This window comes from Facklamia sp. P12955 (assembly GCF_050409565.1).
Classification (GTDB): Bacteria; Bacillota; Bacilli; order Lactobacillales; family Aerococcaceae; genus Facklamia.
In genome coordinates, this window is sequence record NZ_JBNUPF010000010.1 from 1 (window position 1) to 57,671 (window position 57,671).

At 32.7% G+C, this 57,671-nt stretch carries 56 protein-coding genes and 5 pseudogenes (1 of these 61 running past the window's edge); 4 read left to right on the forward strand and 57 right to left on the reverse strand.

Translation table 11 applies throughout. The features are described 5' to 3' along the window. Positions 1–267: 267 nt before the first annotated feature. Positions 268–1,194 (reverse strand): annotated as a pseudogene (gene guaA, locus ACQV2G_RS03940) (glutamine-hydrolyzing GMP synthase); the annotation flags it as partial. Positions 1,195–1,386: 192 nt separating this feature from the next. After that, entirely contained in the window at positions 1,387–2,334 is a 948-nt protein-coding gene (gene coaA / locus ACQV2G_RS03945; protein ID WP_428876169.1) for a type I pantothenate kinase, read from the reverse strand. A gap of 160 nt (positions 2,335–2,494) precedes the next feature. On the opposite strand from coaA, the gene mvk reads away from it, so the two are divergent. Genes mvk through fni form a run of 4 tightly spaced genes read left to right on the forward strand, consistent with a single transcriptional unit; the run spans position 2,495 to position 6,756 of the window. Next, positions 2,495–3,514 carry a mevalonate kinase gene (gene mvk, locus ACQV2G_RS03950; protein WP_428873337.1) on the forward strand — a complete coding sequence of 340 codons (1,020 nt, stop codon included), beginning with the start codon at positions 2,495–2,497 and terminating at the stop codon, positions 3,512–3,514. Further along, positions 3,507–4,505 (forward strand): diphosphomevalonate decarboxylase, encoded by a 999-nt coding sequence (gene mvaD / locus ACQV2G_RS03955; protein ID WP_428876170.1) that lies wholly within the window; start codon positions 3,507–3,509, stop codon positions 4,503–4,505. The genes mvk and mvaD overlap by 8 nt, the downstream gene beginning before the upstream one ends. Before the next feature lie 10 nt (positions 4,506–4,515). Further along, complete coding sequence (locus tag ACQV2G_RS03960) at positions 4,516–5,664, forward strand: phosphomevalonate kinase (RefSeq protein ID WP_428876171.1); 1,149 nt, start codon at positions 4,516–4,518, stop codon at positions 5,662–5,664. A 3-nt stretch (positions 5,665–5,667) separates the two neighbouring features. Beyond that, positions 5,668–6,756 carry a type 2 isopentenyl-diphosphate Delta-isomerase gene (gene fni / locus ACQV2G_RS03965; RefSeq protein WP_428876172.1) on the forward strand — a complete coding sequence of 363 codons (1,089 nt, stop codon included), beginning with the start codon at positions 5,668–5,670 and terminating at the stop codon, positions 6,754–6,756. A gap of 106 nt (positions 6,757–6,862) precedes the next feature. On the opposite strand, the gene ACQV2G_RS03970 is transcribed toward fni, so the two are convergent. The 55 genes and pseudogenes from ACQV2G_RS03970 to ACQV2G_RS04240 all read right to left on the reverse strand — a co-directional run. Next, on the reverse strand, positions 6,863–8,326 hold the full coding sequence (locus ACQV2G_RS03970) for an RNA-binding domain-containing protein (protein WP_428876173.1): 1,464 nt from the start codon (positions 8,324–8,326) through the stop codon (positions 6,863–6,865). After that, positions 8,316–8,531 (reverse strand): AbrB/MazE/SpoVT family DNA-binding domain-containing protein, encoded by a 216-nt coding sequence (locus ACQV2G_RS03975; protein WP_428873331.1) that lies wholly within the window; start codon positions 8,529–8,531, stop codon positions 8,316–8,318. The genes ACQV2G_RS03970 and ACQV2G_RS03975 overlap by 11 nt, the downstream gene beginning before the upstream one ends. 83 nt (positions 8,532–8,614) lie before the next feature. Continuing rightward, entirely contained in the window at positions 8,615–9,568 is a 954-nt protein-coding gene (locus ACQV2G_RS03980; RefSeq protein WP_428876216.1) for a DNA cytosine methyltransferase, read from the reverse strand. A 54-nt stretch (positions 9,569–9,622) separates the two neighbouring features. Beyond that, a complete protein-coding gene (locus tag ACQV2G_RS03985; protein WP_428876174.1) occupies positions 9,623–11,341 on the reverse strand; it encodes a DNA topoisomerase 3 in 1,719 nt (572 codons plus the stop codon). A 444-nt stretch (positions 11,342–11,785) separates the two neighbouring features. After that, positions 11,786–13,987 (reverse strand): annotated as a pseudogene (locus ACQV2G_RS03990) (leucine-rich repeat protein); the annotation flags it as partial. Then, positions 13,974–14,192 (reverse strand): conjugal transfer protein, encoded by a 219-nt coding sequence (locus tag ACQV2G_RS03995; protein ID WP_428876175.1) that lies wholly within the window; start codon positions 14,190–14,192, stop codon positions 13,974–13,976. The gene ACQV2G_RS03995 and the pseudogene ACQV2G_RS03990, both read right to left, overlap by 14 nt. Before the next feature lie 11 nt (positions 14,193–14,203). Continuing rightward, complete coding sequence (locus ACQV2G_RS04000; RefSeq protein ID WP_428876176.1) at positions 14,204–16,741, reverse strand: CD1108 family mobile element protein; 2,538 nt, start codon at positions 16,739–16,741, stop codon at positions 14,204–14,206. Further along, positions 16,742–19,165, reverse strand: coding sequence for a VirB4-like conjugal transfer ATPase, CD1110 family (locus tag ACQV2G_RS04005; RefSeq protein ID WP_428876217.1), 2,424 nt, complete (start codon positions 19,163–19,165; stop codon positions 16,742–16,744). Continuing rightward, the gene (locus ACQV2G_RS04010) at positions 19,062–19,487 is read right to left on the reverse strand and encodes a PrgI family protein (RefSeq protein ID WP_428876177.1); all 426 of its coding nucleotides are present in this window, start codon (positions 19,485–19,487) and stop codon (positions 19,062–19,064) included. Before ACQV2G_RS04010 ends, ACQV2G_RS04005 begins: the two co-directional genes overlap by 104 nt. Positions 19,488–19,501: 14 nt before the next feature. Then, entirely contained in the window at positions 19,502–19,756 is a 255-nt protein-coding gene (locus ACQV2G_RS04015) for a hypothetical protein (protein ID WP_428876178.1), read from the reverse strand. A gap of 12 nt (positions 19,757–19,768) precedes the next feature. Continuing rightward, positions 19,769–20,632, reverse strand: coding sequence for a VirB6/TrbL-like conjugal transfer protein, CD1112 family (locus ACQV2G_RS04020; RefSeq protein WP_428876179.1), 864 nt, complete (start codon positions 20,630–20,632; stop codon positions 19,769–19,771). Between the two features lie 12 nt (positions 20,633–20,644). Continuing rightward, positions 20,645–20,725, reverse strand: a pseudogene (locus ACQV2G_RS04025) (Maff2 family mobile element protein); the annotation flags it as partial. A gap of 6 nt (positions 20,726–20,731) precedes the next feature. After that, positions 20,732–22,369 carry a recombinase family protein gene (locus ACQV2G_RS04030; RefSeq protein ID WP_428876180.1) on the reverse strand — a complete coding sequence of 546 codons (1,638 nt, stop codon included), beginning with the start codon at positions 22,367–22,369 and terminating at the stop codon, positions 20,732–20,734. 2 nt (positions 22,370–22,371) lie between these two features. Next, positions 22,372–22,575, reverse strand: coding sequence for a hypothetical protein (locus ACQV2G_RS04035; protein WP_428876181.1), 204 nt, complete (start codon positions 22,573–22,575; stop codon positions 22,372–22,374). A 94-nt stretch (positions 22,576–22,669) separates the two neighbouring features. Next, positions 22,670–23,512 (reverse strand): ATP-binding protein, encoded by an 843-nt coding sequence (locus tag ACQV2G_RS04040; RefSeq protein WP_428876182.1) that lies wholly within the window; start codon positions 23,510–23,512, stop codon positions 22,670–22,672. Positions 23,513–23,678: 166 nt separating this feature from the next. After that, positions 23,679–24,389, reverse strand: coding sequence for a replisome organizer (locus ACQV2G_RS04045; RefSeq protein ID WP_428876183.1), 711 nt, complete (start codon positions 24,387–24,389; stop codon positions 23,679–23,681). A gap of 117 nt (positions 24,390–24,506) precedes the next feature. Continuing rightward, entirely contained in the window at positions 24,507–26,144 is a 1,638-nt protein-coding gene (mobQ, locus tag ACQV2G_RS04050; protein ID WP_428876184.1) for a MobQ family relaxase, read from the reverse strand. 443 nt (positions 26,145–26,587) lie between these two features. After that, positions 26,588–26,854, reverse strand: coding sequence for a DUF3847 domain-containing protein (locus tag ACQV2G_RS04055; protein ID WP_428876185.1), 267 nt, complete (start codon positions 26,852–26,854; stop codon positions 26,588–26,590). A 129-nt stretch (positions 26,855–26,983) separates the two neighbouring features. Continuing rightward, positions 26,984–27,118 carry a hypothetical protein gene (locus tag ACQV2G_RS04060; RefSeq protein WP_428876186.1) on the reverse strand — a complete coding sequence of 45 codons (135 nt, stop codon included), beginning with the start codon at positions 27,116–27,118 and terminating at the stop codon, positions 26,984–26,986. A 17-nt stretch (positions 27,119–27,135) separates the two neighbouring features. Then, entirely contained in the window at positions 27,136–29,151 is a 2,016-nt protein-coding gene (locus tag ACQV2G_RS04065; RefSeq protein ID WP_428876187.1) for an FtsX-like permease family protein, read from the reverse strand. After that, positions 29,138–29,905, reverse strand: a complete 768-nt coding sequence (locus ACQV2G_RS04070; RefSeq protein ID WP_428876218.1) for an ABC transporter ATP-binding protein — start codon at positions 29,903–29,905, stop codon at positions 29,138–29,140. The genes ACQV2G_RS04065 and ACQV2G_RS04070 overlap by 14 nt, the downstream gene beginning before the upstream one ends. A gap of 104 nt (positions 29,906–30,009) precedes the next feature. Continuing rightward, positions 30,010–31,026, reverse strand: a complete 1,017-nt coding sequence (locus tag ACQV2G_RS04075; protein WP_428876188.1) for a sensor histidine kinase — start codon at positions 31,024–31,026, stop codon at positions 30,010–30,012. Further along, positions 31,023–31,685: a response regulator transcription factor gene (locus tag ACQV2G_RS04080; protein ID WP_428876189.1), complete on the reverse strand. Its 663-nt coding sequence runs from the start codon at positions 31,683–31,685 to the stop codon at positions 31,023–31,025. The genes ACQV2G_RS04075 and ACQV2G_RS04080 overlap by 4 nt, the downstream gene beginning before the upstream one ends. A 40-nt stretch (positions 31,686–31,725) precedes the next feature. Continuing rightward, complete coding sequence (locus ACQV2G_RS04085) at positions 31,726–31,932, reverse strand: helix-turn-helix domain-containing protein (protein WP_428876190.1); 207 nt, start codon at positions 31,930–31,932, stop codon at positions 31,726–31,728. A gap of 17 nt (positions 31,933–31,949) precedes the next feature. Continuing rightward, positions 31,950–32,978, reverse strand: coding sequence for a PDDEXK nuclease domain-containing protein (locus ACQV2G_RS04090; RefSeq protein WP_428876191.1), 1,029 nt, complete (start codon positions 32,976–32,978; stop codon positions 31,950–31,952). Between the two features lie 157 nt (positions 32,979–33,135). After that, positions 33,136–33,285: pseudogene (locus ACQV2G_RS04095) on the reverse strand (Maff2 family mobile element protein); the annotation flags it as partial. A 3-nt stretch (positions 33,286–33,288) separates the two neighbouring features. Then, entirely contained in the window at positions 33,289–33,600 is a 312-nt protein-coding gene (locus ACQV2G_RS04100) for a single-stranded DNA-binding protein (RefSeq protein ID WP_428876192.1), read from the reverse strand. Positions 33,601–33,826: 226 nt separating this feature from the next. Then, a complete protein-coding gene (locus ACQV2G_RS04105; RefSeq protein WP_428876193.1) occupies positions 33,827–33,997 on the reverse strand; it encodes a hypothetical protein in 171 nt (56 codons plus the stop codon). Between the two features lie 96 nt (positions 33,998–34,093). After that, positions 34,094–34,657, reverse strand: a complete 564-nt coding sequence (locus ACQV2G_RS04110) for a hypothetical protein (RefSeq protein WP_428876194.1) — start codon at positions 34,655–34,657, stop codon at positions 34,094–34,096. Positions 34,658–34,669: 12 nt separating this feature from the next. Next, the gene (locus tag ACQV2G_RS04115) at positions 34,670–35,578 is read right to left on the reverse strand and encodes a Kiwa anti-phage protein KwaB-like domain-containing protein (protein ID WP_428876195.1); all 909 of its coding nucleotides are present in this window, start codon (positions 35,576–35,578) and stop codon (positions 34,670–34,672) included. Positions 35,579–35,648: 70 nt separating this feature from the next. Next, positions 35,649–37,430, reverse strand: coding sequence for a VirD4-like conjugal transfer protein, CD1115 family (locus ACQV2G_RS04120; protein WP_428876196.1), 1,782 nt, complete (start codon positions 37,428–37,430; stop codon positions 35,649–35,651). Further along, a complete protein-coding gene (locus tag ACQV2G_RS04125; RefSeq protein ID WP_428876197.1) occupies positions 37,423–38,151 on the reverse strand; it encodes a BRO family protein in 729 nt (242 codons plus the stop codon). The genes ACQV2G_RS04120 and ACQV2G_RS04125 overlap by 8 nt, the downstream gene beginning before the upstream one ends. Next, the gene (locus ACQV2G_RS04130) at positions 38,148–38,633 is read right to left on the reverse strand and encodes a PcfB family protein (RefSeq protein WP_428876198.1); all 486 of its coding nucleotides are present in this window, start codon (positions 38,631–38,633) and stop codon (positions 38,148–38,150) included. Before ACQV2G_RS04130 ends, ACQV2G_RS04125 begins: the two co-directional genes overlap by 4 nt. Continuing rightward, positions 38,630–39,469, reverse strand: a complete 840-nt coding sequence (locus ACQV2G_RS04135; RefSeq protein WP_428876199.1) for an ATP-binding protein — start codon at positions 39,467–39,469, stop codon at positions 38,630–38,632. Before ACQV2G_RS04135 ends, ACQV2G_RS04130 begins: the two co-directional genes overlap by 4 nt. Next, positions 39,466–40,209 carry a replication initiator protein A gene (locus tag ACQV2G_RS04140; RefSeq protein ID WP_428876200.1) on the reverse strand — a complete coding sequence of 248 codons (744 nt, stop codon included), beginning with the start codon at positions 40,207–40,209 and terminating at the stop codon, positions 39,466–39,468. The genes ACQV2G_RS04135 and ACQV2G_RS04140 overlap by 4 nt, the downstream gene beginning before the upstream one ends. 99 nt (positions 40,210–40,308) lie before the next feature. Continuing rightward, the gene (locus ACQV2G_RS04145; RefSeq protein WP_428876201.1) at positions 40,309–40,827 is read right to left on the reverse strand and encodes an RDD family protein; all 519 of its coding nucleotides are present in this window, start codon (positions 40,825–40,827) and stop codon (positions 40,309–40,311) included. A gap of 53 nt (positions 40,828–40,880) precedes the next feature. After that, on the reverse strand, positions 40,881–41,171 hold the full coding sequence (locus ACQV2G_RS04150) for a CD1845 family protein (protein WP_428876202.1): 291 nt from the start codon (positions 41,169–41,171) through the stop codon (positions 40,881–40,883). 100 nt (positions 41,172–41,271) lie between these two features. Beyond that, a pseudogene (locus ACQV2G_RS04155) lies at positions 41,272–41,484 on the reverse strand (N-6 DNA methylase); the annotation flags it as partial. A 15-nt stretch (positions 41,485–41,499) separates the two neighbouring features. Then, positions 41,500–41,952 carry a type I restriction-modification system subunit M N-terminal domain-containing protein gene (locus tag ACQV2G_RS04160; RefSeq protein ID WP_428876203.1) on the reverse strand — a complete coding sequence of 151 codons (453 nt, stop codon included), beginning with the start codon at positions 41,950–41,952 and terminating at the stop codon, positions 41,500–41,502. Positions 41,953–41,978: 26 nt separating this feature from the next. Continuing rightward, complete coding sequence (locus ACQV2G_RS04165; protein WP_428876204.1) at positions 41,979–42,185, reverse strand: type II toxin-antitoxin system Phd/YefM family antitoxin; 207 nt, start codon at positions 42,183–42,185, stop codon at positions 41,979–41,981. A 395-nt stretch (positions 42,186–42,580) separates the two neighbouring features. After that, the gene (locus ACQV2G_RS04170) at positions 42,581–43,990 is read right to left on the reverse strand and encodes an Abi family protein (RefSeq protein ID WP_428876205.1); all 1,410 of its coding nucleotides are present in this window, start codon (positions 43,988–43,990) and stop codon (positions 42,581–42,583) included. Between the two features lie 97 nt (positions 43,991–44,087). Continuing rightward, on the reverse strand, positions 44,088–44,921 hold the full coding sequence (locus tag ACQV2G_RS04175; RefSeq protein WP_428876206.1) for a recombinase family protein: 834 nt from the start codon (positions 44,919–44,921) through the stop codon (positions 44,088–44,090). Positions 44,922–45,343: 422 nt separating this feature from the next. Further along, positions 45,344–46,672 (reverse strand): McrC family protein, encoded by a 1,329-nt coding sequence (locus tag ACQV2G_RS04180; protein WP_428876207.1) that lies wholly within the window; start codon positions 46,670–46,672, stop codon positions 45,344–45,346. A gap of 3 nt (positions 46,673–46,675) precedes the next feature. Further along, positions 46,676–47,545, reverse strand: a complete 870-nt coding sequence (locus tag ACQV2G_RS04185) for an McrB family protein (RefSeq protein WP_428876208.1) — start codon at positions 47,543–47,545, stop codon at positions 46,676–46,678. Between the two features lie 42 nt (positions 47,546–47,587). Beyond that, positions 47,588–48,442, reverse strand: coding sequence for a hypothetical protein (locus tag ACQV2G_RS04190; RefSeq protein WP_428876209.1), 855 nt, complete (start codon positions 48,440–48,442; stop codon positions 47,588–47,590). Between the two features lie 288 nt (positions 48,443–48,730). Continuing rightward, entirely contained in the window at positions 48,731–49,219 is a 489-nt protein-coding gene (locus tag ACQV2G_RS04195; RefSeq protein WP_428876219.1) for an N-6 DNA methylase, read from the reverse strand. A 471-nt stretch (positions 49,220–49,690) separates the two neighbouring features. Then, positions 49,691–50,500, reverse strand: a complete 810-nt coding sequence (phnE, locus tag ACQV2G_RS04200; protein ID WP_428875277.1) for a phosphonate ABC transporter, permease protein PhnE — start codon at positions 50,498–50,500, stop codon at positions 49,691–49,693. A 9-nt stretch (positions 50,501–50,509) separates the two neighbouring features. Further along, a complete protein-coding gene (phnE, locus tag ACQV2G_RS04205) occupies positions 50,510–51,334 on the reverse strand; it encodes a phosphonate ABC transporter, permease protein PhnE (RefSeq protein WP_428874091.1) in 825 nt (274 codons plus the stop codon). After that, positions 51,327–52,094, reverse strand: coding sequence for a phosphonate ABC transporter ATP-binding protein (gene phnC, locus ACQV2G_RS04210; protein WP_428876210.1), 768 nt, complete (start codon positions 52,092–52,094; stop codon positions 51,327–51,329). The genes phnE (ACQV2G_RS04205) and phnC overlap by 8 nt, the downstream gene beginning before the upstream one ends. 84 nt (positions 52,095–52,178) lie before the next feature. Continuing rightward, a complete protein-coding gene (locus ACQV2G_RS04215) occupies positions 52,179–53,213 on the reverse strand; it encodes a phosphate/phosphite/phosphonate ABC transporter substrate-binding protein (protein ID WP_428874088.1) in 1,035 nt (344 codons plus the stop codon). A 520-nt stretch (positions 53,214–53,733) separates the two neighbouring features. Further along, complete coding sequence (locus tag ACQV2G_RS04220; protein WP_428876211.1) at positions 53,734–54,771, reverse strand: PIN domain-containing protein; 1,038 nt, start codon at positions 54,769–54,771, stop codon at positions 53,734–53,736. Further along, entirely contained in the window at positions 54,755–54,964 is a 210-nt protein-coding gene (locus ACQV2G_RS04225; RefSeq protein ID WP_428875281.1) for a PIN domain-containing protein, read from the reverse strand. The genes ACQV2G_RS04220 and ACQV2G_RS04225 overlap by 17 nt, the downstream gene beginning before the upstream one ends. Positions 54,965–55,235: 271 nt before the next feature. Then, entirely contained in the window at positions 55,236–56,078 is an 843-nt protein-coding gene (locus ACQV2G_RS04230) for a hypothetical protein (protein ID WP_428876212.1), read from the reverse strand. Positions 56,079–56,486: 408 nt separating this feature from the next. Then, complete coding sequence (locus ACQV2G_RS04235; protein ID WP_428876213.1) at positions 56,487–57,056, reverse strand: DJ-1/PfpI family protein; 570 nt, start codon at positions 57,054–57,056, stop codon at positions 56,487–56,489. Between the two features lie 213 nt (positions 57,057–57,269). After that, positions 57,270–57,671: the 3' portion of an N-acetyltransferase family protein gene (locus tag ACQV2G_RS04240; RefSeq protein ID WP_428876214.1), read on the reverse strand. It continues 144 nt past the right edge of the window; the window shows 402 of its 546 coding nt (coding positions 145–546); the start codon falls outside the window, past its right edge; its stop codon occupies positions 57,270–57,272.

The following is a 57,671-nucleotide window of genomic DNA, read 5'->3' on the forward strand; positions in this document are numbered from 1 at the left end:
AGAAAAGAAAAGGAGACTAAGCAACCGTTAATTGCTTAATCTCCTTGGATAGCATAACCCTATTTGACATAGAGCCAAAATCAAAAGACTAGTTACTAACTCGCCTCTTACCTCAATCAGGGGTTTGTTCTTTAACTAGTCTTTTATTTTCTTCTATTATTCTTTATTCCCAGTGGTTAGCCACTATTTATAGCATCAAAATCGTATCATGAACCACTCGTACCCTTAGAGTAGTTAGTAAAATCAAGGGTTACAAAATCTCGGGACCTATTCCCACTCAATCGTTCCTGTCGGTTTTGGTGTGAAGTCATAAAGTACACGACTCACGCCTGGCACTTCGTGGGTAATGCGATCAACAATCTGTTGCATAAGATCGAATGGAATGTTTTCGACGGTTGCTGTCATTGCATCTTTGGTATTGACGGCACGCACAATAACTGGCCAATCGTAAGTACGCTTACCGTCTTTGATACCAGTTGATTTAAAATCAGGTACCACGGTAAAATACTGCCATACTTTTTCAGCCAGACCGTTCTTAGCAAATTCTTCGCGTAAAATTGCATCTGATTCTCTGACTGCTTCTAAACGGTCACGAGTAATTTCGCCCAAACAACGAACGCCTAAACCTGGTCCTGGGAAGGGTTGACGGTAAACCATCTCATGAGGGAGTCCCAAAGTTTCACCAACTATACGCACTTCATCCTTGAAGAGAATCCGCACAGGTTCTACTAATTCAAAGTTCATGTCTTCTGGTAAACCCCCCGCATTGTGGTGAGCTTTGATGCCGTCTTCACTTTCTAAAATATCGGGCCAGATAGTTCCTTGAGCTAAGAAATCTACACCTTCTAACTTGCGCGCTTCTTCAGCAAAAACTTCGATAAATTCATTACCGATAATCATCCGCTTTTCTTCAGGATCAGTTACGCCTTCTAATTTCGTTAAGAAGCGCTCCACACTATCTGAATAAATTAAGTTGGCATCCATTTGGTTTTTAAAGACTTCAACTACTTGTTCTGGCTCGCCTTTACGCAATAAGCCATGATTGACATGGACACAGATTAATTGTTTGCCAATGGCTTTAATTAATAATGCAGCTACTACAGAGGAATCCACGCCTCCCGATAATGCTAATAGAACTTTCTTGTCGCCTACTTGTTCTCTGATTAAGGAAATTTGTTCTTCAATAAATTTCTCAGCCATCTCTGGGCTTGAAATACGTTCCATAGCTTCAGGTCTTCTTACTTCTACCATTGTATTCCTCCTAAATTTTATCTCTTGCGTTTATTCTATCATGCTTCAGCGAATGAAAGTATGTTTTTACAAGTTTTTATTCGGAATTTATCCTTTTTGTTCGCCTTTTAAATCTATTCAGCCAAAAGATAAGTTTTAGTATTTTTTAACGTGAATATGGTCGATATAGTGATTAACCGACTTATGCAAGACCACATCCGCTCGTGAACGAGTTGGCTTAATATGTTGGATTAAGTTAGGCAAGTTGATGGTAAACCAAACATTATCTGCATAAGCGATGGCTTCTTCTCGACTCATATTACTCATTTTATGATAATAATTAGAAGAATCTGTTTTCGCCATTTGTAAGTGAACCAAGAATCGCTCAACAAACCACTTATGGATTAGTTCTTGTTCAGCATCCATATAGATCGAAAAATCAAAGAAATCACTGACATAGATTTGTTGATTGGAAGGAAGTTGCAAAACATTAATCCCTTCCACAATTAAAATGTCCGGATTATTGATGATTTGATACTGACCTTTGACAATGTCATAACATAGATGGGAATAGGTCGGTACTGAGAAAGGAGAAGTCTGCGTCTTAATATGAGTCATAAATTCTAAGAGTAAGGACATATCATAGGACTCTGGAAAACCTTTACGGTGTAGCATCCCTCTTTGTTCTAGAACCTCATTTGAATAGAGAAAACCATCGGTAGTGATTAACTCCACTTTCCGTTTAGGGAAGGTCTCACTTAGCAATTGATGGAGCAAACGAGCCGTCGTTGATTTGCCAACAGCTACTGAACCTGAAATTCCAATGATGAAAGGCACCTTGCGGTATGCAAATGGGTCCACTTCCCCCATGGCAAAAAATTCCTGTTTAGCCATATTGTATTTCATGGTATGTTGAAAATCTGCTTCAATATAATGTAATAACGGACCATAAATTTCTCTAACATCTGTTTGCGTCAAACGGTCTTGGAGCGACACTAAACTAGCCAGCTCATCAATCGGTAAAATCTCTAAATTTTCCGATTGGAAAGCTTGCCATTCTTTACGATTATAGGTGGCATAATAATCGTTCATTGCAAAATACATATCTTCCTCCTACTGAAGTCTCATAATGAATTAATACAAACTTCTTGTAATATGTGTTAAAATACTCCAATGAAACAGTATTTTTTAATGGTTAATTTGGCTCTTATTTTAGCATAAGCGCTACCATTAATATATATCTTTTACAGAAAGGAGCTAGTTCATGAACCATTCATTCGGTAAACCTCATTATTCTTTGAAATCAACTTCAAGCAAAAAAAATAAGCTGGGCCTTGGATTTGCTCATTCTAAAATTATTTTAATGGGTGAACATGCCGTGGTTTATGACTATCCGGCCATTGCCATTCCTTTCAAACCCTGTCAGGTAAAAGTCCAAGTGACACCTTCTGCTTACGCTTATTCAACCATTGACTGTCCTTATTATAAGGGAGCTTTTGAACAAGCACCGGATCATTTAAATAATTTAAAGATGGCTTTAAAACTAACCTTAGACTCCAAACAACTACCCAAAAGACCACTTCATATTGAAATTCTATCTGAAATACCACAAGAGCGTGGTATGGGATCTTCAGCAGCTGTTTCTGTGGCTTTAATTCGAGCGGTTTGTGACTATTATGGTAAGACCATCAAGGATTATCACTTACGCATGATTACAAATGAAGCAGAAGTGATTGCCCATCAATCGACATCGGGGATAGATACCCTAGTAACTTCTTCCAATCGATCTATTATATACTGTAAGAGTCAGCAAGCTCGTGATTTTGATTTGGACTTAGAAGCTTATCTAGTAGTGGCTGATTCCGGTCAAGTTGGCCAGACCAAATTAGCTGTCAATCACGTTGCCCAACTAAGACAAAGTAAGGCTAGCTTTGTTAATGGCGCTATGGAAACGATTGGTTTTTTTGTGCGTCAAGCCTTCCTAGCGATTCGTAAAAAAGATCCACTTGAACTGGGTCGTTTAATGACTTACAACCACTATTATCTCAACCAATTAGGTGTTTCCAACCCTTCCCTTGACCACATCGTCAATGCCGCTTGGTTAGCTGGCGCTTTAGGAGCTAAATTAACCGGTGGTGGCATGGGCGGTTGCGTGATTGCCTTGGCTAAAGATCAAACTCATGCCCAAATGATTGCTGAATCGATGGAACAAGCCGGTGCAGAAAAAACATGGCTACTTAACCTTTCAAAAGCAGAACAAGCAAAGGAGTCACATCATGACTAAAGATTTTATTGCTAATTTTCAAGCCCATACTAATATTGCTTTAATCAAGTATTGGGGCAAACGCAATCAAGACTTGATGTTGCCAGTTACCTCTAGCCTTTCTTTAACGCTAGAGGCTTTTTATACGCAAACACAAGTGCATTTTTCTAAGAGTTATGACGAGGATCAATTTATCCTAAATGATCAAACTCAATCTATCCAAGAGCGGCAAAAGATTTCGCGCTTTTTAGACCCGTTTCGTCAAATCAAGAACACGGATTTAAAAGCACGAGTAATTAGTTACAACCACGTCCCCACTGCAGCGGGTCTAGCTTCATCGGCCTCAGCCTTTGCTGCTTTAGCCTGTGCCTGTAATGAGGCCTTAAATCTCAATCTATCTCAAGAAGAACTTTCAATCATGGCCCGCTTTGGTTCAGGCTCTGCCTCTCGCTCTTTATTTGGCGGCTTTGTGGAATGGGAAAAAGGACAAGGTGAGGACTCTCAATCGAGTTTTGCTCGTGCTTTTGATGATGCCGATTGGGACATTGGCATGATTGCTTTAGTAGTCAATCATAAGGCTAAAAAGTTTTCCAGCCGTCAAGCCATGCAACACACCATTGAAACTTCGCCTTTCTACGCTTTATGGGCAGAGGAAGTAGCTAAAGATTTAGCATTAATTAAGGCAGCCATTAAGGCTAGAGATATTCAAAAAATCGGTCAAATCGCTGAACATAATGCCATGAAGATGCATGCAACCATGTTGGCAGCTAATCCAAGCTTTAGCTACTTTCAAGCGGAATCCTTAAAGGCCATGGAAGCCGTTCGCCAACTGAGAAAGACTGGCTTAACTGCCTACTTTACCATGGATGCGGGACCGAATGTTAAAATCATCTGTCCCTACAGTCAAATTCCTGCCATTCAAGAAAAGTTGAGGCAAGACTTTCACCCGCAAACAATTATTGTCTCTCGCCCCGGACCTCAACCCTTCTCAATTCCGCTTATTAATCATTAGGAGGATCGTCATGAATCCTAAGCATTGCCTTCAATCATCACAAACTCAAACCATAAAAATCCCTGGCAAACTCTATATTGCTGGTGAATACGCTGTTTTGGCGCCTAAGCAAGCAGCTATCTTGATTGCAGTCGACCAGTACCTTGAGCTGACAATCCGTCAAAGGACTAAGAAAGGCTGGCTGATTGAAAACCATCAAGGAGGCTATGCGCCCCTTTGCTTAGAAACAGATGATTCGCACTTGAGAGTTGCAGAAGACTATTCCCTAGAAGAAGATCAACTGGACCAGTGGCGTTACGTGATAGAAGCAGCTAAGGTGACCCACACCTTCTTACAAGAATCGAACTTTAATAGTCGAAACTTTCATTTACACATTCGATCACAACTATTAAGTGACTCGGGTAAAAAATACGGTCTAGGCTCTAGCGGTGCCGTAACAGTCGGTACCATCCAAGCTATACTTAACTTTCACAAAATCAAGCTTTCAGCTGAGAGGCTCTACCGCCTAGCCGTTATCAGTCAACTGCGTCTAGGAGCTTCTGGTAGCTTTGGCGATATCGCTGCTAACGCTTTTGGTGGTTGGACCTATTATATGGCACCTGATCGCAAGCTTTTAAAAGAAATGATCGCTAACGCTCCTTCGATTACGGCTTTATTAAAGCAAGAATGGCCAGATTTAATAATTGAAAACTTAGCCGTTTCTAAAGACTTGCAAGTCCTGATTGGCTGGACTCAGCATACGGCTTCTACCGACAATTTGGTCAAACAATTAAAAGACCAAATATCTGCTCAGCCACAAGCTTTCCAAGCCTTTATAGATCAAGCCCCTGCAGTCGTTCGTCAATTAAAAGATGGACTAATTAATAATCAAGCAGACCTGATCCAACAAGCCATCAGTAATTACCGTAACTTACTACTTGGCTTAGGTAAGGCTTATAACCTATCCATTGAAACGGCTGCTTTAAATCAGCTGATTGAAATTGGTAATCAACATGGCTATGCTAGCAAGAGTTCAGGGGCTGGTGGTGGAGATTGCGGTATTGCCTTAGGTTATGATATAAATACCAAGGAGAGCATTCTCAAGCAATGGAAAGTTCAAGGAATTGTGCCCCTAAATCTTCAAGTGGCCCCACAATCAAGCTCAGAAAGGATTGAATAGATAATGACTTCTTCTTTATCGACCAATCGTAAAGATGACCACCTGCGTTATGCTTTAGACCAACAAAAGACTAGAAAAAATAATTCCTTTGATGACGTCCGTTTTGTCCACCATTCACTGGGTCGTCTTCATATCCATCAAATTGATTTATCCACTCAATGGGCAGGTAAAAAACATTCTTTACCTTTTTATATAAATGCTATGACAGGTGGCAGTCCTAAAACAAAAAGTTACAATCAGCATTTAGCCCAAGTTGCTGCAAGTACTGGTTTAACCATGGCGGTCGGCTCTATTTCAGCTGCCCTTAAAGACCCTCAAGTGGCTGATTCCTTTACCATTATTCGTCAAATGAATCCCCAAGGCTTTATCTTAGCCAACCTGGGAGCCCATCATGATCTGGAAAATGCCAAAAGAGCCGTCGACTTAGTTCAAGCCGATGCCTTACAGATTCATTTAAATACCGCTCAAGAGGTTGTAATGCCAGAGGGGGATCGTGATTTTTCAAACTGGAAAGAAAACATTCAAAAAATCGTTGATAACCTAGGGTTGCCTGTTATTGTTAAAGAAGTTGGCTTTGGTATGAGTCAAGAGACCCTTCAAGAACTAAAGGAATTAGGGGTCCAAACGGTGGACCTAGGTGGACGTGGTGGCACCAACTTTGTTCAGATTGAAAATCAGCGCAATGACCAGCTAGACTTTTCAAGCTTGACCAACTGGGGGCAAACCAGTGTAGAAGCTTTGCTAGAATCGCTGAATTTTCAAGATCAAATCAACATTTTAGCTTCGGGTGGTATCCGCGACTTTTTAGACATCGTCAAAGCTTTAGCTTTGGGCGCTAAAAGTTGTGGGATTGCAGGCAAGTTTCTGCATTCGGTGGACCAATTAGGTGTTGATGCGACCGTTGATTGGGTAGGTGATTGGGCCTCAGCCCTTAAACGAACCTTACTCCTCCTATCGTGTCAATCAATTGAAGATTTGCGCAAAACAGATTTAATCCTCAGTGGCGAAAGTTACCATTGGGCTACAGCCAGACAGCTTGATGTCAACGCTCTTGCCCAACGCAGTCGAAAAAGCGAAACTTTCAAGACTTAATTTTTTTAATGTTTATTTTTGTTAGACGCTAAGACATAAGCATGCCCATTTTAGAAGCACCTTGTGTAACATATGTTTGACAACTCTAGAGTTTTCTTAATAGTTTTTATTCGTCTAATTCCCAATATCCATTATTACCACTTCCAATATATCTTAGGTTTTCTATTTCTTTAATTCGTCTTTCAATAGTTTTTTCACTTACACCAGCTTGTTCAGCTATTTCTTTTCTTGTTATCTTATTGTTAGCTCTTATCTTATCTATAATAAAGTCTATTAAATCTTCCTTGGACTGAACGACATCGTGAGCGTCACCGTGAACGACATCGTGAGCGTCACCGTGAACGACATCGTGAGCGTCACCGTGAACGACAGTCTCCCCACCCACTTTTTTCGTGGCAATTTCCTTAAGAGGAATGATGGTTTTAAAAATATCTCCTTCTTCAAAAACAGGTTCGGCTCCTGAATAAAGTTTTGCGTATTTATAGGTGTTTCTCATACCAGAGCCTAGTTCATCAGCAATTCCAATTTCTCGAAAGACTTTTGATATAGGTGGGTTTTTTGGAAAGGGTTTAAATCTTTTTATATCCAAAACACCTAAACCATGGGCTAGATTACTATTTTCAACTAAGATTTTTTCATCATCTATAATCATCTTGGCTGGAAAGCCACTAGAATAATCCCTATGGGCTAGGGTGTTGGATATTATCTCCCTTAAAATCATATCTCTTGCATTAACATTTAAAGTCCCGTCTAGAACAAATAAATCATTTAGATGTTTTTGCCCAAAGGCTAAAAGTCGATCATAGGAATCAATGAGGTTGGTTATAACCACATCTCGATCATCATAACGGTCTTTATTTTCAACTCGAAAGATTGCATCTGTCTTATGTTGAGGTAGAACTGACATAATAGTAGAGTCCTTACCAAATAAAAGGATTCCTGCCAAGGTAATCCCTTCCTGGTTACTTTCAGGGTCAAGCAAGATTAAATTGGTACTTCTTAAAAGTTCTTCATTATCCATTGTATCCCATAGGTGGTTTTGATCACGACTTAAGGCTTTTGTCCTTGCCTTATTTATGACTTCTTCATCTAAATGCTCCAAACCTATCTTGGGATAGACCTTATTTACAAAATAAGACCCTTGCTTTCTAGCATAGAGTTTATAAACCTGTTCTGACTGGTCTGTGATGTTGATATCTCCTTCATGTGACCTGTCCCATATCTTTCCATTATGCCTACATACTTGAGAGCCTCTCGGTACTCTGATATAAATCAAGGTCTTACCATCAATGGCCATTGTTTTAGGTACTAAATAAAGGGGTGGATTTATTTTTTGAGGATTATTGATGGCAGTCGTAAAATCCTTGATGATTTTATCAACTTTTTCTGGATTGACACCAATAATTTCTCGATTATCTTTTACCCCTAAAATAATGTAACCACCATCTCGGTTGTTAAAGGCACAGACAGAGTTAAAGACATCCTTATTCAAGTCATTTTTAGCCTCCTTGAATTCAACATTTATGGTTTCTCCCTTATGAATTAGTTCTAGTATCTCATCAGGACTCATCTTCTTCCCCTCTGCTTTCTTCTTTTATCATATTTTCTTCATAGGCTAACAAATAATCCTTAGAATTTATTATTTGAACCTTTCCTTGATTGACTAGAAAGCTAACTCGATCACCAGGAGCAATTCCCATAAGATCCCTTACCGCCTTTGGAATCGTCACCTGCCCCTTAGCCATTACCTTTGCATTTTCAATAAAATTATCCATTAGACCACCTCCTACTTTTCCTACTTTTAATTATACTGAATATATGACAAAAAAACAAGAAGGTCTTATTGTTGATTAACTTTCTATTTTTCTTGTTTAACTATCTCATTTATTATGGCTTCCAATGCATCTACCACAATTGAATTACCAGCTTGTTTATATAAAATACTTGATGTGCAATTTTTTCTTCTTGGATGGGTCTTTTCAAGTATATTTATATCCTTATCCTCAAATCCCATTAGTCTTAAACATTCCCTTTCTGTCAAATACCTAAATTTTCCACCTCCTATATCAATAATTCCTGAATTAGGAACTCTAACTTGCTTGGTAGAAATGGTGTAGGCAAAATCTTTAATTACTTGTAGCCTTCCCTTAAAATTTTTATTTCGAGGTTTGTCAGATAAATAAGATAGAATTGAGGGTTGTCTAACTGTATATATGTCACTAACATCTTCTTCTAAAAACTCCTTTAAGGGTCTTGTCTTTCTTTTTCTTAAGTTCTTAAATGAAAAGTTATTTTCTTCAAGACAACTAATAACAAAAATTCTCTCTCTTTTTTGAGGAATACCAAAGTCCATAGCATTTAGAATTTCATATTTATTTTCATAACCTAATCTTTCCATCTCTTCTAGGTAATGAAAAAAGGAAGCTCTCATATTTTTATCGAGAACTCCCTTGACATTTTCCCATATGACCCACTTAGGTTTTATCTTCATTTCATCAATTACTCGAATGGTCTCAAACAAAAGACTAGATCTAGTCTTACTTTCCTTTGCTCCTCCTCTCTTTTCTCCTATTCTTGAAAAGTCTTGGCAGGGACTACCATGCATTAATAAGTCAACTTTAATATCTAGTGCTTTATAATCTCTAATATCCTTTACTTGATAATTTTCCGAGTAAAGGGCGTTATAGCTTTTTACACAGTTTTTATCATTTTCTACATAGTCAACCAGCTCATAATCTAATTTAAGGTTAATCAGGGCTTTTCTTATCGCCCCTATACCTCCAAATAATTCTAAAACTCTTATTTTTTCTATTTCTATCACCTCCCCAAAGTAAAAAAGGAACAAGATTACTTGTCCCCTTAATCTTTAATCCTCTATTTTGTTTTTATATTTATTGATACTGTTTTTTATTTCTCCTTCAATCTCACTTAAAAACTCTTCTTTTGATAATTTCCCTTTAGCAATATCACTTAGTTTCATCTCCCAGTTAGCCGTTGTTTCAGCTGATTTAAATTCTTCACCTACAATGGCAACTAGGGATACCCCCTTATGGGTTGAAATAAGATTCTTCTTATCTCTTTCAATGAAGCCTTTATAAATTAAATTCTCAATAATCCCTGCTCTTGTGGCAGGTGTTCCAATTCCTTTTCTTTCAACTTCCACTTCTTTATCAAGTGCCTTATTACCAGCAATTTCCATTGCTTTTAAAAGACTGTCCTCTGTATAGGCTTTTGGTGGTTGGGTATATTTTTCATTGATTAATGTTTCTTTTACATCATAAATATCGCCTTTTTTAATAACTGGTAGATTCTTTTCATTCTTTTTTTGCGATAAATCAAATTGCTTAAAACCTTCTTCAATAATCGTTTTTCCACTTGCTGTAAATTCCATACCATCATAGACATAAATAACCTTGGTCATACTTTCTACTAAAGACTTAGATGCTGACATGAGTAACTTAGCTTCAATTAATCGATAAATTTTCTTTTCATCTTCCGAAAGCTTTTTAAAATCAAAGTCAAGTGTTGCTTCAGTCGGGATAATAGCATAGTGATCACTTACCTTTTTTGAGTCAAAAATCGATAAGAAGTTCTTTTCATCAATTTCTAAATCACTTTTTAGCATAAAGAGGTATTTATCTACTTTTTCCTTCATATCAAGGGTTAGGTATCTACTGTCTGTTCTTGGATAAGAGATTAATTTTCTCTCATAAAGTTTTTGGGCTAAATCAAGTGTTTCTTTAGCAGAAAAGCCATAGATTTTATTAGCCTCTCTTTGAAGGGTGGTTAAATCATATAATTTATCAGGCTTGGTTACTTTTTCCTTTTCAATTACATCATCAATTTCTATCTGGTCATCGATTAAATTTCTTAACTGCTTGGCAGTTTCTATATCATCAATTCTTTGGGTACTTAAGCTAAAATCCTTAAGCTTAATTTCTACTGTATAATACTTTTCCTTTTTAAAGTGTTCAATCTCCTGATCTCTGGTAACAATCATATTGAGAGTCGGCGTTTGTACTCTTCCTACTGAATAGTTTTGCTTGTAAAGGCAAGAATAAAGACGAGATATGTTCATTCCAACTAACCAATCTGCCATAGCACGAGCCTTGGCTGATTCATACAAGTTCTCATATTTTTCCCCATCTTCTAACTTGTAAAAGCCCTCTCTAATAGCCTGATCTTCCATGGAAGATATCCATAGCCTTTCAATTTTCTTCTTACACTTTACATAGTCATAGACATATCGAAAGATAGCCTCTCCCTCTCGTCCAGCATCACAAGCATTGACAATAACTTCTACATCTTTTCTTGCCATTAGTTTTTTCAAAAGATTAAATTGTTTCTTTGTTCTAGGATTAATTTCATACATATATTCCTTGGGTAATATGGGCAAATCCTCTATCGTCCACTTGGCATATTTCTTATCGTATTTATCAGGACTTGCTAGCCCCACTAAATGTCCTACACACCAAGAAACATAAAAGCCATTACCTGAGTAATATCCATTGTTTCTTTTATTAGCTCCAATTACCTTGGCAATAGTTAAGGCGACACTGGGTTTTTCTGCAATTACTAATCTCATTTTTTCCCTCCATAAATTAAAAAAGAACGAAGAATTTCTCCTTCGCTCAAGATTTCTCCCAAATCTTATATCATATTCGGGAGAGCTTTTTAGATTCTAGTATTTTAATTTTTCTTACAATAAATCTTCTGTATCAATCTCTTCTTCAGCTTCTATTAATTCATCATCCTCATCTTTTTCATCATTTGTTTCGGCTTCATCAAAATAATATTCTTCATAGTCTTCTTCAAAGCCCTCTAATTCACTGGCTTCTTTGCCCTTTATGACCTTAAAGTAATATCCAGCACCAATTACTCCACCAACTACTAGAAGAAGTAGGAAGTATGTTCCTGCTGAGGATTTTTTCTCTTCCTTAACAGGTTCTTCCTCAACTTTTTCAACAACTTCTTCCTTAACAGGAATGTCTTCTTTTTCTTCTTCTTTCTTGCTTTCTACCATATTTAAGAGATCATCTTCTGAAACCTCTGTAAGAAGCATAACATTTTCACTTTCTTCGTCATGGTTGATAATTAGGTGGAAGCTTTTTCCATTCTTTGTGGTAAAGGTCACAAATTGACGAGCGTCTGCTGAATAATCAAGTCCCTCAGAATCACCACGATGTATTGGATAGTCATTATTAGCATTATCTACATTTTCCTCAATTGTTGCTCTTGCCTTAGACGGAGCACTTGCCACCCCTTTATTTGTATTTACAGCCTTACCATCTGATGTTTCTACTGGATTAACTGGAGCTTTTGCTGTTGACTTATTTGGATAGCGAACATCTTTTACTTCATTATTTTTAGACTCATTAGAACTATCATTTGTTCCACTAACTTCTGGTTTTTGATTAGAATCCTTTGAGCTGGTTGTATGTTCAGTGATTGGACTTGCCTTTACTTGAGAAGAAGCTTGTAAAGGAGATGAAGATAAACTAGCTTGATTATTAGAAGTGTTTTTTAACTCATTAATCTTTCCTTCCATCTCTTTAATTAGAGATGTTAATTGACTGTTTTCTTTTTCTTTTAATTCTTCATTTGTCTTTAAATTTAACTTATTTTTTAAGTCCTTAATCTCCTTATCTAGATTACTGATGGTTTTGTTTTGTATCTGGTTGACTTCCTCCTTGCTTTTAAGTGACTTTTCTAACTCCTCTAATTTCTTTTCTAAATCCTTGGATTCTGATTTTAGTTTTTCATCTTCCTTATTTCCCAAATCTTTAAGTTTCTTATTTAAGTCTTCTAATCTATTATCTAAATCTTTTATCTTATTAACTAAGTCCTTGTCTTTTTCCTTATCAAGCTGATTAGTTTTTTCATCAAGCTCTTTTTTAAGTTGGTCTAACTTATCTTTTAAGTCCTTAATTTCTTTTCCCTTTTCAAGGTCACTATCCTTAGTAGAAGATAAATCCTTTTCTAGTGTTTCAATCTTTTTCTTGTACTCTTCACTAGTCTTTGTCATTTCTTCTAAGTCTTTCATTGTTAAATCCGTTTGACTTGAAGCATCATTTTTATCTTCCTCGGTTTGAGTTTCTTGGTCTTTTTTAATATAGGCAACTGTTCTTTCAATTAAATCATTCCCATCGCCCTTGACCTCGTATAGTAAAAACCCATCCATAAATTCCATATCATCTGAAATCATTGGTATGTCACCACCGTCTAAGATAGCTCCAATATCCGCTTGGATTACCTCTTCATTATAAATACTTTTATCTTCAAATAGATATCTGATTTTAACATCAACCTTTTTTTGACTTGACTGATCCTTACTTTCTTTTGGTTCTGTCTGAATTTCTTTGTCTTTTACATCAGGCTTTACCTGTGTACCTATCGGATACTTTTTAGGGTTTACAATAGTCATTTCTCCCTTGTAGCTTGTCCCCTCAAGATTAAATGCCATCTTGACCTCATCGACTTCATCGCCAATAAATGAGTATTCTCCCTCTTTAAATGTTAATCCCTCAGCTAGTTTTTCAAAATTAATCTTTCCATTTAAGCCAAAGTGGTCTTGATAGAAAGGATTTTGCTTAGGCTTATATAAAGCATTTTGTTTACTAAATATACCCACCTTACTCATCTCAGGATTACCTAAAATCTTAATGGTATGAAGTCTGTTATTGACAAAGGCATATTGTTCAATTTCTCGAACGGATTTTGGAATAACAATCTCTGACAGTTTATTTCTTTCAAAGGCGTTATGCTCTATAACTTCCAAATCATCAGGTAGGATAACCTCTTTTAAGTCATTCATAAAAAAGGATAGTCCGCCTATTACCTTAAGATTTTTTGATAAGACTACCTCATCTATCTTTCCTGTATAAAAAGTTGCATAACCTAATCTTTCCACACTATCTGGAATAATAACCTTGCTCCAATGTTTACCTCGACCAAACTCTCTTTCAAATCGCTTACTATCTGCTGAATTGGAAAGCGAATAGTTTCCTCGAATAACTCTTGTTCCCTCTGGGAATTTTAATTCCTTGTTTTTCTTACTTTTTTCTATCCCCTTATCAGATAGAGCAATAATGGTGGTGTCATTACTATAAAGAAAGTCATCTTTATTCCATTCTTCTGTTTTTGCCCCAGCTACTATTGAACTTGCTATGGTAGTAAAGGCAATTACAAATGCTAATAAGCCTATTTTTATTTTTTTATTAAATGTTTTCATTATTTCTATTCTCCTTTTTATCTTCTTTAATTTTTTTCATTAAATCTTCTAGTGTTATCTTGTTTTTTCTACAAATTGCAATAATTTCTTGATCCTCTAATTCCTCCTCTTCTAATAACAAAAGCCCTAACTCTTCTTGGAGTAGGGCTATTTTCTCATTGGTTTTATTGATTTTATTTCTAACTGTTTTTAGTCTTCGACTCATTTATCTTCCTCCTATCTTGGTCGACCAAAAGCATAAAAATGTTGTTTCCAATAATTTGAATTAATACTTGTATATTGAATAGGATCTCCAGCGTGAATCATCATGCCATCCCCAGCATAAATGCCCACGTGAGAAATCGCTGATCCACTGTTATAGGTCCCGCTAAAGAAGATAATATCCCCAGGTTTAGCTTCTGATGGACTAATATGAGTACAATAATTAGAATAAATCATCTGTGCAGTTGTTCTAGGCATATCCTTAATACCTGATTTTGTAAATGACCAACAAACAAAAGATGAACAGTCAAAGTTGTTCGGCCCATTTGCTCCAAAGACATATCTTTTTCCAATATGTTTTTCAGCCTCTGAGAATAACTGTCGAACACTTGCATCATCAAAGGCAAGTCCTGGATTGCCAAAGTTTGGATTGTTGATAATTTCAGACAAATCTACTGAACTTGAACCAAAAAAGTCTCCCATATTACCCCCACTAGCAAGTAGGGCTTCATAGTGAACAATATTATCTGGATAGTCTGCTAGTATTTCTCTTATTACGCTATCCATTGAACGAGTCTTTAGGTTTGCAATAAAAATTTTGTACTCATAAGCTTCTTGAACCCTTACTCGATACCTATTGCCATTGCTATCGATTCTCGTTTCATATTTTGTTCGATAGCGAATTTCTGTCTTTGTTTCATAACTAAGGTCATACATCTTTTCAAACAATTCTTCTAAGAGTCCCTTAACCTCATCTACTGATTCAAAACCTCCATATCTAGAAGTAATGTAGGATAGTAGTTCATGGGTATTGTGATAGATTTCTCCATCCTTATTAATAATATATTCATCGTAACCTGGGTGGGCTGACTCAATATTATCGAGCTTATCCTGTAACTCTTGCTCCATAAAGGAAAAGTGTTGATTGACTTCTGTTAAGACATTAGGCTCTGAGAGATAAGAAGTGGCAAGGGTAGAGCTTGCCGTATTCATAAAGCCTGTCATGGTTGAACCCCCAAAGCTTATGATAAATGTTCCTAAGACAATGATTCCAACTAGACCTATTAAGATTGCCTTAGACTTTCTTACTACCATTTCTCTGGCATTTTTAAAAAGACCGAGCAAGTTTTCCTTTACTCGATCTCTGAATCTTGTTTTATGCTGTTTATTAATTTGTGCCTTCATCTGTCTTCTTTTTTGAAACTTCTTATAGGCACTTGCCTTTTTATACTTATCACTTGCCCTTGCCCTTTCAAGTTCTTCTCTAAAATCAAGCTTGGACTTTTTCTTTCTAATTTTCTTATCTTGACCTTTTAGGTTATAAGCCTTTTTTGCCTTTCTCTTATTAAGATATTTTTGCTGTTTATGAATAAGCTTTGAACTAGTATCCGCAAGCTTTTCACCACTTTCAACCCCAGCATTTTCTTCACTTCCACTTGATAGATAATCTCTTGCAACTTCCTGACTTTTAGCTACTCCTAGTAGTAAAGCACTATTGGTCTTTTCTTTTTTAAGCTTTTTATTAAAATCTTTTGCTTGGTTGTTCTTCTTTTTTCGATCCTCAATGACTTTCTTACCCTTAGTTTGATCCTTTTTTGAATCTTTACTTCTAGTATATTTTTCTTCCGAATAATTTTTTCTCTTATTATTTTTCTTTTGATAATATTTGTTTTTTTGAGACTTTTCTTTCCCTAAGTCGTCTAAGTCAAAGGTTGATTTAAGATAGTCGCTATCTCTAAAGTCATGGTCATATCGGTCAATAATTCCATCATTGTCAAGATCTTTTCCTAGTGGGTCATAGATATCTTCCGTTGACTTCTTATAACTTTCTTCTAGTTTTTTCTTAGATCTTTTTACTTCTTCCTTTCTTCTAAAATCTTGACCAATTTTTCTTTGTCTAGCTTTTTTTGTCTGTAAAATCTCCTGATGATTTTTTACTTCTTCATCTTCCACATCATAGGTGGATTCAAAGTAATCACTATCCTTAAAGTTATTATCATATCGGTCGATGATTCCATCATTATCTGTATCTTTTTCTAGTGGATCATAAACTTCTTTTAATTGTTTTGACTGAGATACTCTATACTTTTCCCCCTGTTTTCTAAAAGTGTTTTTCTTATCCTTTTTATTAAAAAAAGGCTCTCTATCATTTGATATTGAGCCTTTTCTTACTTCTTTTATTTCTTCTTGTCTTATTTGTTTATCGGACTTTGTTTTCCTATTATAAAAACTTTTATTTTTTCCTAATTCTTGATTAGAAAAAGAGCCTTCGCTTTTATAATCGGCTAGGGAGGTCTTCTTCTCCTCCCTAATTTGTTCAAGTTCCGAATGCTCTCGATGTCTTCTTTCCTTTTTGTTTTCAACGACATCTGAATTAACTTGTCTTTTACTTGTTCTAGTTTTTCTCTTATCCTGAAACCTCTCATTATCCTTAATGATTTTTCCCAGATAATCGTCTCCATGTTTAAGCTTTGATTCTTCATTTATATTCTTTCCTTGTTCCCTACTTAGTCTTAATTTTTCATCAAAACTTTTTTTCCTTTTCTTTTTCATCTACTTCACCTCTTCAGGCTTAGTGGTCATCTTTTCATAAAGAATCGTATCTTTAGGAAATTTATCAATAAAGGGAACAATGGTATTGCCAAAAAAGACTAGCCCTTCCCCTGCATTGGAGTTGGTTACATATCTTAATTGGGGAGAAGAAATTTTTAATTTAGAAGCTAGTATATCTCGATCCCCTGGTGCTTGATTAAGCATGAGAACAAAATCTGTATTATCAAAGATATTTTCTATTTCCTTACTTCCCAGTAAATCCTTTACATTTTGGGTAATACCTGTAGGAATCCCTCCCCATTTTCTAAATCTCTTCCAAATCTCAACTGAATACTGGGCAGTTTGTTCATCTTTTAAAAGCAAGTGAAACTCGTCAATGTAGTATCTAGTCGACTTATTTCCCCTATTTTGAGATACCTTATTCCAAACCTGGTCTTGAATAACAAGCATTCCTATTTTCTTTAATTGCGTTCCAAGTTCCTTAATATCAAAGCAAAGTAACTGCTTATTTAAATCCACATTGGAGTGATTGTTAAAGACATTTAGTGAACCTGTTACATAGATTTCCATTTCTGTCGCCAGTTTTCTTCCAACCGATTCTTCCTGGGTGCGAAGCATATCATACAAATCTTCTAAAACCGGCATATTTTCAGGCTTGGGATCTTCAAAATACTTCTCATAAATCTTAGGTAAACATCTATCTATGACCGATTTTTCAGCAGCCGTTAGTCCAGATCCTCCTACAACAAGTTCTAACATGGACATAATAAAGTTTGCCTTATCCTTTAAGGGAGCATCACCATCTCCATAGTTCATATTAATATCTAAGGGATTTAAATAATCCTTAGACTTAGAACTAATTTTAATTACTTCTCCATTAAACTGTTTAACAAGACTTCCATACTCTCCCTCTGGATCACAGATAATGACATCATCATCTGTAACTAAGATGGCATTTGCCATTTCACGCTTGGCTGAAAAAGACTTACCAGAACCAGGTGTTCCTAATATCAAGCCATTTGGGTTTTTAAGAAGCTTTCTATCAGCCATTATCAAGTTATGACTTAGAGCATTTAAGCCATAGTAAAGGCTATTTGATGAATCAATAAATAACTCTTCGGTTGTAAAAGGCATAAAGACTGCCGTTGATGAACTGGTTAGTCCTCTATTAATTTCAATTTGATTGACTCCTATTGGTAGGATAGAAACTAAACCTTGTTCCTGTTGATGGTCTAAGCTTTTTACCTTACAGTTGTGTCTGTTGGCAATAGAAGAAATTTGTACCAAAGTGTTTTCTAACTTTTGAATAGTTCGAGCAAAGTTCATAAAGATAATGCTTACTATAAACATACGCTCATCACGACTTTGGAGGTCTTTTAGAAGAACTTTTACATCTTCTCCATAGGTATTAATATCTGATGGAATGATGTCCATGTCATAACCTGCACGAACTGCCTTTTTCTGTTCTTCAATTTTCATCTTATCAATATCAGTGTTTTTTCTCTTAACCATCTTAATGGCTTCTGATTGTTCAATGGAGCGAATGTGAAAAGAAATATTAATATTATCGTCAATATCTAAAAATTCTGCCAGCATTCGATCAGATAGTTCACTAGCAAGTATTTGAAAATGACTGGTTGCTCCGATGTATTTGCCAAACTTAAAATATTTACTTGGTACAAAGTTAAATTCATCGGGAACAATAAAGGACTTACTGGTCTTTTTCTTAGTAATATCCTTATATGAAAAATCAAATGACTTATCAGGATTTAAAATGTCATGGATAACCTTTAGTCTTTCTTTTCCATTTAGACTTTCTGCCCTTACTCCCATACTTTTTAGGTTGGATAAGATATCAATTTCTATTCTTTCAAGCATGGCAACAGCTTGTTCTAGCTTATCAGCTTCAACGGTAAAAGTAATATACTTGGATTTTTTAAGTCCATTATTTCCCTTAGCCAGTTGATTTTTAAGCATTTGTCTAAATTCTTTTCTTACTTCGTCATAGTCATCTCCCTTGTCAGGAATTTTTATGGCATCTTTCATTTCTTCATTTCTTCCCAACTGGTTAATATATGAAAACTCAATCCCAATACTTGGGTCAAAAGAATTTAGGAAGTTAGCAAACTGGTTAAAGATTAAATCTCGATCTTCTTCTAAAGCCAGTTGGTAGTTAATGTCTTCAAAAGAAATAGTTTTATTAAAATGTCTTTCATCGATCTGACAAACCCCATTTTTTAACATTCTTAGATAAGGTATGGTATCTTCTACGGTGTATCTTTTCTTCTCTTTCTTAAACAAAAAATCCAATACCCCTGTCTTATTTGGCATTGGACTTTGCTTTTGATTTTTTCTCTGACTTTTCAAATCCCTTTTTTGTTCTCTTAGGGCTTGTTTGTTTCTTTTTAGTGTTTTTTCTTGCATTTTTATTTTTCTGTTCATTTCTTAGAACCTCCTTTCTGACTCTTTTACCAGGCTGATAAAACTTGTGAAGGTAGATATATTTAAAATACTGTTCAAATCTTAAACCATCTTTTTCAAACATGGTCACAAAAAAGATCGGTAAGGTTGCAAGTATCATGGTAATTACTGCTATATCATTTGGTACAAATTTTCTAATGGATAAATAGACAGGAAAACCCACTAGCCCAGCCAAGGTAAAGCCAATTAATTGTCTTTTGGTTAAGTTAAAGGCAACTTTTGTTTTAACCTTATTTAAGTCTTTAGGTATTGGTACATAAGCCATAAGAATCCCCCATCTTATTTAATCTCCGCTAGTTCTTCCATGTGAGTATAGACACTAGCAAACTCATCCACTAATTCATCTAAACGATCTTCCATTCTTTTATTCTTCTCATGCTGATAAACCATCAGTGCTTCACTTGAATACTTTAGCTCTCTTATTTCATCTTCCAATTTTTCTATCTTGTTTTTCTTTTTTATTTCATTCACTAACCATCCAAGACCAGTTACTGTTGCAGTTACTAATAACATTATTTTTTTCTTTTTATTCATATCTTTTTCCTCCTAATGTGAATTCATAACACTTTTAGCAAGTGTTCCACTCTTTAACATCATCAAACCAAGTAATAGGGAGTAACCTAGTACCATAAAAATACTTTGATGAATATCTGTTATTTCTATTGTTTTAATTAATACGGCATAAATACCGAGGCATACCATTAAAAACAAACCTTGAAGTCCTATCGCAAACAAACCCTTAATGTAGTTTGTCCCTATTTGTCCCCACTCTTTATTGCCCATAGTGGCAAAAGGTATAGCTGAAACCGATGAGTAAACATAAATTTCAAACATACGCCCATAAACCACAAGCATGATGACGAGAGAAACTATCTGAATGGCTATTTTAACCAACGAAGTTTCTACAAGAATCATTAGTAGCTCTCCTACTTCCTTTTCATTTAACTGCTCAACCATTGCAACTATTTCATCTGGAGAAACAGTAGCAGAAGTATTAATTACTCCTGCTGCCTGACTCACTAGATGTTGGGCGACATCAAAGACTGCCATTGAAAATTGAAAGGCATGAGATACAAGCCACACAGCTATCCACATTTTAATAATGTATTTAAAGAACTCAAAAGTATCTGTGTCATGCATATTGTTCTTTTGCATCACCAGATTAATAAGTTCTATACATAAAACAGCTGTAATGATTAAACCCGCAATGGGAATGATAACCGAATCATTTATGCTTTTTATAAATGAAAATACCTCGCCGTTCCATCCCATTGGGGTTTGACCAATATCTGTAGCTAGTTCTCCCACTCTTGAATTGATGTCGATAAACATATCTTCAAGGTTTGTTTGGATACCTCCGATTAAAAGTTCTTTAAAAAACTCTGTGATCTTATCGAAAATTCCAAACATATATCATTCTCCTTACTTCAATACATTTGCCAGTAACGGAATTAGCTTCAATCCGATTAAGACAATCCCTCCTCCTGCCATCAATTGTTTAATGGCTAGTTAGAGATTATATATTAGGTTGTGTTCCATAGTTTTGGATATAAAATTATAGTGAATTTCAATGATTTGAGAGATTTCTCCGTCTATAACTTCTTTTTCATAGACTAAGATTTTCTCGATGAGTTCATTTAAGGTGTGCCTATCTAATTTTCGAATGTCCTTATATTGTTTTATTGTTTCAAGCCATTTTAAGATATTTTCTTCATCTTCATTTTCTTCTTCAAATAGCTTTTCATTCTTCTCAATACGCTCTTGTAGTATTTTTTGCTCTAACTGTGTCTTTTCTAGAATACGGTTGAAGTTTTTTTCATTGATTTTATTGTCTATCCAATCGTCATAAAGTCTTTCAACCTTTGTTTCTAATTCCTTAAGTCTTTTGCTATCTTCTTCAATAGAAAGTGCTATTTGTTGTAACTCCATATCTTGATTTTTTGTCTTGCTTTCTTCAAGTGTTTTTAGAATTCTTTCTTCATCTGATAAGGCAAGTTCTGCATTTTTTCTAATATCTTCCAAAACTATCTCATAGATGTCATCATAGAAAATTCTATGTTGACTACAAAAGTCTTTTCCATATCTTCTATATGTGTTACAAGTAAATAATTTTTCTTTCTTCTTTGAATTGTTTCTGACTATATTTAAGGACTTACCACAGTCGGGACATTTGATTAGACCTGAAAAGAGATTTAATTCCCCTGTCTTATATGGTCTTTTTCTACTTTTAAGTTTTTCATTTGCTATTCTAAAGATGTATTCATCTATTATCGGTTGATGAGTATCTTCAACTACTATCCATTCTTCTTGAGGTTTGTCTGATAACCAACCAATTTTAAATTTGTGGTTTGCCTTTTGGCTTGCAGTATGACCTAGATAAACAGGGTTTTGTATCATCTCTGTTAAAGTCGTACAATCCCATATAAACTCCCCACCCTCTATTTCCTTTTCCCACTTGGTATACTTGTTTCTAAGACCTTTTTTCCTATTCCACCATGTAGGGGTTGGTATTTTTTCTTTCCTAAGTTCAGTCCTAATATATTGAACTCCATATCCTAAATAGGCTAGGTGAAAAACTTTCTCTACAATAGGACTTGTTTCTTCATCAATTATTAGAGTATGAGGGTCTTCTGGGTCTTTCATATAACCAAAGGGGGCAAGGCAACCTATAAATTTACCTTGCTTTGCCCTTGTTAGGTAGGCTGATTTCATCTTTTTAGATACATCTCTTGAATAAAACTCATTTAGAACATTCTTAAAGGGTACTATCTCATTGTTATCTTGAATAGTGTCTACACCATCATTTATTGCAATATATCGAACGCCATGCTTTGGGAAGAATTCTTCTGTAAATCTTCCTGTCTGAAGATAGTTTCGACCTAATCTTGATAAGTCTTTTGTAATGACTATATCTATTTTTCTTGTCTTTATATCTTCAATCATTCTTTGAAAAGATGGTCGGTTGATATTAAGCCCTGTATATCCATCATCAATATAGATGTCATGAATATTCCAAGACCTCTGATTACAATAATCAACAAGCATATCCCTTTGGTTTTTTATACTGGCACTCTCTCCTTTCTGCTCATCGTCTTTTGATAGGCGGCAATAGATTGCCACTCGATTTGAATAAAATTTACTTTGCATTGTTAGTCCTCCTCTTTTGAGGGTTCTAACAAGCAAGATTGAATTGAATTATCTCTATTATATTCTATTTCTTTCTCTTTAGCAATGTGTACTTTCTTTTTAGAAGTAGTCTTGTTGTTTTCAATCATAAGACTTAGAAAGGCTTCGGTAGCTGTTCGATTTTTATTAAATTTTCTTCTTACAATAAATTTTCTCTTTTTCGTCATTTTCTCCTCCTATAAAAATAAGGGGGTAACATTTCGTTACTCCCTTTGTTGTAATAAAAAAAGCGACTAGAGTTTTTTACTTTTCTAGTCGCTCTTAGTCGTCTATTAAATTTTTTGCTTTTTTTATCTTTTCTTTTCGTTTTTCCTTTCGTCTGTCCTTGCCATCTACTTTTAAGGGTACTCCCATTTCTATTATTCTTGAATAAATCCTTGCCAGCATTAGGTTTTCTTGTTCCCTTTCCAGTTCTCTATAATCTATATTGGTTGTTATAATAGTCGGTTTACTTTTCTGATACCTTGCATTTATCACATTATAGACTTGTTCTAGTGCATATTCTGTATCTCTTTCTATGCCAAAATCATCAAGAACTAGTAGGGTCTTACTAGCTAGGCTATTGATATATTCATTTCTATCAAGGTTAAAGCCTCCTTTTTGTAAATCGTTTAGTATTTGAGAAAAGTTCATAACTTTACATTCATAAAGGTATTTTTCAATTATAGCATTAACTATGGAACAAGTAAGATAGGTTTTTCCACTTCCCACTCCTCCATAGATGATTAAACCAATATTGTCCTTTCTCATTTCTTCAAATTTATCTACATAGTTTCTCGCCTTTCTGATTAGGTCTTTATCTATGAGTTCATCAGAATTTCTAAAGGTATATTTGCTTTGACTACTTTCTACAAAACATCTTTTTTTTATTTCTTCAACCTTTAAGGCTCTTTGTCTTTCTTTTTCAAGTTTTTCTCTTTCTCTATCACATTTACAGGCTCTTCTAAATATCATTTTTTTATTTATAAAGTCCATTACTTGTCCGTCTACTTGTTCATTACAAGACTTGCAGTAAACATGACCATCTTTTTCATAATCTCTATCTGGATTGTACTGAAAATTAACTCCCTTGATTTTTATGGTCTGTATATTTTTATCGCTCATTTTCTCCTCCTAAACTAAAAAACGACTAGATTTTCTAATCGTCCTTATATTTATTCTTGATTTTCATTTCTTAAATGGTGGAAGGCAATTTAAAGGCTTTTTTATTCTTCCCTATAGAATTAATCATCTTTTGTATTAACTCATCTAAAAAGCCCTGTCCACCCTCTTATATACTAGGACTATCATCATAGTTAGATGTAGTTTTTCTTTTATCTGATTTATTTATAAGTTTATTCTTATCTTCTTCATACCAGTTAAGTATCGTTACATAGTGGTTCTTATAGTTCTTACCACTACTTTCCATATACCTTGATAATTTATCTATCATGGTTTGAGTGTGGTCTTTTAACTCTTCCTCTAGTTTTTTATATTCTTCTTCTGATAACTTAACATTTTTAAATTGACCATAAAGGGAGGTGGACGGTTTTTCTCTTTCTACCCTCCCCTTATCTATACTAACCTTACCTAATCTATCCTCCCCTATACTGGGTAGACCATTGGTAGACCGTTGGTATACCAAATGACTACCAGAATCATTTTTTATATATGAACCTATCTCTGAAAGCCTTATTTCTCGTTTTTCTTCAAGGTACATTGTTTTTTTATATCTGTCTTTTCGAATATAGTTATTTATCTTCCAATGAGTTATGACTAAAACACCACTTCTAAATATAATAACAAAGCCTTTTGCTATTAATATCTTAAAATCGTCCTCACTTGCTCCAATCATTCTTATAATTGTCTTTGGATTTCCAACAAAACCATCATCATCTGCACTTATATTTAAGTGTAGGTATAGAGCTTGTGAGGATAAAGGCATTTCTAAAAAAACATCTGATTGAATAACAGATTTTGATATCATTCTTCTTTCTGCCATTTCTCCTCCTAAATTTATAAGGGCTAAACATTTCGTTCAGCCCTCAATTTCTAATTATTCCTACTTGTTTCATGTTCTCCCAATTTAGGACTTCATCTTTTATTTTCTAAACGATGCTTATCTTTCTTCATTCCTTTGATGTTTCTCCTTTGCTTTTTGTCTATATCTATCATCTTTTTCTTGTTGTTTTTCAAATTTCTTAATCTGTTCAATGATACTTGGCTTTTCACCTCTCTTAATTGCCTTATCTATTTCAATGGATAGGTCAATCCCATAATCATCATTGACTATTTTTACTGCATACTTAATGTGATTAATCTTTGAAAATTCATCCTTGATATTTTCTTTTGTTTGGTTTAATCTTTCAATTTCTATCTCTAAATCATTAACTTGCTTTTTCCATTCTTTCGGCTTGATTGCTGATGAACCTGTTTGCTTTTCTAAATAGGTTCTTACTCTTTTATACTTGTCTATTATCTCCTTATGGTCTTGATAGTAATTTTCCTTGAATAATTTCTTTCCTTGCCACTTATCAAAGACTGGTTTTGTTTTACGGATAATATCAGTATAGACTAGGCACTTATTCAGCTTATCTATTTCTTCTGTCTTGGCTTTTATTTCCTTGGATACTTTTCTATTTCTACTTTGTAAACTAGAGATTTTCCCTTGTAAGTCTGCTATAGTTTCTAAGTCATTGTTTTGAAGATATACTCTTGCACTGGAAAATCTTTTTAAGTCAGCTAGTCCTTTCTTTTGACTAGCATAAACTTTTAATTCTCGTCTTTTATCAACTTGAATATCATGGTAAATTGAGATGTATTCATAGAGATTAAAAAGTTCTGCCTTGTTCTCCAGTTCTTCTTTTTTATCTTCTTTATACTGGTCATACCTTGACTGAAATGTTTTAACTAAACCATTGAGCCATGATGTGATTTCTCCTATTTTTGACTTAATCTCTTTCACTAAACTATTATGTTTTTTTATCTCTCGATTTATATTTCCTTTTTCTGTTTCTATTCCCTTTCTTTCTAAGGCAGAAGCACTTGCACCCATATGAATGGTAGGTATTTCATCTCGTCCTTGTCTTTCATAGGAACGGTGGTCAACTCTTTTTTCGATGTTTTTCTCTGCTAGGTATTTATTACATAGACTTGCAAAGCTCTCTCGCCACTTTTCAGCATTGCCCCGATTATTCCAATCAGTGAGTTCTATTTTTCTTGTTTTTTGTTTTCCACTTTTTGTAAGAACTGGAACACCTTTTTCATCAAAGACATATTCTTTTTTGCTTTTCTGCCCCCATGATCCATCTTCATTTAGTGGTCTTACTGTTGTCATAATATGAGCGTGAATATTCTGATTTCCCTCATCACTTTCATCATGAATAGCAAGGTCTGCTATCATTCCTTGTGATACAAAATTACTTTCAATAAATTCTGTAATAAGCTTTTTATTGTCCTCAATACTTAATTCTTTTGGTAGGGCTATGATAAAACTTCTTGCCAGTTGAGCATTAATTGCTTTTTCATTTAGTTCCACACTATTCCATAAAGTTGCCCTGTCTTTAAATTCTTCTTTTGCATTTTCAGGTAAAAATATTTCCTTGTATATTAAGTCTTTTTTGTTGTGGTAATCATGAGTTACTCCGTCCCATTCATTGGTTATTTTTTCTCTTGATATATATGCAGAACTAGCAACTGCTGACTTCCCCTTTCCCCTACTTACCATAGAAATATTAAAATGAAAACTCTCTGCCATCTGTTCCCTCCTCTCTGTTTTTTGTTTTCTCTTACTTGTTTTAGGCGTCGGTCTTGAAAAAATTTCTTGACCTTTCACTTCGTGAATGAGCGTTTTGAAATGTTACAATAAAAAAAGCCGACGATACTAAACTTACTTTCTTGTTTCAGTATGTCGGCTTAATGATTACCATTCATTTCAAATTTTTATTGTCAAGGGCGAGCGAGAGCGAGTTCATTTTACCCTTGACTATAAAAAAGCGAATGGATATTTTTATGAAATTGTATTTTATTAAAACCTGATAAAGGCTTTAGCCTTTTCATTGCTCCCTGCAAGGGTCAAGCACCGCAGGTCGCAAGGACACCCTTTAGGGTGTATAATTGCGCCCTTAGAAAATCTAAGAGATTGATTATGTTATTCTCTCTTTCAAAACTTCTTCCTTTTTCCTAAGTTGTTTTTTCCTCTCAATCCATATTCAGAAAAACTTTATCTAGTATTTCAATGATTTCTTCATTGCTTTTTTCTTCTGCACCCTCAATATATCTTTCTAAGATTGCCCCTCTTTCGATTAATCTTCTTGTCCTTTTCTTCCTTTCTCTCTGACTAATCTGCCTTTTGATTTTCTTCTCTTGATTTTTTAATTGCTCAAGTTCAAGTTCACATTTTCCCTTTTCTTCTAATAAATTTTCTATCTCATCTTTGACTTCATTTAATCTATTTGTGATTCCCACTTCTTCATCTCCTCCCAAAATTAGACATGAAAAAAGCGACTAGAATTTTTATTTTCTAATCGTTTTTTACAAAATTCATTATGTTCTATTTCTTATTATTCAAAATAGTTATATTGCTTTTTGCTCTTTTTATTTATCTTTTCTCTTTTTATAAAATTTTATTACTAATACTATTATTATAGCTATACCAATAACACCAAATAATGGTAACCATGTATCAATAATACTTTGTAATACTCCACTCCAGTTAACACTTCCAAGCATATCTAATGCCCTCCCTTCTATTTTTTATCTGTCTGCTCAGCTACCATTCGTTTACAATTTCGATATGTTCCATAAAAATAACTACCATATAAAATTATAAACAATAACAATGTAAAGCTTAAATTAGTAGATACATTGATATTTAAAAAATCTTCAACTATACTAGTTAATTCTTTTATCCCGAAGAATGAATAAACCATTGCTACAATTAGTGGAACAATAAAGAATACGCCAATTTGTTTAAAGACTGTACTATACAACATTTTATAATCTGTTCCAAGCTTTTGCAGAAGACCATATCTATATATGTTATCTGATATGTCGGTCAATTGCTTTAGTGATAATAGTGCTGCACAAGTAATTAGAAAGACAATACCAATATAACATGATAGAAACACATATAATGCAACTGAACCATAAAACATATCATTTAGCATATTTTTTTCAGTATAACGATAGCCACCTGTTTTCCATTCTAGACCAATTGGATTTATTTTTTTTAGGACATCATCTGGATTTATACCTTGCTTATACATAACCAATAAAACATTAATCTCCTTTTGTAATGATTTGGCTATATCATCAGATACAATGAATGTACCTCTGTCATTGTTACCTATAGATGTCATCCAAATTGTTTCGTTTAAAGGTTCTTTCTGATGTGATTTTAGTCTTTTACCAGCTAATATAATACTTTTTTTACTCTTTAAAAAAGTATCTACATATTTTAAAGTTCCCTTGTAGTTGCAATTTACTAGGTATTCGTCTTTATTCAGTTCAATGGGTTCTTTTCCTTGCATTTTTAATGAATTATTGAAATCAGATATACCTATTACTGGAATATTATAATTTAATAAACCTTCATCAATAGGCCACAACTCCAAATCCTGTCCTTCGAATATCTCTTTGTACTTCGTATCCGCTTCGTATAAACTAATTTGTTCTATGTTATTTGCATATGTGCTTATATTAATATCTCTTGATTTTAAATAGTCCACTATGTCCGTATCTCCTGATATTTTTATGTTAGAAACTATATTCAAATCATAAGGCAAGGCATCACTTGATGATTTATTCATGGCTAACGCTGAACTAACACCTATCGAAATCCCACAAATTGATACTGTCAATAAACCTGTAATAATAGCTAGTAGCAAAAAATCAGTTTGAATTTTACTAGTTACTTGTCTGCTTAGAAATGAATTTAGACCTTTCAAATAGAATTTATCGTTTGTTTTTACCAAAGCTAAAACAAATGCAGAGGAGAAATAAAATAACATAATTGTACCTACTGTCAAAAGTAAAAATGCTATTTGAAACCAATAGTTTTCACTACTTGGCAATATCCCATACTTATGGAAAATTATAAATGAAAATATATTCATAATAATAGAAACAGCTAACCCAAGGGTTATGAACTTAGTGTTTTTCGTCCTAATGGTTTGAGTTTTTTTTGAATATTTTAATAAATCTATGAGTTTTGATGAAGATACTGTTCTTACATTAAAAATCGCAACGATAATAAAAATTATCATGAAACAGAAAATTGTCTTTTTAAGTGCAGTGATAGAAAAAACCATTTTAAACTCCGACATTTCAACTGCGAATAAACGTAATGACAGCAAAGAAAGTAATTGAGAAAATATAACTCCCATCACAATCCCAGCAACTATCGCTAAAAATCCAACAAAGATTGTTTCTCCAACAAACATTCTAGATATTTTCCTTTTCTTCATACCTAGTAAAGTATATATTCCTAGTTCTTTTTTCCTACGTTTTAAAAGAAATTGATTAGAATATACAATTAAAAACCCCAGAATTATTGCCATAAAAAAAGATAGTGTTGATATGATAATTCCTAGCTGATTAGCTAACAATTGCTTCGTTATACTAAGATTTTGCATAGCTGGTTGAGAAGATATTGAATTGAAGGCATAAAAGAGACTTATCGAAATTGTTAAAGTGAAAAAATAAATTGCATAATCACTTATATTTTTCTTTATGTTTCTGAAAATTAATTTATATAATGTCATTTTGTTCGCCACCCATAACAGATACAACATCTAAAATTTTCAAGAAAAAATCCTTTCTTGCATCCTCTCCTTTAGTAATTTCATTAAAAATCTTCCCATCTTTAAGAAATATGATTCTATTACAATAGCTAGCCGAAAATGCATCATGAGTAACCATCAAAATAGTCGCACCATGTTTTCTATTTAACTCATTTAACATATCAAGTAACATTCTAGATGAATTAGAGTCTAACGCTCCTGTAGGTTCATCCGCCAATATCATTGATGGGTTTGTAACTATTGCTCTCGCTGATGTTACTCTTTGCTGTTGCCCACCTGACATCTGATAAGGATACTTATCCAACACCTCATTAATTTTCAATGCACTTGCAATTTCTTCTACCTTCTCTCTTATTTTCACAGCTGGATATGATTGTATTGAAAGTGCTAAAGATATATTTTCAAAAGCTGTAAGAGTATCAATTAGATTAAAATCTTGAAAAATAAAACCTAATTTTTGGCCACGAAACTCAGAAAGTTGATTTCCTCTTAATCTTGTAACATCTTCTCCATCCACCATTATTTTACCACTTGTAACTTTGTCTATTGTTGAAATACAATTCAATAAAGTAGTTTTACCAGACCCTGATGTGCCCATAATACCAAGAAATTCACCCTTATTTACTGTAAAAGATATATGGTCAATTGCCTTTGTTATATTCCCCTTATTCCCATAAATTTTTTGAATATCTTTTACTTCTAATATTTTCTCTATCATGATTAAATCCTCCTAATCTATTAATTTAATTATATATAAGTTAGGATTTAACTGCTATAAATTAAAATTACATTTACCTTACTCAAATGAAAGGTTATCTATCATTGGAAAACTTCTTGAACCATACTTTCAACTGGAAATTGCATTGTAATAGAAGTTCCTTCTCCCAATTTACTTCTAGCAAAAAGTTTTATATTCATCTTATCGCAAATTTTTTTACTTAAATACAGACCTATTCCAGTAGACTTTGAGTATCTTCGTCCTACTGTACCAGTAAATCCCTTATTAAATATATATGGCATATCTTCATCAGGTATTCCTAGTCCATTATCAGAGATTACTAAAGTTATAAAGTCTTTATGTCTCTCTGCAGAGAATTTAATTTCTAAATTATCATTCCTATACTTTATGGCATTAGAAATAATTTGTCCTATCACGAAAGAACAACTCTTGCTATCTGCTAATACAGTATAATCTAAATTTTTAAAAGAAACTTTCCCACCAACTTGTATGATTTGTTTTGAATATGTGACTATACCCTTATTTACAAGATTTTGAATTAGAGTTCTCTCAACTATAAAGTCTTTTTCAACATTCGTACTTCTCGCATAATACAAGACTTGTTCAACATAAATATTAATTTTACGAAGTTCGTCATCAATCCTTAAAGTAAGATCATTTTTTTCGTTTTCAACTATTAAACGTGCTGAAGTTATAGGTGTCTTTATTTCATGCACCCAAGATTCTATATATTCTCTATACTCTTTATTTTGAAGTCTCGCGTCAGCAAGTTCATCATTTTGGTATTTATTTATATTTTTCAATAATTCAACCAATATTTTTCCATCCAAGAATTTAGGATAATCTAGTGTTTCACTAAATAGTGTTTTTTCATTTAGTGAATCTAACAAGTTAAACATTTGATTATAATACTCATATCTTATTTTAAAATCATACACAAATGTAGTTACAAAAAACAAAAGAATTATAAATGTTATATATGCAATAAAAATACTTTCGACATCTATAATCCAGAGGAAAAATGCGACAAATAATTCTAACAATAAGAAAGCCACTAAATTAAAGATATTATCTTCTAAATAATCAGTCCATTTCATACACTATATCCCATTCCTCTTCTTGTCTCTATATAATTAGGCAATCCAATTTCTGATAGTGTTTTTCTCAATCTTACTATGTTTACATTTAAAGTATTCTCATCTATAAATTCTTCACTTTGCCATAGTTCATCAATAATGGCATCTCGCAGAATAATATTTCCTTTATTAATCATTAATAATCTCAAAATACCAATTTCATTTTTAGTTATTTTTTTTGTTTTTCCTACATAGCTAATTTGTCCTTTCAATAAATCAAGAGTTAATCCATTATGCTCAATTAATATGATGTTTTTTTGCTCATAAGTCCTATTTAGGTTATTTTGTATTCTAGCTAATAGAATTTGTGGATTATATGGTTTGGTTATAAAGTCATCCGCACCCAAATTTAAACTCATTAACTCGTCTAATTCAGTATCTCTACTTGTTAAAACTATTATCGGTATATCTGATTGTTTTCTAATCTCCTTACACAACTGAAAACCATCCATATAAGGCAAATTTATATCTAGCAATATTAGATCTGATTCAGCCTCTATAATTTCTTGTAATATATTTTGAAAATTAGAACTATACTCACAACTATAACCATACTTTTTTAAAAAATTAATCAATTCAATTCGTATTGCAGCTTCATCTTCTACAATAAATATTTTCATATAGCCCTCCCTCTATAAACATTTACTTTTTGTTATAACTTTATTTTTCCTCCTTAAATTCAATTACTTCATTAGGAGAAAGTTTCATCTTCCTACATATCTGTTCTAAGTTTCTCATTGATATGTAGTCATTTTTCCCTAATTTTGCTAATAGATTTCCTGAAATACCTACATATTCTTGAAATTCAACTTTGCCCATTTCTCTTTTGGCTAGTTCTATCCATAAAGGTCTGTATGATACGCCCATTTTCTTTCCCTCTTTCTTTATTCTTTTTCATGGTATGAAGCAAGCACTTTTTCTACTTCATCTTCTAATTCTTCCCTATCCGGTATATAGAGTGTGTATTTCGATGTGAATATTTGATTTGATAGTCCACCTAGGGCATATTCTGCCTGTATTTGATCCTTATCTGTAGATAGGATGATGCCTATTGGTGCTTGGTCATACTCATCATTTACTTCCGTCTTATAATAATTTAGATACATGTTAAGTTGTCCAACTGCTTCCGGCATGAGTTTACCAGTTTTTAGTTCGATTAAAACATAGGAGCGAAGGATTTTATTATAAAATACCATGTCCACATAATAATGAGTGTTTCCCAGGGTTACTCTTTGCTGTGAGCCTACATACATAAAGCCCTTGCCAAGTTCTAATAAAAATTTTTCTATATGCCTGATGAGTGCCTTTTCTAAATCACTTTCTAGCATGGGTTTGTTTTCCGGTATTCCTAAAAATTCAAAAACATAAGGGTCTTTTATTATATCTTGAGGAAGGGCAATTTCATTTCCTTTTAGGGCCAGTTCTAAGACCTTTTCCTTGTTATCCTTTCCCTGAGATAGAAGTAATCTTTCATACAAGGATGTATTGACCTGACGCTTTAGCTCTCTTACTGACCATTTAGCATTTACACTTTCCTTTTCATAGAAGTCTCTTTTGTTTTTATCAGATATAGCAAGTAACTCACAATAATGGGACCAGGATAATTTGCCAGACAGTGTCTGGCTTTTTGGATATGCTAAATAAAAATTCCTCATGTTTTGTAAATTCGATCGTGAAAAACCCCTGCCAAACTCCTTGCTCAAGTTTTTGGAAAGTTCCTTAATTAAGCCCTGCCCATATTCTGCCCTATCTGAATGGTCTTGCTCATCTTCTACAATGGTTCTGCCTATCTCCCAATAGGTTTTAACAAGACTTGTATTAATGGTCTGAACCAAGTCTTTTCTAGACTTGTGCATGATTTTCCTAATGTTTTCATAAACAGGATTAAAGTCCACCCTCGTTAAATCCGCCATATTTTCTCCTCTTTTCATCTGATTTAATATATATTTATTTTCATTTATTGTTTCGATACTATGTCTATTATATCATTTATCTTGCTCTTTTGAAATACTAGCTTGTCTTTCTAATATATATTCAATTCTCTTGCTTGTTTTACCCTCTCTACTTTGGTATTAATTGCTTGATTCCTTGTGATTTTGCACCAGGGTTGTCATTCCCGTATCCTTCCATTAGGTTAATAACGCCCCAGGCTCCAAGTCCTGCTCCTACTGCCATAACTAATACCTTTAATACATCTACTGCTTGTGTAAAAAATTCCATTGATTATTCCTCCTCTTTTTTATCTTTCTTTTCTATTTTGTTATATGACTTTACGACAAAATTCTTATAGGTCTTTCCTTGATGTTCTCTTGTCTTAAAGTAGCCAAAGACATGAATCAAATCGCCTTTTTCAAAGCTTTTTGCTGTTTCAACCTTTTCTCCATATGCTGAACAGTTGATATATTCCTTGTCCTTTCCATATTTTTTAACTAGGCTAAAATTAGCGACTTCTACTTCTTCTCCTTCTCTTTCAAAACTTGTAAATTCAGGTTCTTTCACAAGATTTGCGTTAATGTTTATCATTTCTCTTTCCATATATTTTTCTTCTCCTTTTCTTGAAATAAAAAAAGCGACTGGATTTTTTATTTTTCAATCGCTTATGTGTCCTATTATATTTTTACCTTGCCTATCTAGTAGGGCTTCTTATCCTATTCATCTTTACCTCCTGATTTAAGGTACAAAAAAAGACGATAGATTTTTCTTTCTATCGCCTTACTCGTTTATATATTAAATTATCTTTTCTACAAACTTGGATTTTTCTCTATTCTTTTTTCATTTTATTATATTTATTTCCAGATACTATTCCCAAAAGCATAGCACCAATTATCCACGCATATTCTGTTCTACCTGTTTTATATGACATGTATATTGATATCAAAAGCACCACCAGTGAAATGATAGACAATATAAGCCACATATACTTTTTATTCATTTCAACCTCCAAAATTCTTATTTATTTAAATACTATCAATATATTTCTTATACAGACTTACGAGCTTTAGTCAATTTTTACTTCATAACTTACCAACTATTCAATATTATGTTTTTTATGGGCAATAAAAATATCATTGCTTAAATAGTATCCATTTAATAATTCTTTATTTCTTAGGGATTCTCTAGGGATATTAGTTACTACAATCTCTTTGTTTGCCCCTCTATAGATAATATATCCAAACATTGCCCATAACGGATTTAAATAAACAAGGTTCAGCCTTAAGTAAATATATCCAATTAAAATAAATAACAACACATTAACTATATATACTTCTTTTGAACTTCCATCATTAGCAATGAGAGGGATAATATAAGTCATTATATAACTAAGAACAGTGTCATCAGGTCTCTCAAGTTCTTTTATTTCAACTGTTCTAGTTCCTTTCCCTAACTTTAACAATAAAATGCTAAGTAGAGATATCACTGCCATGAGAATTAAGGCCACAGTAAAAACTATCCAAAAAACATTTTTATTTTCTATGCCAGTTTTTATCTTACTAAAATATAAAATTACCAGCATGATATATAGAGGAAAGTATGAAGAAATAAACATCATTATCTTAACTAAAATGTTTATAACCCTATCTGTTTTCTTCATAATTTAACTCCTTTATTTGTCATCCACTCCTATCTGTTCATTAATAATACTTCTATAATATGAGTCTCGCAGAATCCTTAAAATATCCATAATTTGACTTTTGTCTTCATAAATTATTGTGAAGCTAGGTTCTTCATTGTAATTAATTTCTAAATTAAACATATCAATAGTCATTTTAATGTTCTCATGGTTATCATAAGTTTGAACAACATCGATATTTTCGTTTGTCATTTTAGTTAGTGTCTTTCGATATCTTCCGTCATTTAAGCAATCTTCATAAAAGCTTTCGAAATTTGTAATTCCTTCACTCAAACCATCCTGCTTTAAAAAATCAGAAGCTGAGTCTCTAAATTGCTCATCTAAGTTAAAAATACGCTCGAGTGAATAATGAGAGAGTATTATGATTTTTTCATCAATAATTATAAAATCTATTTCTCCATCAATTCCAATAAGTTTACTTTCAATTTTATTTAACGTATTTCCATTAAATCTTGCAATAATCCCTTTAGAATGTAATTTTTTAAATTTTGTAACTCGCCTAAAAATTTTTATGTTAGGAAAGTCCTTGTCTTCCTTTTTTATTTCAAAAGTATAGAAATTATAATTATCTGGATCTATTTCAGTTTCAACTTTGTCTGACTTCTCAAAACTCTCAATGACTTTTTTATAATCATTGATATATGAAGTGGTACATTGCTCTATTGTTCCGTCTTTATATCCAGTAGGATCATATTGAATAATTTCTTTATCTTCAAATTTTCCTAAATATTCAATAATGAGATTCAATAAATCATCAAATATCTGAGCATCAATATTGGGTGAAAAACTCACATAATTGCCGTTTCTAAGCTTCCTCGTAAAATATAGATTGAAATTCAAATCATCTTCCTGAAGCTTATTTGTCAATTCTCTTAATTCCATACAATCCCCTTTCTATTCGTTATTAAACAAAAATATAGCCATTATAATTATACTATATCAAGTTCTTAATTTAAATTCTAATAACCCTTGTGTTACTTCTTAATTTAGGTTTATCCTTTCTCTTCATATAACTCTCAACATCAAACGCATTCTTCTTATCAAAATCTTCCAAAAGCTTATAATTCTTGTGCTTTGTAATATCATACTTGTCAGATAGAAACGGTCTAACACCTCTTAATTGTAGTATACACTTGCTACCATCCATTACAGTTATCTCGTCCTGGCTCATTAAATCTTTGCCTGTCTTTTGGTAATTGAGTCCAAAACTCTTTTGTGTTGACCTGTTTTCTGAAGTGTTATAAAGATCTATGGTTTCTTTACCTAAGCTCTCTGATAGTTCTTTTAGCGTTGTTTTCTCTTTACCACCTAAGAAAATCATCGAATCACAGTTTCCAATAATGGTATCGGCGTGATCCTTATAAATTGCTTTTAGTTGAGATTGAGCTTGTAGAATAATACTTGCTGAAATTTCCCTTGAACGAATGGTGGCAATCAGCTTTTCAAATTTTGGAATAAGACCGATATTGGCAAACTCGTCTAATAAGAATCTAACATGAATTGGAAGCCTTCCACCATATACATCATCTGCCTTATCACATAGTAGGTTAAATAACTGAGAATACATAATAGAAACGACAAAGTTAAAGGTATCATCTGTATCCGAAATAATAACAAAAAGTGCTGTTTTTTTATCCCCTATCGTATCTAGGGCTAAATCATCTTCCTTCATCAATTCTCTTAATTCCTTAATATCAAAAGGAGCCAGTCTTGCACCACAAGAAATTAGAATGGACTTAGCTGTCTTTCCAGCAGCTAGCTTGTATTTCTTATATTGCTTAACCGCAAAATGTGTAGGGTCTTTTCGCTCTAATGCTTCAAATAAGTGATCGATTGGATTTTTAAAGCTCTCATCATCTTCCCTTACTTCTGAAGCGTCTATCATATCCAATAAGGTGGCAAAGTTCTTTTCTTCCCTTGGTGCTTCATAAAATATATACCCAATCAAGGCTGTATAATAAAGCTTTTCCGCTTTGACCCAAAAATCTTCACCTGCTTTTTCTCCTTCTCCCTTGGTATTGGCAATGATTGTCTGTACCAATTTCAATATATCTTTCTCACTTCTTAAATAGGCAAAAGGATTATATTTCATAGACTTCTTAAAGTTTATGGTATTTAGTACTTTAATATCATAACCATTTTTTTCTAACATCTTGCCACACTCTATTACTATTGTACCTTTGGGATCAGTAACTACATAGGAAGAGTGCATTTGCATAAGGTTAGGTTTTACATAAAATCTTGTCTTACCTGAACCTGAACCCCCTACTACCAGTACATTTTTGTTTCTAGCATATTTGGGATTCTTAGGTCTGGAGTTCATAGTTAGGCTTTCTGTTTGAGTAAGAATTACATTGTTTTCAAACTTAGGGTCAATGTATGGCTGAATATCTTTTTTATCTCCCCATCTTGCTGAGCCATATTCTCTACCCTCTCTAAACTTCTTGGCATTTTTACCTTTTGAATAGACAATAAATTTAATCAGCCCACCAAATGCTATACCTATGATTAAGTCTTTCGGATGAAGACTTGGGAGATAGTTCATTTTTCCTATTTCAATGATTGCTTGAAAGATTCGATCAATCACATCTCCTCCTATATATCCTCTTACATGGTGTGAGAATATATTTCCTAAATAGAAAAATCCTAGATAAGGAAGTAAATGAATTACAAACTTTTTAGGGTCATCTATTTTTATTAAATTTTTTATATCCTCTAAAATCGTCTTAATCACAATTTAAACCACCTCCTAATAGAATTAAAAAGTATTTCCTACCCTTGGGTGTTATCATAGTCTGTATTCCTAATAGTGAATTATCCTCCCTGTACCATTCTTTAATTTCAAAATATCCCTTGTTTCTATGAGAATATGGCAAGAGTCTTCCCTTTTTATCTCGATAGATATATTTTTCTTTGATTAGAAAGTCAATGAAGACTTTTTGAGGTAGGTGCAGTTCTTTAGCTGTATTTCTAAAGTTAGTTAAAAGATTTTTATCGACTAACTTATCATAATAATTAGCTTTTGGTTCAAGTTCCTTAATTCTTTGAGTCTTTTCTGCAATCACATTGTTAGCTACCAATATGGCTTGAGCTAATAATTCCTCATTAGATAGATTCTCTTGCCCTCTTATATAGCCTCCATGTTTCCTAATACTTGGAAGAACTTCTTTTGTCACCCAGTTCTTAAACTTCTTAGCTTGTGGGAGTTTTGAAGATAGGATAAGAGAATAGAGTCCTGATTCATTAATAATACTTACATTTTGAAGTCCACCAAGGGTGTTCCATTTCGTTACCCCCTTATCTTCTTCATCTACATGGTCATATATTGCCTTTCTTGAGTTAACATAGCCCAGCATTTCTGCCACTTCTTTTCCTAAAAAGAAAAACTCACCGTCTTTTTCAATAACAGTGAGTTCTCCAAATTCCTGATTATTAAATTGTAAAATATTGCTCATAGGCTCTGCTCCTTCTGTTTGTTTTTAACCTTATCCTTATCTATGGTGTTTTTAATCTTCTCCTTGAATTGATTTATTTGCTTATTAATGGACTCTTTTCGATCATACTTTTTCTCAGACTTTTCAACCGCCTTATTAAAGGCTAGCTCCATCATCTTTAAATCCCTTGACTGGAAAAAGACTGTATGCTCACCTGTCTTCTTATCCCTCATCACAGAAAACTTGACACCATACTTATTTAATTCCTTTCTCAATTCCTTTAATTCCTGATCCTTAACTGGAATTTCTTCTAATTGACCTTTCTTTGCCATATCTTTTAGCTTTATTTCATTGCCTTCTTTTTTGATATATTTTTCTAATCCACCGTGTTTCTTAGCTTCTTTAGATATCTTTTTTAACTGCCTTAGAATAGCTCTTGCCAATGATTTTAATGCCCTTACTTGAACACTAATTGTTCTGTTACTTACTTCTTCGTTAATCATCTACCATCACCTCCATAAAGAAGTGTTTCTTTTACACTTTCTAGTTTTTCTTGCTGTATGTTTCTTCTAATATCATTTCCCACCACCATAACGGGGATACACATTTCTGAGATTCTTGAATAAATTCTTTGGTATTCAATGTCATTTTCTCCATGAGTGATTGTTTCTAAAGCTAGATTAGTGGTTATAATAGTTGGCTTTTGTTTCAAATATCTAGAGTTAATAATGTTATAGACTTGTTCTTTGGCATAGGAGGTATCTCTTTCAATACCTAAATCATCTAAAATTAGAAGGGGAACATTGGCTAATTTCCCAATATATTCATTCTTATCTAACTGAAAGCCTCCACTTTGGATATCATTAATAATTTCAGCAAAGTTTTTGATTAAAACTCTTATTCTTTCTTCTTCGATTAGATAGTTTGCAATGGCACTGGCTAGATAAGATTTACCAGAGCCTACACTTCCATAAAAGAGTAATCCGATGTTTTCTTTTTTCATCTGACTAAATTCTTTAGCAAAGTTCTTGGCTATAATATATGGTTGGGTGGGACTTCCTCTAAAATTATCAAAGGTATACTCCCACTGAACAGGCGATTTAAAACAAGCTGTCTTTAGTCTATTAATTTCTTCTTGCTTTAGTCTTTCTTCTCGTGCTTTCTTTTCTTCTCTTTTACAATGACACTCTCTAGGAAATATTTTTGAATGAAGAAACTTGATTGAATTTATATCTAATCTTTCATGACATTTTTTACAATAAACCATGCCGTCCTTTATATATTCTTCCTTTTCGTTAAAGGGATAGCTGGGTTCTTTTAATTCTAATTCTTTTTTCATAGATGAACTCCTTTCTCATAGTCTGTTTTTCTTACTAGTGATTTTTCTTTTTTATTGCCTTGATCTTGATAGAACCAGGAAAGAATGGTTGCCTTATGGTCTTTATAACTCCTACCAGTACTTTTCATATAGGCTGATAATCTTTCAATATAGTTGTCTAGCTGATAGGGGATTTCTTCTCTTAATGCCTGAATCTCTTTATCTGTTAAATAAACATTTTGAAATCTTCCAAGACACTGGGTCTTACCCCTCTTATTCTTATTACTAATATCAGTCTTTATATAATTAGTATTACTTCCTTGTAGTTTTTTCACTTCTTGAAGTGTACTTTCTTCACTTCTGAAATGTAAATTCTTCACTTCTGAAGTGTAGTTTTTACACTCGGCATTTACTGCCGTCATAAAATCTTTCACATAGATTAAATTAGGCTTGCCTAGTCCCTGTCTTTTTCGTTCGATCAAGCCAATTTTTTCTAACTCATCTAATACCTTAACTGAGGTCTTATTGGACTTGTTTAATACTTCCATCACCTGGTCAATAGTAAAGATGATATAGACTCTTTTTTCATCATCTAGCCAGTTGTTTTTTGCTGATAAACTAGTTCGTTCTAATAAACAGGAATAAAGTATTTTTGAGTCAGATGACAAATTCTTAAATATGTCTCCACTGATTAAAATCTTAGGTAGCATATAAAAGCTATATCGATCCCCATCTCGATTATAAAAGTAATCAAATTCCATCAAGCACCTCCTTTCTTGCATAAAAAAAGACGATAGATTTTTTATTTTCTATCGTCTAGTATGATGTTTATTAAATTTTATTGGTTTTATACGCTAGAATTATTTACCATTTAATTGAACTTGAGTATTAGCAAGTAAATCTCCCAAATGTCTTTTGTCTTGTCTTAGAAGAGCCATTAACAACAATAGTAGTCCACATGTCATACTTACAATAGACAGCATAATTGATAAGGTATCAAAGTTTGTATATATGCCATGAATTGTAGAAATATGTCCTAACTGCCAGGGGAAAAATTTTATGCCGTTTCTTATTAGGCTGGCTTTAATAGATTTTTCCTTATAAACAAGGGTTAAACCAGCTTTTCTTTTTCCGAAACTTCCATCTTTTGAATAGTCTAAATAGGAAAAATTCAGAATGATGGGAATTACTGATGTCAGGATTGCAGTGAGTTGAGCTTGTAATTCATTCATTTCAGGTATCCCTTTAAAGAAAAATATATAGACTGACATAGCTATCCCAAATAAAAGCACCAGATACAAAAGAATAACCAGATAATCAAAAAATAATTCCTTCAATCTTTTTCTTATTGGTATTGTATTATTTTTATTGATTATCATAATTTTTATCCTCTCATATCCCAATAATATCAAATTCATTACCCATTAACCTTTTATATTGCCTTTATACCCTCTTTCAATAGAACTATTGGCACAATTACCAAAGCTCCAATTAATGGTAGCCCGTAAGGACTAAACAGGTAGGTTAAAAAGATTCCTTGTATTCCTGTTCTTGTATCTCCTTGTATAAATGCCCAAACTGTTCCTATTAGAACAAGTAGCATTACAAGATACAAAACTCCAGTACCAATTTCTAAAAGCATAGTTAAAAACAATTCGAGTAATGTCAAAATGATTTGAACAGGAAGTAGAATAATCCTGAATAATATTCTTATTATTTTCATCTTAACACCTCATTTCAAATTTATACTTTCTTCTATCTTCTCTCACACTATCCTCCAACACTGATGTGTTCCTTAGAAAAATCTTTCTAAAAAAATCGTTCTAAGCAACACACCAATGTTTTTTTATTTTTGATAGAGCCTTTGAAACCCTTATATCATCGTATCTATTTGCCGTTGTCACAATTATAACATGAGACCCTGCAGCTGGATCATGCAGAGTATAAGGTCTTGTTGTTTCTGTATCAATATCCCCAATGCCAATCAGTCTTGCAATTGTTCTGGACACTTCACTAGGTGTATAGAACTGCCCTTTGCTCTTACCTGACTCCTAAGCAAATTTCATCATAAAATATTCATAGGCATCACCAATGATATCATCACCACTTGCCATATTGCTCTTGAAATCAATTCTATCATCGTCAAACACTTTTATTAGGCCAGAAACTTTATCTACTAATTCCTTGCCTTTTCCAAGCTCATCTGGATTATTGAAACTCACATCCGGAAGTAATCCCTTCAACTTATTATCTTCCAAGAATTTCTGGATAATAATATCAACTTTCTCTCCAACATCTTTTTTACCTGCAGCTTTTACCAAGTCATCAAACGAAGCGCCTTCATTTACTTCAAACTCTGCAAATCTTTTTCCTTTATATCTATCTGAAACATATTTAAAGAATAATAATACTAATACATAATCCTTATATCTTGATGGTTCTACTCCACCTCTAAGCTTATTACAAGCCTCCCATAAAATTGAATATAATTCTGATTTCTTCACGGCCATCGTCCTCTTTATCTCCTTACCTAATAATCTAAAATATCAATCCCTACTTGTACCAATCGATCATATCTTTCTTTTGATATTAGTACAGCCTTGGGTTTTCCGTTTTTCAAAATAAAAGCAGCCTCATCATTTTCAGATAACTTAGTAATGATTTTGGATGATTGCCCTCTTAAAAAGTCGGACATATTATAAAAGTCCATTGTTGCTTTGCTATCTTTTTCTTTCATATAACGCTCCTTTCACGAATACTATTATAGCAAAAATAATAAGTTTTTGAACCCTTATTGTAATTACTTTTATAATTACATTTAGTGGGTGCAGGTGGATTCATTTTGTAAATATCCATTCTGTAGTATCAATCTCAACTTATTGATAAGTTCCCTAGAAGTATTTCAAGTTCTAAATAAATAAGGCTTATCCCCTGCTACCGATACCTTTTAACGATAGCAGTTGAATAAGCCTTTTATTTCTACACTTTATTTACTCAGTGGGTGCAACCCTTGTCATCAATACGACACTCTCCACATGAGATTTTTAGGCTATTTCAAAATATAATTTCCCCTATTTTTCAACATTTTATATTTTTTAAAAAGATAAAACACCAATTTTTGATTAGGCTATTTTATTCAATAAAATAATCCCATACAGAAAAAGCTTCATTAGAAATTTCTTTATACGGTGCTGGAATACTTGTTATATTTTCAAATGTAGTAGAACCCATGTGACAAAGTTTTAAATTTAATATATTAACATCTTTCATTTCTTCATAAAGTTCTTGCATATTTAAAGGATATAAAAGAAAATTATTAGCTTGCGCATAAAAAATTTTAAAAGCTTGACTATCAAGTTGCGAAATCAATTTCATATATAAATAATTTAATACTACCCACGCTTTTCTAAATTTATTTCCATAAATAGTTTGTATAATATTGGGTATAACATCTGTATCTACTCCTTGTTTTATCCAATATTTTTCAAGTATTTCATACAATTCCCATTCTTTTATTTTTGTTCTATCATTTACAGAATCAAATTCTAAATCCCAATTTGCATTATAATCAACATCCATAAAACCAATCAATATAGATCTACCATGAGCAGCCGCGTTTCTCAAAACAGAAAGATCATCAAAAAATTTTAGTGATTTAAATATTAATTCTAATTGATAACTGCAAAATTTTATTTTAGCTGTTTTAGATTCTTCATACCAATACTGAACAAATTGCCTTAATTCAGATAAATCTAATTGATCCATAAAATCTTCAATAGGAGCATATTTATTATTTACATAATCAAATTCATCTGAATCCTTCCTAAATAGCCTTTCTTTTCTTGCTTTTTCAAATAAGTTGTTTTTATTTTTATCTTTCCATTTAATAAATGTATTATTTACAATTTCTTCTGCATTTTTATCAGATGATATCCTACTTATATAAGACTTTATTGCATTTTCAAACTGAAGAATCCACTCCATTAAATATAATCTAAATTTTTTATCAACACTATCAACAGCAGGTATTAATTGTATATTTAGTTTTAACTCATCAATAGCAATATCTATTCCTTTTAAACGGCTTTTTAATATGTACTTGTCTAAGAATATCCCATTAACTAAATAATTTAACATTCTAGGTTGTATATTATATTCTTTCAAAATTTCATATTTTTCATTATCATTTTTTTCATTAAAACAAGTTGTATCAAAATTAAATTTATTCATTTTGTTAATAGCTTTATCAACATATTTATTTGAATCAATATTCCTTTTTTTCTTGATTTTTTCTCCCTTTCCTTTTAGATTAGTTAACTCTAAAATCCTACCTTGTCTCCTAACTCCATCTTTATTTTCTAATATAAATGATACATTTTTGTAAAAACAAAAATATTCTTCATTATTTTCTTGTATTAACATTTCTGAAGTTATTCTGAAAGGAAATTCTTCTTCAAAACCATTTTTATTAAATGATTTGGTACTAATTATTCCATAATTATTAAAAATCTCTATTATAGTGCCTATACCTTTTTTTATCATTTCACATTCCTTTTCTTTGAACTATACTTACTGTTCCTTCTCTCAACACCATCATCACTTCTAATAATATTATTTCTTTTTATTTTTTCTTTTTGGACTAGATCAAAGATTCTTGTTTAATGATTGCTGGATGATTTTGTTTTGATAGATATTGCGTTTCCCTATCAATAGGGTCAGTCAATCTGACACTTCCAATATATTTTTCGTTACTAAGTATTGTTTCAATAGCTCGTTTAGACCAAACATCTTTCCCGGTAGAAGTTTTAATTTCTTCTTTTTGTAACGCTTTGACAATACCGATAATGCTTTTACCATCTAAATACCAATCAAATATTTTTCTAACCACTTTAGCTTCTTCTTCATTTATAATAAGTTCACCTTTAGAATCATGAGAATAACCATAACATTTACGATTATATAGTTTAGATATTCCTTGTGCTGCTTTCTTCTGTAAACCCCATTTAATATTTTCACTTCTTGTTTCGTTTTCTGCTTGTGCTATTACTGTAATTACAGAAATTATCATATCACTATCATTTTCTTTGCTGTCTATTTGTTCCTGTTCAAATATAATTCTAGCTTGAGCATTTTTTATAACATTTAATGCTTCTAAAACATCAACTGTATCTCTACCAAAACGACTCACACTTTTAGTAATAACAACTTCTATGTTTTTACTTTTAATATCTTCAATCATTCTTGTAAATTCTTTACGACTTGATCCTGTTTTACTTGAAGCAATATCTATGTATATATCTAATAACAGCCATTTAGGATTTGCTGCTACAAGTCTTGTTAGTCCTGAAATTTGATTAGATAAACTATTAAGTTGTTCTTTATCATTTTTACTTACTCTACAATATATTCCTACTTTGATTTCTCTCATAATAGGTTTCGGTGGAATATAATGTACAATAGGATCTTGTTTCATATTAATTTCCTCTTTTGAATTAAAGTCTACTTATCTATAGGTTGTTTTTGTAGTATGATAAGTAGTCAATTCGATCTATTTTTTATCTACGAAATTATTATATTATTGCTTTTGTAATTTATAATGACATCAATCCTATAGTGTCAACCCCTTGTTATCAATCTTGTAGTGTCAACCCTATATTTTCAGCTATTGACATGTTCCCGAAGTTAATAATTTTCAAATTTTTAATCAATAATTTTAACTGTTAAAACATTTTAAAACCCTTTATTTCAAGCTTTTAAATAGCTCTCAGTTTAATTCCTTGACATCAATACTATACACTCCACATGAACGGAGTTTGCAAACTGATTATTGTGTCAATAAAGAAAAAAATAAATACTAAACATACGTTGAGAGTTACTTTACGCCAGAACATTCTTTTATCTTTTATCTATTAAACTAATTAATTTTTCTAAGTCTTTTTGAATCTCCTTTAAATTCACAAAATATATACTAACATTAACATTATCATTTGAAGAGTACTTAATAATATTATTTTTATACTTCAACATATCCTTATTTAATGGGTACAACAACCAAACTTCGCTAGTATTATATTTTTTAGAATAAGCATACATTTGATACATATCAGCTTGAGATATACCATAATTCTTCGCCTTATTATCTATTAATTTTTTCCATTTTGTGTCTAAAATTATTTGTTTATCCCCTTTTGATAATACTATATCTGGCTTTAGTCTAAATTTATTTATATCTTCTCCATTTAACGAATTAAATAGACTGAATTTTTGTTCCTGAGTTTTAACCTTCCACTCTATTTTAGAAGCAGCTTTTCTCATCTCTTTTGCCACATACTCTTCATATACTTTTTCCATCGGAAAAAGGATCGCTTTTGATTTTTCTTTTCCTGAAAAAGTAGTAAAACTATTTTTATACAAGAAAATTCTAGACCATGTCATTGCCTGTTCATAAAGTTTCGTATTTCTATCAATAGAAACTTTACTAAAATCATTTTGGTAGTTGTAAGATGGTTCTACCTCTTCAAAATGAATCAACTCTTGTCTAATAAGTTTAGAATTATTATAGCTTGATGTCATTTTTTGAAGCATTAATAGAGTTGATTTTATTATTCTATTCTCAGGTCTATTAATTCCATATTCATCATAACCAACATAAAATTTCTCTTTATGAACTAAATTGTGTTTTAAATGTTTATTAAATAGAAGTTTTCCCTTCAATACATTTTTGTTATCTTCAATTTCAAAATATGATGATTTTAATCCCTTTTTAATAATTTCCCTAACCTCTGAAATATACAGACTTATAAAAATTTCAAAAATAGGCATATTGGCAACATCAAGGTTTGCGCTATAAAAAGTTTTGTTCGAAATATCTAACATACTTTTTATCATTTTCAAAAATATTTCTTTTGTTGTCTTTATTGCTTCATCTTCATTAATAATTTCTGGAATGAAATCAATTTTAGGTAGCACCTCTATTTGGACGTTATCATTTATATTTAAAATTCCAACATAATTTTTAAAAGTAATTGCTTTTCCTATCCTTTTCATTCTATTGTAAGAGAAAAAATCTAGAATCTGTTCATCTTTTTCTACACGTTCATTTTCAATAAAGTCTATTATCTTATCAAAGTAATCTTCTCTAACGTATGTGTATCTTGAATCATTTTCAAACTGACTATTGCATATTATTTTATCGTACTCTCTAACTGAAATAATTTTTGGCATAACTTATCTCTTCTTATATATTCCAAGATAACTGTCTTCTAATAGAAAAGCATTGTCATTAATTGAATATTTCTTTTGGTCACTGTAGTCAGAGGTATCATTACCAAATAAATCATCTTCTATTTGAGATTCATTAATAAACTGATTAGAAGGATCTTTTGAGTTATCCCCCAAAACCAATCTAATCTTTTCATAGTCTTCATAAAAATATTCTTGTAATAGGGGTATTACTGATTTTTTGAAGATTGCTGATAAATCTTCTATATTAGAGTTTTCATTTAAACTCGTAAAGAATGCATGCCCAATAGTATGCTCCCTATCATATAAGCTTTCAATTCTTTTATTTATTTTTGTAAGCATTTCCGATATAGAAATGTTCCTTATATTCTTATTAATTATTTCTGGATTTGGCATCATCTCAATAAAATCAAACCTTCTTCTTAGAGCAGTATCCATTAACGCAATAGATCTGTCTGCGGTATTCATAGTACCTAAAATATAAACATTATTTGGAACTCCAAACTCATCGCCTGAGTAAGGAAGTGAAGCAGTCATCGCTTCAATTTGGCCTTCACCTATTCTCTTTGAACCTTCGATTAATGTAATTAGCTCACCAAATATTTTAGAAATATTGCCACGATTTATTTCATCTATAATAAATACATAGTTATTATTAGGATCTTTTTTCGCTCTAGAGCAAAATTCTTTAAATATACCAGACTTTACTTCATAAGATATTTCTTTACTAACTCTGCTTTTTCTATTTCTTGATTTACCTTTTTGAAAAACTGGTTTAATCCCCTCAATAAATTCTTCGTAACCATATGACTGACGAAAGGTAGTAAAGTCTATAAATCCTTTTTCTTTTAACAAGTCAAATACTGACTTTCTATATTCGTAACTTTCTTCATCTTGCTATTCTTCTCTAATTAAATCTAATTCTTCTGCGTTTATAATATTATTAAAATCAATATTAAATATTGCATAATTTACTGAGTTATATGTTTTACCAGTTCCTGGAGGTCCATAAAGTATTGTGTTTTTACTAAGTTTATAATCATTTGTCTTCGTTATTGTTTCGTTTGACATACTTCCTCTGGTATCGTAACTTCTCATAACATATGAAAAATATTTTTCAATTGTATTAACAGCTTTAATAACAGAATTATTATAGTCTTCATCTGTTTTAGTATTGTCTAATTCTACAATTATACTTGGTTGAATCTTATCTGCTAATCCTGTTTTAACTCTATTTCTAGCTTCTGAAAACGAATAATCTACTTCTCTAACATTATTTTTTTGACTTGTCCCTTCAATAAGGATGACATCCTCAAATTGAGATAATTCTAAAAATTTATGAAAATTTTCAATATCATCTTTTGTAGCTTCAGTGTCTTTAATGTCCATAGATATTCTAAATTTGCTAGTTCCTGCGTAATGTTCAACAAAAATTGATAAACCAATAGGGTTTTTTCTGTCAATTTTTAATTGTCCCCATAGATAGTTCCTAACTTTAGTATTAGAACCATCTAGCCATTTTCCTGGATCAATTCTTTGATAGCTAAAGTTATTAGTACCGAAGTTATTAAAATTAGATAAAATATCCCTTAAAATATTAATTGCTTCAGCACCATCTTCTCTTTTATTCTTATACTCATCATATTTTGTATGTGATGAGTCTACCTTACGATATTCAGCATTGAAATTGGAATCATTTACTTCATCAATATATTTTAATAATGTTTTATACTCTGGAATTTTAGTTTCCATAATACTCTCCTTAATAAATACTCTTTATTTTAATTATATAGTTTTATTTTACAAAACCAAACTACCACTAAATATAGATACACATCTATCTATTAATTGATTTTAAATATAGTTTGACACCCCTCTTTGAAAAATTGACACCCCCGTATGAATTTTGACACCCCTATAAATAAAAAAATCTCTAGTAATGTTTACTAGAGCCCAGTAATTAAATATCAAATTTTATCTCTATGTAAACCTCAGTATTCTCCATTATTTAAGGCTATCTTCAAATTATCTTTGTATCATTTACGCTAATTTCATTTCTATTATGATGTCTGATGGGGTTTGCTTTACCAGTTCGACCATCATCTTTATAATATGTCTAGGTGTCCCAAACTGGCCGTTTGTACCTGATGTAAATAGTTTAGATAGCAAGTACTCATAAAGATCTCCCTTTAAATCTCCTTCTAAAACTAAACTATCTATTGCTGTTACAATTTTCTCTAACATTTGAGCTGTAGGAATTTGAAACATTGCATCTGTCATAAATTTAGAAAAGGAGGATCCTTCATTGCTATTCAAGTCTTTTATAAATGGAAATACTCCTTCAACAATCGTTTTATGCATTTTTTCTGCTTCAAACTCTTTGAAATTGTGCCATCTCAAGTCTTCATAATCAAAGCTGTTTTTGTATTTTTTACTATTCCCTTTAAATATAATTTTTGGTTCAAGACCTAATATATTCGCTTCTGCTTCACTTTGTAATTGTTTATCATCTAATGTTTTTATAAAGATGAGATATGTAAATTACTCGATAACAGTTAACGGATTAGTAACTCCACCCGTCCAAAATGTTTCCCATATTCTATCTACTTTATTCTTTAATTCACCTGTCAACATATTTTCCCTCCTATAAAATTCAATTTAAATATACCTTTAATTTATTACATTAAATATTAAATTTTTATTTAAATTGAATTTCCGCGCACTAATCCTATACAAATTATTTTGTTAATAGTGAGTTCTTCATTTTCACCCTCACAAAACCCTAGTTTGACCTAATTATATAATTAAAAATTATGATTTTAAACTACATACTGACCTATATTTCCTTTAACTGAATTAAAAACTCTTTTCATACAAAAATACTCCCATCAAATTCATTTTAACTGAATCCAATGGGAGTGTTCTAAAGTTTTGTACTATTATTCAGTTTCAGTCCAATACTAAGCTCATTACATTAGTAAGTCTGTGTTTTATCTTCTACTAACCATTTGTCAATTGTTTACGAATAGACGAAGAAGAAAATTCGACCACTAGAATGAGCACAACCAGTCCTACTAGAATGGCTCCTACTTGCGACCAACGGTTGGAGGACATGGCAAATTTAAGGGGTGCACCAATTCCTCCCCCTCCTACCAGACCTAAAATAGAAGCATCCCTTAAATTCATATCGAAGCGGAAAATAATTGTTGATAGTAAACTAGACCATAATTGAGGAATAATCCCACAACGAATCTTCTCGAAAGTATTGCAGCCAGCTGCATCGAGCGCTTCTAAAATGGATTTATCCATATCGTCAATGGCTTCACTAAATAACTTGGTTAACATACCAATGGAAGTCACTGAGATCGTCATAACGCCTGCAAAAGGTCCTGGACCCGTCACCCGAATAAACATTAGACCATAGACAAAGGCTGGAATGGTTCGAATAGCCATCACCAAAAAACGGGTCATCACTACAACAGGAACCGGAACCACTTTACTCGATGCTAGAAAAGAAAGAGGAAAGGAGAAGACTGCTCCGACCAGAGTCCCTAAAAAGGCGATCGCCATCGTCTCCAATAATAAATAAGGAACCGACTGTTTCGTAAGATTAAAAAGCAGTTCTCTGTCTGGGTTAACAATTCCTTGGATGATACTTACAGCAAAAGTGATGCCCCGCTTAGCAAGCCCCACTTCATCAATGGTTGAAGCAGACCAAACGACTAGCCCAACTACTAACATCGTCCAAGCCAATACTTGCCAGCGATTCGTATCTTTACTTTCATACATTTGATTAATTTTATCTACCATGACTACCTCCTATGTTAACCTTGCTCTTAGATAGCGACTAATACTTTCAATCACCACTACCGTTAAGAACAGACAAAGCAGGATCATTCCGACATTCTGATATTCTCGCCAACCTAGATTCTCATCGAGAATAATGCCGATTCCTCCTGCCCCAACATAACCTAAAATAGCAGCGTGGCGAACATTTCCTTCGAAAGTGTATAAGGCTACTGACAGATAAGTTGGAAGCACTTGCGGTTTAATCGCTCCGAGAAAACTATACATTTTATTCGCTCCTAAGGCTTCCATGGCTTCATAAGGCAACATATCCGCTGTCTCAATGGCTTCATAAAGTTGTTTAGCTATGAAAGAAAAGGTGAATAAAGCAATTGCCAAGGTCCCTGCAAAAGTCCCTAAGCCAAAAATATAAGTCAAAATCAAAGCGGTCACTAAGGTTGGTAAAGTTCTGATTAGACTCAACAATAGTTTTAAAAGACTAGTTATCCAGTGATTTCTAGTTAAGTTAGTGGCAGACCACATGGCATAAGGTATCGCTAAAAGCGCACCAATAAAGGTCCCCAGTACAGACATTTTAATCGTATCGAGCAGCGGAGGGATTACCTCATTAAAATAAGCCGTATTGGGTGGTACCATCCGTTTTAAAATAACAAAGAATTCCTCACCACGCTTGATTAAAACTTGTAAATCAAAACCAGTCATTTTAGCTGATAAATAAATCAATAAAGTAATCAATAAAACAATTAACAAGGTAAAAGAGCGCTTCTTATACACCTTCTTGCCATTTGAAAGCACTATTTCTTTGGGACGCATAAATGAAAGTATTGGATTATTCATAGGAGTCACGTTCCTCTTCAGTGCTTTGTCCTTTATAAATATGGTTTAGGACTTCTTGAGTGACTTCATTTGAAGGCCCATCATAAACAATTGCTCCTTCGCGAATGCCAATAATCCGATCACAATATTCAAGCGCCAATTCCACATGATGAATATTGATGATGACGGTGATGTTGTCTGTTTGATTGATATTCTGGAAATCTCGCATCACTACAGCAGCGGTGACTGGGTCCAAAGAAGCAACAGGCTCATCGGCTAGAATAATGCGTGGATCTTGCGCCAAAGTCCTAGCCAGTGCCACCCGCTGTTGTTGACCACCCGATAGTTGGTCGACTCGCGTATAGGCCTTATCAAGAATTCCTACCCTGTCCAAAGCTTCCAAGGCTTTTATTTCTTCTTCCTTCTTGTAATAGCCAATCAAGACGCGCCAAAAAGGGATATCAGGGACAAAAGCCGATAAGACATTGGTGATGACTTTTGCACGAGTTACTAAGTTAAAAGACTGAAAAATCATCCCGATCTTACGTCGGAACTGACGCAAGCTCTTACCTTTTAAGCCACTCACATCCACCCCATCAACCGTTAATTTTCCTTCTGAAATGGAATGCATTTTATTAACCGTTCGAATGAGAGTGGACTTACCTGCACCCGATAAACCAATAATGCCAACGAATTCTCCTTGATCAATCTCCAAATTAATATCTTGTAATGCTAATACACCTTTTGGATATCTTTTATAAACTTGTTCAAATTTGATCATTGCCTTCTCCTTTTTTAATCTTTCAAGCAAAGAAACACCCACCGTCCAGTGGGTGTTTTGTTTTAGACTATTTGTCGGTATTTATTATTCACCTTGTTCACGTAGAATTTTTTGCGCTTCACGTTCTGTTTCATAATCTTCAGCTTTGGCTGGTTTGTAGCCTTCATGACTGTAGATAGCAATGACTTCCTTACCTTCTTCAGTTTCAGCGATATTAATAAAAGCATTTTGAAGGGCTGTTTTTAATTCGTCTGTCATTATCTCTGAAGTCTTACTTACAGAAACAGTGTCATTGTAAACATTAGGAGTAACGCCAATGACATTTGTCTCTTCCCAAATGCTCGCTTCGCGTCCCATATCTTCCATCCATGCATCGACATTATCACGACGTAAGTCAGCAAAACCAACCACTACGTCTACTTGTTCGGATGCTAAACGTGCAATGGAAGAAGGATAGGAATCTGCTTGAACGACATTTGATAAGTCAGAAATTTGTTTACCATCGAATTGGTTTCCTAACCAAATGGAAGGATAAATGTAGCCTGATGAAGAAGAGGAGGACATGACTGACCACTTAGCAGAGTCTAAGTCTTCCCATGTTAATTCTTCTCCGTTGTTTACTTTCTCAGCTAATTCTTGGCCTTTTTCAGAAGGCCCTGCAATAATTAAGCCTTTGTAATAAGACACTTGGTCTTCGATTAATTCAGTCGCTTGACCGTCATTCCAGTCTGCTGGATTCTCAGAGTCTTTCGATAAACCTTGACGAGTCGATGTAAGAAGGACGTCCACATCGTCTTCGAACAAGACATATGTTCCGCCAGGAATTAAACCAACATCAATCGTTCCTGCAGCCATACCCTCTCCGACTGCTTCATAAGATGTTCCGACAGTAATTTCGACATTCTTAACATCAAATCCTTCTTTAGCTAACTCATCAATCAAGAGCTGTTTCAAAGGTTCTGTTGTTGTAATAATTTCTTCGGGATCACGGGATGGAACAAAAGCAACTTTTAACGTCTCAATTTCAACTGCTTCTTCTTGGGCATTTACAGTAAATACATTCAAAAAAACACTTGCCAGTAGAGATAGGACCATTAATAGACTAAACTTTTTCTTCACAGATGTTACCTCCAAATATTTGATAGCTCAATTATAACGAACTAAGTAAAGTAGAGCAACTTGCTTGTTCAATTTTACATAAAGTTTACAGTAGGTAAGAAGCCATTCAATCATTCTCCTGTTATCATGTGTTTTTTTAATACTATTTTCTCATACTAAGAAGATATTTTTATTTTCGTATAAAATAAATTTGACAAAACTCTCTACATTAAAAAGCTTTTATTATTGAAACAGCAAAATCAATAATTTCAATTCCATAAAACTGACTAATGAAAACCTAAATAAGGTTGTGCATTTTCTCCCTTACAATCTGGTTTCCTTAGGGGTCTTTAGAATTTGATTTTCTAGTCTACGAAAAGTAATATAAGTTTCTGTTAGAAAGTTACCACTACCGGGTGTAAAATCATGAGCAATTTCAGCGAATACAAAAGTGGATGTAGTTTATTCCTAACACATTACTAGAGCTTTTATTATTAAACCCAGGTGTTTTCTGTATATTTCCTTTGTTTTAGGTGAATTGTTAATGATTAGGAGCGCACTTATCACAAAAATCGTTTCCACCATCATTTTCCCATGTTAGTCCACATCCACAATCTGGACAATAATTTTCCCAAATAAGATCTGGATAATTAATGATTTGTCTACCTTTACTATTTAACGTTCTCTGCGTAAGTTTTTGTGCTGTATCTACTTCAATGCTATCTACTTCAATGCTATCTACTTCAAATTCTGGATAAGAATCTTCGTCTTCATTTTCATACTCATAGTGTATACGTGCAACTATCTCAATTTTTTTATTGTAATTTTCTTTTATTAAACCATATTCCATTGTAGCGTATTCTTTATCATCAGAATCCCAAATAGAGTTCTCTAAATCAAAAAATGTACAGTTAATTACAATTTCTACTAAACACTTTAAAGCAACTACTATTTCATGCTCTTCAGAGTTATAATCTATAACTACATAGCTTAACATTTTGAAGCTCAGTTTCATCATATTCATATCCACCGATAATGCCTTTACGATCATAATCAAACCCGTCAATTTCGATGTTTTGTGAATTATCAAAAATTGTTCTTTAATTTCCTCAGCAAACCTATAATTAATACTATTGATGTACTTTAAAGCTTGTTGAGCGATAAGTTTATCCGTATTAATAAGATTCAATAATTCATCTATACTTTTATAAAGATAAATTCCTTTTATGTCCTCAAAATCTTTATCTCCACTTATTACATATATGGGTTGATATTCTTTTTTTCTTAAACTCTTTAACATTGAAATATTAAAAGCATCAGGAAACTCGTGCTTCTTCTTACCTGTTCCGAATGGCTTTCTGTTATTAAAATAATCATTTAGTATAGTTTTTAATTCAATACTATCTAAATCTAAATATGTTACTTCTGCCTCATTTAAATAATTATGAAATTGATTTAGCGCTTCTTGAACTACCTCTTCAGTATCCAATTTATTAAAACTATCAGCATACTTACTGTTTCTAAGAATAGCTATTTCTCTGCTATTAAAGTTTTGGTTTATTTCATTGTTTTTTTTCAACATTTTCTTTTATGTGCTTATTTGCCTCTCCAACAATTATCTCACTTGTAAGAAAATTGATAGCACCCTTTTTAACTTGTTTTTTTAGCAATCCTAATCTACTTTTATCACTTATATCAAAACTTTGACTTTCAAATATTTGTGTATCAACAAAAACATTTAATGGAAACTCTAATTCTTCTTTACCTTCCAATTCTTCCTCCTTTTTAATAATTAACAAATTATATCTATTCCAATACGCCTTTTAGAACAATCGTGAGCCATAATTGGTCTAAAAAATACACCAATCCTTATTTTGTATCTATAGTACGTGGCTTGAAAGCCAGTGTTCATCGTTACTATCTGCCGTTGTCATAATTATGACACGAAACCCGGGGCTTTTTATATTCAATGAACAATTTAGGTTTACACAAGATATTCTACACTATGTAGCTAAAACTAAGCCTAATTGTACATATAGTTTATTATTTTCTAATTTCTTCCACCGGATAGCATTGATAAAACATCTTGGCTAATTTATTTATTTCATCTTTAGCCCCAACCTTACCCAATGCCCAAAAAACTAACCCTATTGATTCTAAATCACTAGCAAAACTTTCAAAACTATCTATTATTATTGGCAGTATTGAATCATCTTCAAGTCTTCCCATTGCATATGTAGAGTCATAAGGGTATTGGTTTATTATTTTTATTGTATTTTCTTCTAATACACCTTCAATTAAAACTTCAATTATACGAGTTCTCCAATATCCTTCTTCAATTTCAGATAAAACAAAATTCAAATCCTTTGGTTCTAGAAAACCTACTTTATAATTTCTAGCAATAAGCTCCAAAATTCTTTTATCAAAGGTCTCTCTATACAATTCTAATAATTTGTTAATACTTTCTTTGCACTGAGAATTTCTTTTAAAATAATTAAACCCTACTTCTCTTCTAGCTTTTCTTCTATGCTTAAAACAAGACATTGCATATTTATAAGAGATTTCACTTGGCAATATTCTAAGTAATTTTTTAAGTAAGCTATCACTTTTATACCTATATTTAGATGGAATTTCTTCCCCTTCTTTAATCGTTCGTTCAACTAAAGAAATTAAATACTCTATTTGGATATCAGTGTGTTTTTTTAAATAAATATAGTCTCCAATTCTATTTAAAATATTTTCACAATGATTGAAAATAGAAAAAGAACTTATTTTTAACAATTCAATTAACTCATTTAAAGTAAGGCAATTAAACTTAGCTCTCTCTATATCTTTTTCAATTTTTTTAATCTTTGTCTCTTGAGTATCATATTTACTAAATCTCATATATATTCTACTTTCTTTTTCTCCTATTTTAAAAATTCTCCTTCTGCTGTTTTCCCGTCTATCTTAATCATCCATTCAAACCTACCCCTTCTTATAACTGAAGTTAAGAGAACAGGATTATCTGCTTCCTTTTTACCTATTACTTTATCTATTTCCCAATGTCCTAATTCTTACGTTATTGCCAATGTTAAAAACAATTTCTAATATTAAATTTTAATCAAACCTATATACATACATTTTCAAAGTAGTATTCTAAAAAGCACATCAATCCATATTAAATTTCTTAATAGAGCGCTTAAAAGCTAGTGTTCACCGTTACTATCTACCATTATCATAATTATGAAATGAGACCTAGATGATAAATCTTATAGCTTTTATTAAAGCTAAATAAAACATGTAGTTAATATCTTACAATCCAAAACTTTTTGGAGACATTTCAATTCCCAACATATTACAAAACTGAATTCCAAATCTTATAAATTCAAAAGAAACAGACGTGACTATATTATCATTTAGAATATAACCTTCTTCAATAGGATTTGTTATACAATTATTCCAATCCATCATATATTTAAGATCAGCCTCACTGTATCCCTCCTGTAACAAACCTTCTTTATCTGTTCCTATCATAAAAGCCTTGCCATTTAATATGCCGGCTCTTACCAGCAAAATAGGAGCAATAGAAATGGCACCTATTATTTTACCTTCAAACTTTTTAATAAATTCAATTATTTCATGATCTTCAACTGCTGAACGTATATCAACCGCACCGGGTAATAAGAGACTATCATATCTCTCTATGTTTAAATCATAAATTGTTTGATCTGGGAGAACTTTTAGACCTTCTTCACATTTAACTATATCTTTAGTTTTTGCAAATACATCAATCCTTCTACCATTTAAGACCAAAGTTTCTAATGCCACACTTATTTCAAAATAACAAAATTGATCATATATAAGCACTGCTATTTTGTTCATTAGTTAACCTCCACATATTTTGCTATGTTTCATTTCTCCAGTAGAAGCCTAGAACCCAGTCACCATCGCTACTATGTACCGTTGTCATAATTATGACACAAAACTCACCTGTGAAATCATAAAGTAATATCAACACTTATATATACTAAGTTTTCTAGATATTCAGGTGGACTGTTAATCCAATAAACTGGGATTTGTAGAACTAAAGCTTTTCTAAATACTTTTTACCATTTTTATATTGTTGTATCGGTTTCCATCTTTCAAAATATAGGCATTAGGAGTTTCTCCCACTTGGATGAATCCGCATTTCTCATAAAGAGCCTTGCCTCTTTCATTACCTGAGAAATAGTCAAGCTCAAGTTGGGAAAGGCCCCATTCTTTAGCATAGTCTTCGAGAACTTGAAGTAACTTCTTCCCTATTCCTAAGTTCCAGAATTCTTTTAGCACAGCAAGGGCAACATTTCCTCGATGGCGCATTTTCTGTTTTCTCAGTCTTGTTATTGTGCCGTTTGCAATCAGTCTTCCATCCATTTCAACAACAATCATAAGTGTATTATCAGATTCATTAAAGCCTTTTATCATTTTTGCTTCCTCTTCAACAGTTATGGTTATTTC

Bases quoted from the DNA above. Each gene is read 5' to 3' on its own strand.
- ACQV2G_RS04090 (WP_428876191.1), bottom strand. From the start codon at position 32,978: ATGGCGGATTTAACGAGGGTGGACTTTAATCCTGTTTATGAAAACATT.
- ACQV2G_RS04035 (WP_428876181.1), bottom strand. From the start codon at position 22,575: ATGACGAAAAAGAGAAAATTTATTGTAAGAAGAAAATTTAATAAAAAT.
- ACQV2G_RS04125 (WP_428876197.1), bottom strand. From the start codon at position 38,151: ATGAGCAATATTTTACAATTTAATAATCAGGAATTTGGAGAACTCACT.
- mvaD (WP_428876170.1), top strand. From the start codon at position 3,507: ATGACTAAAGATTTTATTGCTAATTTTCAAGCCCATACTAATATTGCT.
- fni (WP_428876172.1), top strand. From the start codon at position 5,668: ATGACTTCTTCTTTATCGACCAATCGTAAAGATGACCACCTGCGTTAT.
- ACQV2G_RS04140 (WP_428876200.1), bottom strand. From the start codon at position 40,209: ATGGAATTTGATTACTTTTATAATCGAGATGGGGATCGATATAGCTTT.
- ACQV2G_RS03970 (WP_428876173.1), bottom strand. From the start codon at position 8,326: ATGAGTCCTGATGAGATACTAGAACTAATTCATAAGGGAGAAACCATA.
- phnE (WP_428875277.1), bottom strand. From the start codon at position 50,500: ATGGTAGATAAAATTAATCAAATGTATGAAAGTAAAGATACGAATCGC.
- ACQV2G_RS04045 (WP_428876183.1), bottom strand. From the start codon at position 24,389: ATGGCAGAAAGAAGAATGATATCAAAATCTGTTATTCAATCAGATGTT.
- ACQV2G_RS04135 (WP_428876199.1), bottom strand. From the start codon at position 39,469: ATGAAAAAAGAATTAGAATTAAAAGAACCCAGCTATCCCTTTAACGAA.
- ACQV2G_RS04100 (WP_428876192.1), bottom strand. From the start codon at position 33,600: ATGGAAAGAGAAATGATAAACATTAACGCAAATCTTGTGAAAGAACCT.
- mvk (WP_428873337.1), top strand. From the start codon at position 2,495: ATGAACCATTCATTCGGTAAACCTCATTATTCTTTGAAATCAACTTCA.
- ACQV2G_RS04075 (WP_428876188.1), bottom strand. From the start codon at position 31,026: ATGAAATGGACTGATTATTTAGAAGATAATATCTTTAATTTAGTGGCT.
- ACQV2G_RS04065 (WP_428876187.1), bottom strand. From the start codon at position 29,151: ATGACATTATATAAATTAATTTTCAGAAACATAAAGAAAAATATAAGT.
- mobQ (WP_428876184.1), bottom strand. From the start codon at position 26,144: ATGGCAGAGAGTTTTCATTTTAATATTTCTATGGTAAGTAGGGGAAAG.
- ACQV2G_RS04020 (WP_428876179.1), bottom strand. From the start codon at position 20,632: ATGTTTGGAATTTTCGATAAGATCACAGAGTTTTTTAAAGAACTTTTA.
- ACQV2G_RS04235 (WP_428876213.1), bottom strand. From the start codon at position 57,056: ATGAACAAAATAGCAGTGCTTATATATGATCAATTTTGTTATTTTGAA.
- ACQV2G_RS04010 (WP_428876177.1), bottom strand. From the start codon at position 19,487: ATGGCTTATGTACCAATACCTAAAGACTTAAATAAGGTTAAAACAAAA.
- ACQV2G_RS04130 (WP_428876198.1), bottom strand. From the start codon at position 38,633: ATGATTAACGAAGAAGTAAGTAACAGAACAATTAGTGTTCAAGTAAGG.
- ACQV2G_RS04015 (WP_428876178.1), bottom strand. From the start codon at position 19,756: ATGAATAAAAAGAAAAAAATAATGTTATTAGTAACTGCAACAGTAACT.
- ACQV2G_RS04110 (WP_428876194.1), bottom strand. From the start codon at position 34,657: ATGAAGAAAACAGATAGGGTTATAAACATTTTAGTTAAGATAATGATG.
- ACQV2G_RS04030 (WP_428876180.1), bottom strand. From the start codon at position 22,369: ATGCAAAGTAAATTTTATTCAAATCGAGTGGCAATCTATTGCCGCCTA.
- ACQV2G_RS04165 (WP_428876204.1), bottom strand. From the start codon at position 42,185: ATGAAAGAAAAAGATAGCAAAGCAACAATGGACTTTTATAATATGTCC.
- ACQV2G_RS04085 (WP_428876190.1), bottom strand. From the start codon at position 31,932: ATGGGCGTATCATACAGACCTTTATGGATAGAACTAGCCAAAAGAGAA.
- ACQV2G_RS04230 (WP_428876212.1), bottom strand. From the start codon at position 56,078: ATGAGATTTAGTAAATATGATACTCAAGAGACAAAGATTAAAAAAATT.
- coaA (WP_428876169.1), bottom strand. From the start codon at position 2,334: ATGTATTTTGCAATGAACGATTATTATGCCACCTATAATCGTAAAGAA.
- ACQV2G_RS04080 (WP_428876189.1), bottom strand. From the start codon at position 31,685: ATGAAAATATTTATTGTAGAAGATGAAGCTGCAATACGAATTGAATTG.
- ACQV2G_RS03960 (WP_428876171.1), top strand. From the start codon at position 4,516: ATGAATCCTAAGCATTGCCTTCAATCATCACAAACTCAAACCATAAAA.
- ACQV2G_RS04115 (WP_428876195.1), bottom strand. From the start codon at position 35,578: ATGGAATTAAGAGAATTGACAAATAAGCTTCAGGAAGATGATTTGAAT.
- ACQV2G_RS04175 (WP_428876206.1), bottom strand. From the start codon at position 44,921: ATGAAACAAGATCCTATTGTACATTATATTCCACCGAAACCTATTATG.
- ACQV2G_RS03985 (WP_428876174.1), bottom strand. From the start codon at position 11,341: ATGAGATTAGTAATTGCAGAAAAACCCAGTGTCGCCTTAACTATTGCC.
- ACQV2G_RS04170 (WP_428876205.1), bottom strand. From the start codon at position 43,990: ATGATAAAAAAAGGTATAGGCACTATAATAGAGATTTTTAATAATTAT.
- ACQV2G_RS04060 (WP_428876186.1), bottom strand. From the start codon at position 27,118: ATGCTTGGAAGTGTTAACTGGAGTGGAGTATTACAAAGTATTATTGAT.
- ACQV2G_RS04040 (WP_428876182.1), bottom strand. From the start codon at position 23,512: ATGAGCGATAAAAATATACAGACCATAAAAATCAAGGGAGTTAATTTT.
- ACQV2G_RS04190 (WP_428876209.1), bottom strand. From the start codon at position 48,442: ATGGAAACTAAAATTCCAGAGTATAAAACATTATTAAAATATATTGAT.
- ACQV2G_RS04150 (WP_428876202.1), bottom strand. From the start codon at position 41,171: ATGAAAATAATAAGAATATTATTCAGGATTATTCTACTTCCTGTTCAA.
- ACQV2G_RS03995 (WP_428876175.1), bottom strand. From the start codon at position 14,192: ATGAGTCGAAGACTAAAAACAGTTAGAAATAAAATCAATAAAACCAAT.
- ACQV2G_RS04180 (WP_428876207.1), bottom strand. From the start codon at position 46,672: ATGCCAAAAATTATTTCAGTTAGAGAGTACGATAAAATAATATGCAAT.
- ACQV2G_RS04005 (WP_428876217.1), bottom strand. From the start codon at position 19,165: ATGCAAGAAAAAACACTAAAAAGAAACAAACAAGCCCTAAGAGAACAA.
- ACQV2G_RS04105 (WP_428876193.1), bottom strand. From the start codon at position 33,997: ATGAATAAAAAGTATATGTGGCTTATATTGTCTATCATTTCACTGGTG.
- ACQV2G_RS03975 (WP_428873331.1), bottom strand. From the start codon at position 8,531: ATGGATAATTTTATTGAAAATGCAAAGGTAATGGCTAAGGGGCAGGTG.
- phnE (WP_428874091.1), bottom strand. From the start codon at position 51,334: ATGAATAATCCAATACTTTCATTTATGCGTCCCAAAGAAATAGTGCTT.
- ACQV2G_RS04000 (WP_428876176.1), bottom strand. From the start codon at position 16,741: ATGAAAAAGAAAAGGAAAAAAAGTTTTGATGAAAAATTAAGACTAAGT.
- phnC (WP_428876210.1), bottom strand. From the start codon at position 52,094: ATGATCAAATTTGAACAAGTTTATAAAAGATATCCAAAAGGTGTATTA.
- ACQV2G_RS04145 (WP_428876201.1), bottom strand. From the start codon at position 40,827: ATGATAATCAATAAAAATAATACAATACCAATAAGAAAAAGATTGAAG.